Here is a 43,118-nt window from a genome sequence, read left to right as displayed (position 1 = left end):
CCTACGGAAAGGCGGCCCCGTTTAACAGCCGAGCCGCGCCAGGGTCAAGCCGAACGGGTCGTCACCACGGCGAGAAGAAAGGCGATCCGAACGTAGAACGCCCGGGGTCCGTCGACCACCGGGCGTTCGTCGATCACGATGTCTCGAGCGACATCTTCGCGCGTCACTCGTCCTCGTCGCCGGCCATCGCCTTGACGAGTTCGACCACCTTGCGGCGCTGCTTGGGATCCTTGATACGGATGAAGGCCTTGTTCAGCGCCAGACCTTCCGACGACGACAGGAAGTCGACGACATAGGAGGTCGAAGCCTGATCCTCGAAGCCCTGGTCGCCGGCAACGGGAGCGAGGCCCGGGGCATCTTCGAAGAAGAAGGCGACCGGAACAGAAAGCACTCGCGCGATCGCCTGCAGCCGGCTGGCCCCGATACGATTGGTGCCCTTCTCGTACTTCTGGATCTGCTGGAAAGTGATTCCAAGATGTTCGCCGAGCTTCTCCTGGCTCATTCCGAGCATCATACGCCGCAACCTGACACGACTGCCGACGTGAATATCGATCGGATTCGGGGATTTCTTGCTGGCCATATCGGCACCTTTTTGTCATTTACCGGTTTTATGGGACAGGTCGTGCCGCTCCGATCTGCGCCGGTTACGACATCTGGTCCGGAGGATCACCTAGATCCCGAAGAGCACGCCATCCATCGTGGCGATCTCGACCGGGACATCCGAACGAGGCGGTTTCGACCCTGACCTGTCCATCCGGTCCACCGCACACCGAACATTGTGATCGGGGACGGGTCGTGTCAACGCTCTTACTCGAACGTTCGGTTACGTCTTCTATAAAGAATTGCCGCCAAGGCGATCGTTACGAGTACCCAGGCGATCTTCTCACCCCAACGCGAAGCGACCGTCGGCGGTGCCGGACGCGGCAGGTCGAAATCCAGGGCGCCGACCGCGCCGAGCGTCAGCCGTGCGACGACCCGGCCGAGCGGATCGACGGCGGCGGAGACGCCGTTGTTGGCGGCGCGCACCAGCGGCAGTCCCTCTTCGACGGCGCGTAGCCGGGCCTGATGGTAGTGCTGCCAGGGCCCCGGGGTCAGGCCGTACCAGGCATCGTTGGTGACGTTGAGGATCCATTCGGGGCGACGGGCGGGATCGATCACCTCGCCGGGGAAGATCACCTCGTAGCAGACCAGCGCCGCGAAGGGCGGCGTGCCGGGGATCTCGACGGTGCGACGCCGCGGGCCGGGCGTGAAGCCGCCGCGCAGGTGGGTGAGCTGGCGCAGGCCGAGGCTCTCGGCGACATCCTGGAACGGCAGATACTCGCCGAAGGGGACGAGATGGACCTTGTCGTAGGCGGCGAGCACCTCGGCGCCGGGACCGAGTGCGAAGATCGAATTGTACCAGCGCGCCCGGGTCTCGCCGGCCGAGGGCGCTTCGACCCGGACGGCGCCGGTCAGGAGGGTGGTGCGGTCGCCGATCAGTTCGGCGATGGTGGAGAGCGCCCAGGGTTCGTCGGTGAGGACGAAGGGGAAGGCCGATTCCGGCCACACCAGATGGGTGATGCCGGCCGGCAGGCGGCCGGCGCCGTGGGCCGACGCCATGGTCCCGGCGGAGAGGCCGGGTCGGAGGTCGCTCGCCAGCGCACCGCCGGCCGGTGCGCCGCGCACCGGGCCGGCCGAGAGCTCGGCATAGCGCTCGACCGTTTCGGTCTTGAACTCCGGCTTCCACTTCTTCCACTGGTCGATCGCCGGCTGGACGATGCGGAAGCGGACGCCGGGAACGGATTCGGTCGGGGTCAGAGCGAGGCGAACGACGCCGAAGCCGACGACGGCGACGAGCAGGGCGGTGGCGGCGGCGAAGAAGCGGCGATCGGCGCGATCGCCACGCGCCAGCACCGCCGGGGCGGCGAAGATCGGAACGGCGAGGAGCGTCAGACCGTAGCCGCCGACCAGTGCGGCGACCTGCATCATCGGGCCGTTGGCGGCGAGGCCGTAGCCGACGAGGTTCCAGGGGAAGCCGGTGAGCACGTGGCCGCGCGCCCAGTCGGCGAGGAAGAAACCGATCGTCAGGGCGACGATACGGCCGGGGCCGTCCGACCACAGGAGACGGGCGATCGCGGTCGCGATCCCGTGGAACAGGCCGAGGCCGATCGACAGGAAGGCGAGAGCGAAGGGGATCATCCAGCCGAACTGGGCGAGATCGACGGTGAAGGCGGCGCCGATCCACCACAGGCCGGCGAGGAACCATCCGGTTCCGAAGGCCCAGCCGACCCGGAAGGCCGGGCCGAGGCGAGCGAGCGCGCCGGTCTTCTTCAGCTCCACCGCGCCGTCGAGCGCCCACACCAGGACGGGGAAGGAGATCCACAACACCGGGAAGACGTGGAACGGCGCCTGAGCGAGGGCGGCGAGCGCGCCGGCGCCGGCGACCACCAGGGTCCGTCGCCAGCCCCAGAGCAGGGTCACGCCGTGGGAGAACCGTTCGAGCATTCCGCCTCGTTCGAATACGGCCGTGAGCCGGGCCGAATCAGCCGCCGCGTGGGCGGACGCGACCCCATGCGTCGCATTCGCGGCGGTGTCGTGACAACGCCTCGAATGCGCGATCGGCGATCAGGCGGCGTCGGAGACGACGCGGACGAGGCGCAGGCGCTTGAGGCGACGGGCGTCGGCATCGAGCACTTCGACGGAGAATGCCGGCAATTCCTCGAGATGCAGCATCTCGCCGACGGTCGGCACACGGCCGACGAGCGACACGACGAGGCCGCCGAGAGTTTCGACCTCCTCGTCGAGACCGAGCCCCGAGAGATCGACGCCGACCGCCACGGCGACCTCTTCGAGTTCGGCGCGAGCGTCCGCCACCCATTGGTCCGGACCGGTGGCGACGATCGCCGCGTCCTCCTCGACGTCGTGCTCGTCCTCGATGTCGCCGACGACCGTCTCGACGATGTCCTCGAGGCTGACGAGACCGTCGACACCGCCGTATTCGTCGATGACCAGCGCCATCTGGATGCGGTTCTGCTGCATGCGGGCGAGCAGGTCGGTGGCCGGCATCGAGCCGGGGACGAAGAGCACCGGGCGAACCAGACCGGCGTCGGCGAGCCGCACCGTGAGATCGGCCCGTGCGAGATCGACGGCCGAGGCGCCCGCCGCCGGTTCCTCGACCATCGAGGTGTGGGCGATGTGGCTCATCAGATCGCGGATGTGGATCATGCCGACCGCCTCGTCGAGGCTGTCGCGATAGACCGGCATGCGCGAATGGCCGCTGTCCATGAAGCGCAGGACGACCCGGTCGAGCGTCGTATCCTCGTCGATGCCCTCGATCTCGGCGCGGGCGATCATGACGTCGTCGACGCGGGTCTCGCGCAGCCGCAGGATGTTGCGGATCATCGCCCGTTCTTCGGCCGAGAAGCCGCCGTCATCGGAAGGCGCGGTCTCCTCGAGGGCGCTCTCGAGATCGGCTCGGAGGGCGGCGGGCGACGATTTCCACCCCACCGCCGTGCGCAATCGATCGATCCAGCTCTCGGTCGATCGTTCGGAGGCCTCGCCACGGGTCTCGGTCCGTTGCGAACCTTCCCCCGTGGCGCCGGTACTCTGGGAATGCGCGTCGCTCATCTCTCTCGTGTCTCTCGTGGCCGGTCGGTTTCGAACCGGGGTCGGGTCATGGTGCGGCGGGGCGGGCGGGCCTGTCAATTCGTCGGTCATCCGAGCCGGGGTGCGACTCCCGGTCGCTCGGAGACGCGATCCGATCAGCTCTCCGCGTAGGGGTCGGCGATGCCGAGGCCGGCGAGGATCTCGGTCTCCAGCGCCTCCATCTCCTCGGCTTCCTCGTCGCTCTCGTGGTCGAAACCGAAGAGGTGCAGGAGGCCGTGGACGAGGAGATGGGTGAAATGGTCCTCGAAGGTCTTCCCTTCCTCCTCCGCTTCGCGGGCGGTCGTCTCGTGGGCGACGACCACGTCGCCGAGGAGGGGGCCGGGGTCCTCGTCGTCGGCGTCGGCGGCCGGGAAGGAGAGGACGTTGGTCGGCTCGTCCTTGTCGCGCCAGTCGCGGTTGAGGACGCGGATGCGGGCGTCGTCGGTCAGGACCAGCGACAGCTCGGCATCGTCGGGGACGATCAGTTCGGGCCGCGCCGCGATCGCCGCGGCCACTTTCTCGGCGAGCGGACGCCAGCGCGCCTCTTCACCCCAGGCGTCGGCCTCGACGGCGATGTCGACGGCGATGGCGGGGGTGGCGGTCACGAGCGGCCTCCGCCGCCGGGGCGGGTGTCGATGCCGTATTTGTCGCGCAACCCGCGCTCGTTGTCGGCGCGCATGTCGCGTTCGGCGGCGAGGCGGGCCTCGCGCTCGGCGGCCCAACGCTCGCGTTGTTCGCGCTCGGCGGCGAGCTTGTCGCGCGAGGCGTCGTCGTAGGCCTTGACGATGCGGGCGACGAGTTCGTGGCGGACCACGTCCTTCTCGGTGAAGTTGACCCGGATCATCCCCTCCATGCCGGAGAGGATCTCCAGCGCGTCGACGAGGCCCGAGCGGGTGCCGGACGGCAGGTCGACCTGGGTCGGGTCGCCGGTGACGATCATCTTGGAGTTCTCGCCCAGCCGGGTGAGGAACATCTTCATCTGCATGGTCGTGCAGTTCTGCGCCTCGTCGAGCAGCACCACGGCGTTGGAGAGGGTGCGGCCGCGCATGAAGGCGAGCGGCGCCACTTCGATCATGCCGGACTGCAGCCCGCGCTCGACCTTCTCGGCCGGCATCATGTCGTAGAGCGCGTCGTAGAGCGGGCGCAGGTAGGGGTCGACCTTCTCCTTCATGTCGCCGGGCAGGAAGCCGAGCCGTTCGCCGGCCTCGACCGCCGGCCGCGACAGGATCAGCCGATCGACGTCGCCGCGCTCGATCAGGGCGGCGGCATAGGCGACGGCGAGATAGGTCTTGCCGGTGCCGGCCGGGCCGATGCCGAAGACGAGGTCGGAGCGTCCCATGGCGCGGACATAGGCGTCCTGGGCCGGGGTGCGCGCCGAAACCGTTTTGCGGCGGGTGGAGATGGTGGCCGGAGTGAAGCGGGCCTTGGGCTCGAGGGTCGGCAGCGGCAGCTGCTCCTCTTCCGCCTCGGCCATGCGAATGGCGCCGTCGACGTCGCCGGGATGGATCTCGAGGCCGGATTGCAAGCGCTCCCACAGGCTCTCGAGCACCCGGCGGGCGGCTTCGCAGGCCTCGTGGCCGCCCTTCACCGTCACCTGATTGCCGTGGGCGACGAGGGTGACGTGCAGCCGGCGCTCGATCTCGGCGAGGTTCTGATCGAACTGGCCGAAGAGATCGGAGACCAACCGGTTGTCGTCGAAGGCGAGGACCACGTGGGTCAGATCCGAGGCATGGCCGGTCACCGGGAAATTCGCAGACGGCGGGCGCTCGGGTGTGGTCAACGGAGATCTCCTCGGGGGTGAGGGGCCGGCGGGTCGACCAGCACGGCGGAGAGCGAATTGGCGCCGACGGCGTCGATGCGAACCGGCACGATGCGGCCGAGAAGCTCGGCCGGCGCCTCGACGTGGACCGCCTGGAGCCAGGGCGAACGGCCGCCGAGCTGGCCCTTCTTGCGGCCCGGCTTCTCGAACAGCACGTCCATCACCATGCCGAGGCGCGACGCGTTGAAATCGGCGGACTGGCGATCGATCAGGGCCTGGAGACGGTGGAGCCGCTCGACCTTGACGGCGTCGGCCAGCTGGTCGGTCTTGGCCGCCGCCGGGGTGCCGGGGCGGGCGGAATATTTGAAGGTGAAGGCGGAGGCGTAGCCGACCTCCTCGACGAGCCGCAGCGTCGCCCGGAAATCCTCTTCCGTTTCGCCGGGGAAGCCGACGATGAAATCGCCGGACATGGCGATGTCGGGACGGGCGGCGCGGATGCGCTCGACGAGGCGGAGATAGTCGGCGGCGGTGTGGCGGCGGTTCATCGCAGCGAGGATGCGGTCGGAACCGGACTGCACCGGCAGGTGCAGCCAGGGCATCAGCTGCGGCAGATCGCGATGGGCTTCGATCAGGTCGTCGCTCATGTCGCGGGGATGCGAGGTGGTGTAGCGGATGCGGTCGAGGCCGGGCACTTCGGCGAGGCGGCGCACCAGTCGGCCCAGGCTCCAGGCCTCTCCGTCGGGTCCCGCCCCGTGATAGCCGTTGACGTTCTGGCCGAGCAGCGTCACCTCCCGCACCCCGGCTTCGGCGAGGCGCTCGGCCTCGGCGACGATGCGGTCGACCGGTCGCGAGGTCTCGACGCCACGGGTGTAGGGGACGACGCAGAAGGTGCAGAACTTGTCGCAGCCCTCCTGCACGGTGAGGAAGGCGGTGAGGCCGCGGGCGACCGTCTTCGCCCGCGAGGCGGGAGCGAGATGGTCGAACTTGTCCTCGACCGGAAACTCGGTCTCGACGACGCGCGAGCCGTTGTCGGCGCGGGTCAGGATCTCCGGCAGGCGGTGATAACTCTGCGGGCCGAAGACCATGTCGACGACGGGGGCGCGGCGGGCGATCTCGACGCCTTCGGCCTGGGCGACGCAGCCGGCGACGGCGACCATCAGTTTCTCGCCGCGTTCGGCCTTCTCGCCTTTGAGAACGCGCAGCCGGCCGAGTTCGGAATAGACCTTCTCCGACGCCTTCTCACGGATGTGGCAGGTGTTGAGGATGACGAGATCCGCCTCCTCGGCGCTCGCCGCCTCGACCCAACCGTTCGGCGCCAGGGTGTCCGCCATACGCTCGCTGTCGTAGACGTTCATCTGGCAGCCGTAGGTCTTGAGAAAGACTTTCCTGTCGTCGCTCATCTCACCTTCCGCGAGGGTCCCCGGCGGATCGCCTCGCACCACGCTCGATACCCGCATCGTCTTTCGCTCCACCCACGACACGCGACGCGTCGACGGGGGAGCGATCGTCGCCACCTCTAGCGCGGATCACGGACCTCGAGAACAACAATCCGCGGCGATGACGCTGCGATGACGTTCGTCACGGCCTCAGCGCGGCGAGAAGGTCACGGCGGACGGTGGCTTCGAGGTCGGCGGCGAGTTTCTTGCGGTTGGTGGTCTCGTCGAAGGGCAGCGCTTCGCCCCAGATCACTTCGACGTCGAGGCCGCCGGCGAGGAAGATGCCCCAGAGATGGCCGGGCAGCTCGGTGTCGCCGTACCAGCCGACGCGGGCGCGTTCGGCGCGGCCGATCGGCAGGCCGCCGAGGCGCTTGTAGGCGACGGTCAGCGGCTGCACCCAGACGCGTTCGTGGCCGCCGTGGAGGATGGCGTTGCGCGCCGCGCCGAGAAGCGCCGAGCGGAAGGGCAGCACCTCGTCGCCGCGCCAGGAGGTGCCTTCGGGGAAGAGCACCATGCAGTCGCCGTCGGCGAGGCGTCCGCCGAGTTCGCTCGCCGCCGAGCCGGTGGCGGTGCGACGGGTGCGGTCGACGAAGACGGTGCGTTGCAGCTTGGCGAAGAGGCCGAAGAGCGGCCAATCGGCCACTTCGGCTTTTGCGACGAAGGAGATCGGCATCAGCGAAGCGATGACCGGGATGTCGAGCCAGGAGGAGTGGTTGGGCGTGACCAGGAGCGGCCGGTCGGTGACCGGCGCGCCGGTGATGCGGATGCGGGTGGCGAGCGCCTCGAGGGCGCGGCGATGCCACCAGACGGGCAGTGTCGACGCCAGCCGCCAGTTCGCCCGGACCGCCAGCATCTGCAACGGCAGGGCCACCGCGGTGATCGCCGTCAATCTGGTCAGGGCCACCGCGGCGGCGAGGCGTCTCATCGGGTCACGACTGGTCGTCGTCGAGCGGCACGCCGTAGAGCTCGAGCCGGTGATCGACGAGCTTGAAACCGAGTTCGCGGGCGATCAGCTGCTGCAGCTTCTCGATGTCGGAGTTGCGGAATTCGACCACTTTGCCGGACCGGAGATCGATCAGATGGTCGTGATGGTCGTCCGACACGGTCTCGTAGCGCGAGCGGCCGTCGCGGAAGTCGTGGCGCTCGATGATGCCGGTGTCCTCGAACAGCTTCACCGTTCGATAGACGGTGGAGATCGAGATGCGCTTGTCGATCGCCGCGGCGCGTCGATGCAGCTCCTCGACGTCGGGATGATCGAGCGAGGTCTCGATGACGCGGGCGATGACGCGACGCTGGTCGGTCATGCGCATACCGGCGGCGACGCACCGATCCTCGAGGGCGGTGTCGTCGGTGTGAGCTTCGCCTTCGGCGTTGGTCGTTCGGGTCACGGGCGACCTCCTGTAACGGGGGCGATGGATTCGCGATTAGCGAAGATCGGCGCGCATGACAAGCGCGGTGGCGCCGGGAACGGAGCCGTGAGCGTAATAGCCCTTGCGTTCGCCGACCTTTCGGAAGCGCAGGCGGCCGTAGAGCGCCAGCGCCGCCTCGTTTCCGGCGTCGACCTCGAGGAACAGCGTCTCGGCGCGATCGTGATAGAGGCGGCGGAAGACGTGCTCCATCAGATGTCGGGCGAAGCCGTGGCGACGATAGGCCGGGGTGACGGCGATGGTGAGGATCTCCGCCTCGCCGGCGACGAGGCGGGCGAGGACGAAGGCGACCGGCGAACGCGTGCCGAAGAAATTGGCGCGACGGACGACGAGGCCGAAGACGGTCTCCTCGCGCAGCAGCGCGGCGAGATCGGCGGCGCTCCACGGCGCACCGGGAAAGCTCTCGGCATGGATGGCGGCGAGGCGATCGAGGTCCTCGGCCCGCGCGTCGCCGACGACGGTGACCGGCATGGTCCACCAGTTCCAGGCGGGCACCCAGTCGGCATAGTCCCACACGCTCATGGGGCGCCTCCCGCGGCGAGGCCGCCGGGCGTGAGCCGCGCCAGCCGCGCCGCGCCCTGCGGCTTGGCGTCGGGGGCACGCACGTAGAGCGGCGAGGGGCGTGGTGTGGTCGGTGTTGCCGCGGCGAGGCGGGGCAGCGCCAGGCGGGCGATGGTGTCGATCGCCGGGAAGGGTGTCGCGGCGACGATGTCGAGAGAGGGGTCGATCGCCGCGAGGAGCGGCGCGCCGGAGCCGATCACCATGGCGCCGAGTTCGGCGGCGCGATGGGCGATGCGGGCGGCGGGGGCGACCACCGCCGCGTCGAGCGGGCGACCGTCGGCGTCGAAGGCCTGGGCGTAGACCTCGTCCTTGCGGGCGTCGAGCACCGCGACGATCGACCGACCGGGCGCGAGCGCCCTGCCCTCTTGCGCCAGGGCCTCGAGCGAGGTCACCGAGACCGCCGGCTTCCCGGCGGCGAGGGCGAAGCCGCGCACCGCAGCGACGCCGACGCGGATGCCGGTGAAACTGCCGGGGCCGATCGACACGGCGTAACCGTCGAGATCGGCGTGGGCGACCCCGGCGCGGGCGAGCGCGTCGTCGACCACCCGCATCAGGCATTCGGCGTGGCCGCGGCCGATGACCTCGGTGACGCCGAAGACCTCGACCGTACCATCGTGCGACCGCGCCACCGCGGCGGCGCAGGCATCGAGGGCGGTGTCGACGGCAAGCAGGATCATGGCATGGTCCGCGAGGCTGCCGCTCAGGCGGCGCGCACCTCGATCACTTCCGGGATGAAGTGCTTGAGGAGGTTCTGCACGCCGTTGCGCAGCGTGGCGGTGGAGGACGGGCAGCCCGAGCAGGCGCCGCGCATGTGGAGATAGACGATGCCGTCGTCCCAGCGGGCGAAGACGATGTCGCCGCCGTCACCGGCCACCGCCGGGCGAACGCGCTCCTCGAGCAGCTGCTCGATGGTGGCGATGATGCGGCGGTCGTTCTCTGAATAGCCGTCGAGCGAAGCGCCCGTCTCGGCACCGCCGGTGATGATCGGCGCGCCGGAGAGGAAGTGCTCCATGATGGTGCCGAGGATGGCCGGCTTCAGATGCTGCCACTCGGGGCCGTCCTTGGTGACCGAGACGAAGTCGGCGCCGAGGAAGACGGCGGAGACGCCCTCGATCTCGAAGAGGCGCGCGGCGAGCGGCGAGGCACTCGCGGTCGTGGCGGAACGGAACTCGCGCGAGCCTTCGCCGAGCACGGCGCGGCCGGGGACGAACTTCAAGGTGGCGGGATTGGGGGTGACTTCGGTCTCGATGAACATCTGCGCTCCTCTCTCGGGGTCAAGGCCCGAGCCGGATTGGACGTTTTCCAGATAGGGCCTTCGCGCCCCCCCGTCCAGACGACGGAGGGCGGAGAGAGGCGCGAATGGCCTCTTGCGCGACATTTTCCGTCGTGAATGGTTCACGTGCGGACCCCGAGCGGGAGACATCGCCCCGAATCAGGCGATCGCGGCGATGTCGGCGTCGGAGAGATGGCCCGGCACGATGGTGATCGGCACGGGAAAGGCGCCGGCGCCGCGACCGGCCAGCGCGGTGACCAGCGGTCCGGGACCTTCGGAGCCCGTCCCGGCGGCGAGTACCAGGACGGCGATGTCCTCGTCCGCTTCGATGTGACGCACCACCTCGACCGCCGGCGCGCCCTCGCGGATCACCCGTTCGGCCTCGATGCCGGCGAGCGCGAGCACCCGCTCGGCGACGGAGGCGAGCACCGTCTCGGCGGCGGCATGGGCCTGTTGCCGCATGACCTCGCCGACGCCGACGAAGGCGCGGAAGTCGGTGTCCTCGATGATGTGGAGCAGCACGAGGCCGCCGCCGGTGTGCTCGGCGCGACGCGCGGCGAAGACCACCGCCCGGTCGCATTCGGGCGTGTCGTCGACGACGACCAGGAACTTGCGCCGGTGACCGGCCTCGAGGGAGGAGCGTTTCAGACCCATGGGTCGACCCTGCCACCTGAGAGGCCGAGGGGCAAGCCGGAGCGCGGTGGGCAGGGTCGCCGAAACGGGAAGGGCGCGCCCCGTCGCCGGAGGCGCGCCCTCGTTCCTGGACCCGTGACGGCCGTCAGTGGATGAAGCCGACGATGTCCTTGACCGCGTCCATCACCGGACGGGCGATGGCCGAGGCGCGCTCGGCGCCGTCCTTCAGGACGCCGTCGATGTAGGCGGTGTCGTCCATCAGGCGCTTCATCTCGGCGCCGACCGGGCCGAGCTGGTCGACCGCGAGTTCGGTCAGCGCCGCCTTGAAGGCCGAGAACTGACCGCCGCCGAACCGGCCGAGCACGTCGGCGGTCGTCTGGCCGGAAAGGGCCGCATAGATGCCGACGAGGTTCTGCGCCTCGGGGCGGCCGGTGAGACCCTCGACCTCGCTCGGCAGCGGCTCGGGATCGGTCTTGGCCTTCCTGAGCTTGGCGGCGATGGTGTCGCGGTCGTCGGTCAGGTTGATGCGGGAGAGGTCGGAGGGATCCGACTTCGACATCTTCTTGGTGCCGTCGCGCAGGCTCATGACGCGGGTCGCCGGGCCCTGGATCAGCGGCGCGGTGAGCGGGAAAAAGGCGTCGCCGAAGCCGTGGGCGCGGATCGAATCGGCGAAATCGTTGTTGAACTTCTGGGCGATGTCGCGGGTCAGCTCGAGGTGCTGCTTCTGGTCCTCGCCGACCGGCACGTGGGTGGCGCGATAGACGAGGATGTCGGCGGCCATCAGGGTCGGATAGGCGAAGAGACCGAGCGAGGCGCGCTCGCGGTCCTTGCCGGCCTTCTCCTTGAACTGGGTCATCCGCTCCATCCAGCCCATGCGGGCGACGCAGTTGAAGATCCAGGCGAGTTCGGCGTGCTCGGGCACCCGGCTCTGGTTGAAGACGATGTGCTTCACCGGATCGATGCCGGCGGCGAGGAAGGCCGCGGTCACCTCGCGGATGTTGGCGGCGAGCTGGGTCGGGCCGCCCCACACCGCCACCGGCTGGGTGATGGCGTGCAGATCGACGACGCAATAGATGCAGGAGAAGGACTTCTGCATCTCGACGAAGCGCAGGATGGCACCGAGGTAGTTGCCCAGGTGCAGATTGCCGGTCGGCTGGACCCCGGAGAAGACGCGGGGTTCGAAGGTGGCTCGGCTCTCGTCGGTCATGGCTCGCTTCCGTCTCGGCCGTCGATCATCGGCGGCTCGCATCGACCCTCGCCGCATCGAGCGGCGGGCGCGTTATGCGCGATCCGCGGGGCGCGAGCAAGACGGCTCGACATCTCGACGATCACGACCGGCGCAGAAAAGCGCCGAGGCGGGCCGGTTCGACCACCCGCAGAGCGACGACGAGGCCGCCGTGGACGAGAAGGCCGAGCCCGACCAGCAGCGCCAGCGCACCGGCCTTGCCGGCGAAGCCACGGGCGGGGCCGAAGGCTTCGGTGAGACCGAGGCCGGCGAGGTGCACCGTCACCGCCATCGCCGCCGCCGCGACGGCGAGACGCGGCAGCCGGCGGCGGAGATCGGCATCGATGTGCCAGTGGCCGCGCGCCAGCAGGCGGGCGAAGAGCAGGCCGGCGTTGACCCAGCCGGCGACGGCGGTGGCGATCGCCACCGAGAGCCAGCCGACGACGGGCAGAAACGCCAGCGCCGTCGCGACGTTGACCGCCACGGCGAGGCCGCCGATCACCATCGGCGTGACGGTGTCCTCGCGGGCATAGAAGGCCGGGGCGAAGACGCGGACGAGGACGAAGGCCGGCAGGCCGGCGGCGAAGACCGCGAGTGCTCGAGCGGCGGCGAGGCGATCGGCGGCGGTGAAGGCGCCGCGCTCGAAGAGCACCGAGACGATCGGCTCGGCGAGGAGCGCCAGAGCCAGAGCGGCGGGCAGAGCCAGGGCGAGAGCGAACTCCAGCGCCCGGTTCTGGACGTCGCGGCCGCCGTCGCCGTCCCGGTCACCCAGCCGATGGGCGATCTCGGGCAGCAGCACCTGACCGACGGCGATGCCGACGACGCCGAGGGGAAGCTGGTAGAGCCGATCGGCGTAATAGAGCCAGGAGACGGCACCGGCGGTCGACGAGGCGATGACGGTGCCGACGATCAGATTGATCTCACTCATGCCGCCGGCGAGGAGACCGGGAAGGCCCAGGCGGAAGAGACGGCGGATCTCGGGCGAGAGGCGCGGCGCGACGATCGGCGGGGCGAGGTTCGCGCGCGACACCGCGACGGCGAGAAGGCCGACCTGGCCGAGGCCACCGACCACCACCGCCCAGGAGAGGACCGTCGCCGCCCGGTCGGGTTCGACGCCGCCTTTCGCCAGGAGCGCGACGAGGGTGGCGATCAGCACCAGGTTGAGCACCACCGGGGCGAGGGCGGGCATCAGATAGCGGCGATCGGCGGTCATCAGGCCGGAGAGCAGCGCCACCACGGTGATCGCCACCAGATAGGGCAGACAGATCCGCGCCAGCCGGATCGCCAGTTCGTGTTTCTCCGGGTCGGCGGTGAAGCCGGGGGCGAGGAGATCGACGAGGAGCGGCGCGGCGAAGAGGGCGGCGATCGCGACCACCACCACCACTGCCGTCAGTCCGACCAACGCCTCGCCGGCGAACCGCGCCGCCGCCGCATCCCCCGCCTCGCCGCGGCGGCGGACGAGGAGCGGCACGAAGGCGGCGGCGAAGGCGCCCTCGGCGAAGAGGCGGCGGAAGAGGTTGGGCAGACGGAAGGCGACGAAGAAGGCGTCGGCGGCCGGGCCGGTGCCGAGTGCGGCGGCGAGCGCCGTGTCGCGCAGGAAGCCCGCGACGCGCGAGACGAGGGTGGCGCCGCCGACGGTGAGGACGTTGCGGAGGAGCGACAAGGAGCGCGACACCTCGGCTCGGTGGTTGCAGGGGTCCGGTGATCGTCGCCGACGGGTCCGCGGGATCAGGCCGACAGGCGTTCGCTCTTCTTCGGATCGCGTCCGTCGAAAGCGCGCAGCAGATGTTCGCGGATCGTCTTCTCGCGCGATCGGCTCTCGACCTTGTGGCCGAAGAGATCGGTCACATAGAAGACGTCGACCACCCGCTCGCCGAAGGTGGCGATGTGGGCGGAGGCGATGTTGAGGTTGAGGTCGGAGATCTCGCGGGTGAGATCGTAGAGCAGGCCCGGCCGATCGAGGCCGGAGACCTCGAGCACGGTGAAGCGATCCGACCAGGAATTGTTGACCATCACGTCGGTCGGGATGGTGAAGGCCTCGAGGCGGGTGCGAGCGGCGGTCTTGCGCGCCACCTGTTCGGGCAGCCGCTCGGTGCCGGTCAGCGTCTTTTCGATCAGCGCCGAGATGCGCTGGCCGCGCCGCATCTCGTCCTGGTCGTCGGTGAATTCGCGGCCGACGAAGATGGTGTCGAGCGCCAGACCGTCGGTCGTCGTGTAGATCTGGGCGTCGACGATGTTGGCGCCGGCGACGGCGCAGGCCCCGGCGATCGCCGACAGGAGGCGCGGATGGTCGTCGGCGAGCACGGTGATCTCGGTGACGCCCTCGAAGGCGTGCGGCATCACCGCGGTGGCGAGCTTCTTTTTCTCACGCGTCGCGGTGCGGATGAACTCGGCGTGACGGACCTTGCGCGGCAGGTCGACGCGCAGCCAGTAGGGCGGATAGTGCCGCTCGACGTAGGCCGCCTTCTCCGCATCGTTCCAGCCGGCGAGCTTGTCGGCCAGCTCCGCCTTGGCGCGGGCGACGCGCTGGTCGCGTCCGACCTGCGAATGACCGCCGGCGAGATAGGGCTCGGTCTCGTAGTAGAGGGTCCGCAGAAGCTGGCCCTTCCAGCCGTTGAAGACCCCCGGACCGACGGCGCGGATGTCGGCGACGGTGAGGCAGTGGAGCAGCTTGAGGCGCTCCGGCGACTGGACGATCTCGGCGAAGGTCTCGATGGTGCGGCGGTCGTTGAGGTCGCGGCCCTGCGCGACCGAACTCATCACCAGATGGTTCTCGACCAGCCAGGCGACCGTCTCGGTCTCGGCGGCGCCGAGGCCGAGCCGCGGGCACAGGCGTCGGGCGATGATGCCGCCGTAGAGCGAGTGATCCTCCGGCCGCCCCTTGGCGATGTCGTGGAGGAAGGTCGCGACGTAGAGCACCTTGCGGTTCTGGATGCCGGGGAAGAGCTCGGTGGCGAGCGGCACCTCTTCGGCGATCGCGCCCTTCTCGATCGCCGCCAACTCACCGATCGAGCGCAGGAGGTGCTCGTCGACGGTGTAGTGGTGGTACATGTTGAACTGCATCATCGCCACGATCCGCCCGAACTCCGGCACGAAACGGCCGAGAACACCGGTCTCGTTCATGCGCCGCAGGACGCGCTCGGGGTCGTGACGGGAGGCGACGAGTTCGAGGAAGAGGCGATTGGCCGCCTCGTCCTCGCGCAGACGATCGTCGACGAACCGCAGCGAGCGGGTGATCAGCTGCAGCACGTCGGGATGAAAATCGAGATTGTTGCGATCGGCTTCGTGGAAGATGCGGATCAGATTGCAGGGATCGCGCTCGAACACCTCGTCGTCGGCGACGTTGATGCGGGAATGGTCGACGACGAAGGCCTCGCCGTTGCCCTTGGGCTTGCGGCGGCGGGTGAAGCGGCCGAAGAAGCGGTTGAGCACCGGCGCCTGTTTGACGTGTTCCTCTTCGAGCGCGGCGCAGAAGATCAGGGTCAGGTCGCCGACGTTCTTGGCGAAGAGGAAATAGTGCTTCATGAAGCGCTCGACGGCGCGCAACCCGGCCTTGTCCCGGTAGCCGAGGCGGGCGGCGATCTCGCGCTGGAGATCGAAGGAGAGGCGCTCTTCGGCTCGGTTGGTGGCGAAGTGCATGTGGCAGCGCACGCCCCAGAGGAAATCGTCGCAGCGCTCGAAACGGCGGTATTCGGCGCGTGAGAAGACGCCGGCGGCGATCAGGTCGCGGGCGTCCTTCACCCGGTAGAAGTATTTGGCGATCCAGAACAGGGTCTGGAGATCGCGCAGGCCCCCCTTGCCCTCCTTGATGTTGGGCTCGACCAGATAGCGGCTCATGCCCTGGCGCTTGTGGCGTTCGTCGCGTTCGGCGAGCTTGGCGGCGATGTAGTCGCGACCGGTTCCCTGCACCACGTCGCGATCGAAGCGCGTCTCCAGTTCGTCGAAGAGCGGCCGATCGCCCCAGATGTAGCGCGCCTCGAGGATGGCGGTGCGGATGGTCAGGTCGGACCGCGACAGGCGGATGCATTCCTCGACGTTGCGGGTGGCGTGGCCGACCTTCAGGCCGAGATCCCACAGCATGTAGAGGATGTATTCGACGACGCTCTCGCCCCAGGGCGTCTGCTTGTAGGGCAGGATGAAGAGCAGATCGATGTCCGAGCCCGGCGCCAGCGTGGCGCGGCCGTAGCCGCCGACCGCGGCGATCGACATGCGCTCGGCCGACGAGCGGTTGGTCACCGGATAGACGTGGGCGACGGCGAAGTCGTAGATCACCCGGATCAACTCGTCCTGGACGAAGGAGAGCCGCTCGGCGCAGAGCACGCCGCGCTTGTCGGCGAGCAACATCTCCTGGATGCGGCCGCGGGCTTCGAGCCGCACCTCCTTCAGGATCACCAGGGCCTTGGCGCGAACCGCGGGATTGCCGCCGTCCGCACCTTCCGCGACCAGAGCGGAGAGCCGCCGACGCAGATCGTCGGCATCGATCAGTCCTGCGAGACGCTCCGGCGCGGCCATCGGTGCTTTGCTTCTCCCCGGTGGCGGCGCGACGGCGCGGCCGAATTGTGAATTGCGACGCGGGCGAAAATAGCCCTCCGCGACGTGGCTTTCCATCGCGGATCTTTCCCGAGAGACGGAAATTTCCCGATCGTCACCGGCGCCTGCGACCATCGGACTCCTTACGTCCAAATACGTAACCGTCTATCGGATCGCGCCGCCCGCCATCCCGGTGCGGAGCGACGGGAGGACCCGAGGGGCACGGACGGTGTCGCTCGGGAACGGTTTCGTCGAACCCGAGGCGGCCGATCCCGAGGAGGAAACCATGTTCGCTCTCTTGCTCGCGGCGGTTCTCGTCGCCTTCGTCGCGTCCGTCGTCGTGTGGGGCTATCCGGCCCTGATCATCGGCCTGCTCGCTTCGGTGGCGGCCGCCTTCCTGGTGATCCTCGCCTTCACCGGCGACGGACTGATGGCCAAGAAGTCCGGCTCGGCTCACTGACGTCGATTCCGAGCGAAATTCGGCGAACGGCGGGCTCGCGGGTCCGCCGTTCGTCGTTTGCCGACCTCCGCAAGGTTCCCATCCTGCACCGAACCGAAATTCGCGCTAGATTTCAGATGGAAGGTGCCGACGAAGTCGTGCGGCCCATCATGGTCTCGGGTGGTGCCGGCAATGGTCCGCCGCCTCCCGAGGAGGAGGAGAGCCCATGTCCGACCTCGTGTTCCCCGTCATCGGCGTCGTCGTCTTCATCGCTCTGGTGGTCGCGCTGGCCGGGCCGATCCGCAGCTATTTCTCGGAGGAATCGAAGGTCTTCCTGCACGACATCAAGGCGGACGACGAACTCGATCTGGAAGAGGCGCAGCGCGAGGCGACGGCGCAGACCCGATCGCGGCCGAAGCCGGGCTGAGAGGACGGCCGGTAGGCCATCTTGGGCGGCGAGTGCTCACCGGGGCGTCCGATCGGAGCGGGGCTCGAACCGGGTCTCATCCGGCCCGCCCGTGAGACGGTCGGTTGAATTCGAGACCGTCCCGGCCCCTCGCATGGCTCGGGGCGTTCGTGGTTCGCGGACGTCCACCGGACGTCCGCGTTTCTCCGTCACCGTCGGTGACGGAGAAACCGCCACTCACCCGTTCACATCATACGCCGCCAGCGCCGCCATGTTGACGAGGTCGCTGTCGCGGGCGCCGAGCGGCACCAGCTGCACCGGCTTGTCGAGACCGACGAGCAGCGGGCCGATGACGGTCGCGCCGCCGAGCACGCGCAGCGCGCCGGAGGTGATCGAGGCGGCGTGGAAGGCCGGCATCACCAGGACGTTGGCCGGACCCTTCAGGCGGCAGAACGGATAGGCCGCCATGCGCGCCGGATCGAGGGCGACGTCGGCCGACATCTCGCCGTCGTATTCGAAATCGACGTGACGACGGTCGAGGATCTCGACCGCCTCGCGAACGAAAGCGGTGCGTTCGCCCGGCGGCTGGCCGAAGTTCGAATAGGCGAGGAAGGCGACGCGCGGCTCGTAGCCGAGCCGGCGGGCGGCGCCGGCGGCTTCTTCGGCGATCTCGGCCAGTTCCTCGCCGTTCGGCAGCTCGGTGATGGCGGTGTCGGCGACCAGCACGGTGCGACCGCGGGCGACGATCAGCGACAGGCCGATGACCCGATGCGCCGGGCGGGCGTCGATGACGCGGCGGACGTCGTTGAGCACCGAGGTGAAGTGGCGGGTGGCGCCCGACACCATGGCATCGGCGTCGCCGAGCGCCACCATCGAAGCGGCGAAGACGTTGCGGTCGAGGACGAAACGGGCGCAGTCGCGATAGAGGAAGCCCTTGCGCTGCAGCCGCTCGTAGAGGTGATCGGCGTAGGCCTTGACCCGCTCGGCGGTGAGCACGTTGGCGATCTCGACGCCCTCCGGCAGGTCGATGCCGGACGCCTTCACCGCGGCGGCGATACGGTCCTCGCGGCCGACCAGGATCGCCGTGCCGAGGCCCTGGTTGACGAAGGAGACGGCGGCGCGGATCACCTGCTCCTCCTCGCCTTCGGCGAAGACGACGCGCTTCGGCTCGGCCTTGAGCTTGGAGAAGATGCGCTGCAGCGTGCCGGCGACCGGATCGCGGCGGGCCGAGAGGCTCTGGCGATAGGCCTCCATGTCGACGATCGGCCGGCGGGCGACGCCCGATTCCATCGCCGCCTTGGCGACCGCGGCCGGAATCTCGGAGATCAGGCGCGGATCGAAGGGCACCGGAATGATGTACTGCGGGCCGAACTTGGGGCGGACGCCGCGATAGGCGGCGGCCACTTCGTCGGGCACGTCCTCACGGGCGAGCGCGGCGAGGGCTTCCGCCGCGGCGATCTTCATCTCCTCGTTGATGGTGGTCGCCCGCACGTCGAGGGCGCCGCGGAAGATGTAGGGGAAGCCGAGGACGTTGTTGACCTGATTCGGATAGTCGGAACGGCCGGTGGCGACGATGGCGTCGGGGCGAACCGCTTGGGCCTCTTCCGGCGTGATCTCCGGATCCGGGTTGGCCATGGCGAAGATGATCGGCTGGGCGGCCATGGTGGTGACCATCTCGGGGGTGAGCGCCCCCTTGGCGGAGAGGCCGAAGAAGATGTCGGCGCCCTTCACCGCGTCGGCGAGGCTGCGCGCCTCGGTCTCGACCGCGTGGGCCGACTTCCACTGGTTCATGCCCTCGGTGCGGCCCTTGAAGACCACGCCCTTGGTGTCGCAGAGGACGACGTTCTCGGCGCGGAAGCCCATGGCCTTGACCAGCTCGATGCAGGCGATGCCGGCGGCGCCGGCGCCGTTGCACACGAGCTTGGCGTCCTCGATGCGGCGGCCGGTCAGGTGCAGGGCGTTGATGATGCCGGCGGCGGAGATGATCGCGGTGCCGTGCTGGTCGTCGTGGAAGACCGGGATCTCCATCAGCTCGCGCAGACGGCTCTCGATCATGAAACACTCGGGGGCCTTGATGTCCTCGAGGTTGATGCCGCCGAAGGAGGGGCCGAGGTAGCGCACCGCGGCGATGAATTCGTCGACGTCCTCGGTCGCGACCTCGAGGTCGATACTGTCGACGTCGGCGAAGCGCTTGAACAGCACCGCCTTGCCCTCCATCACCGGCTTCGACGCCAGCGCGCCGAGATTGCCGAGACCGAGGATCGCGGTGCCGTTGGAGATGACGGCGACGAGGTTGCCCTTCGAGGTGTAGTCGTAGGCCTTGGAGGGATCGTCGGCGATGGCGCGCACCGGCACGGCGACGCCCGGCGAATAGGCGAGCGACAGGTCGCGCTGGGTGGCCATCGGCTTGGTCGGCACCACCTCGAGCTTGCCGGGCTTGCCCTGGGCGTGGAACTGCAGCGCCTCCTGGTCGGTGACGGCGAGGCGGGTCTTGCCCGAGGGCTTGTCGTTCAGGTCCATGTCTCACTCCACGGCCGCGCTTCCCGCGCGGGTCTTGTCGCCCGAAAGGTGTGAGAAGCGTCGCGGCGGCGAGGACCGCGCCACGGATCTTCTCGAACTCACGTCTCGGCGAAGGGGAGAGGACCATAATCGCGCGCTGCCCGTCGCTCAAGCGCGGCACGTCGGGCGAATCGATGGAATCTCATGCTTCCTTGGTCTCGAGCGGGGTCTCGACAGGCACTTTCTCGCATTCCACCACCGCTTCGCCGTGGAAAGGCGGGAGGCGAGACGATCGCGCGGGTCGCGCGCCGCGCGCCTTCTGGTAAGGTCTCTCGTCCTCCCCACCCTCGCGCCCTCCCCGAGAGCTCTCCCCTCATGTCCGATCCGACGGCCCGCGACGCCTCCGACCTGCGCCCGACGCCCGTCATGGAGCAGTACATCGAGATCAAGGCGGCCAATCCGGACTGCCTGTTGTTCTATCGGATGGGCGACTTCTACGAGCTGTTCTTCCGCGACGCGGAGGAGGCGTCGCGCGCCCTCGGTATCGTGCTGACCAAGCGGGGCAAGCACCTCGGCGAGGACATCCCGATGTGCGGGGTGCCGGTCTCCCGCGCCGACGAGTATCTTCAGCGGCTGATCGCGCTCGGATTCCGAGTGGCGGTGTGCGAACAGCTGGAGGACCCGGCGGAGGCGAGGAAGCGCGGCTCGAAATCGGTGGTGAAGCGCGACGTCGTCCGCCTCGTCACCCCCGGCACCATCACCGAGGACAACCTGCTCGAGGCCGGCCGCGCCAACTGGCTGCTGGGTCTCACCCGCGCGAAGGGCGGCGAGGGCGAGGAGAGCCGCTTCGGCCTCGCCTGGGTGGACATCTCGTCCGGCGCCTTCCGGGTCGCCGAGACCGACGGCAGCCGGCTTTCCGCCGAGATCGCCCGGATCGAACCGCGCGAGATCGTGCTCCCCGACCGGCTCTTCGACGACGCCGAGCTGAAGCCGATCCTGCGTTCCGAGCGCATCGCCCTGACCCCGGTCGCCGCCGCGCTCTTCGACGTCACCACCGCCGAGAGCCGCGTCGCCAGCGCCTTCGCGGTCGCGACCACCGACGCCTTCGGGCGCTTCTCGCGGCTCGAGCTTTCGGCGATCTCCGGCGTCGTCGCCTATGTCGAGCGCACCCAGAAGGGGGCGCGGGCGCCGCTCGAGCCGCCGCGGCGCGAGGGCGGCCTCGGCGACGGGGCGGCGATGATGTCGGTCGACGCCGGCACCCGCGCCAATCTCGAGATCTCCCGCACGCTCTCCGGCGAGCGCCGCGGCTCGCTCCTCTTCGCGATCGACCGCACGGTGACGGCGGGCGGCCAACGGCTCCTCGCCGAGCGGCTCGCCGGCCCTTCGACCGACCGCCGCGTCATCGAGACGCGTCTCGACGCAGTCGGCTTCCTCCTCGACGACCCGGCCCTGCGGCGGCGCCTGCGCGAGGCGCTCGCCGCCGCGCCCGACATGCTGCGGCCGCTCGGCCGGCTCGGCCTCCAGCGCGGCGGCCCGCGTGACCTCGGGGCGATCCGCGCCGGCCTCGTCGCGGCGCGCGATCTCGGCGGCGTGCTCGGCGCGGTCGGGATCCTGCCGGAGGAACTCGCCCGGGTGCACGAGGCGCTCGCCGCCGCGCCGATGGATCTCTTCGATCTGCTCAAGGGGGCGCTCCTCGACGAGTTGCCCTTCGGCCGGCGTGACGGCGGCTTCGTGCGGCCGGGCTGGTCGCTGCCGCTCGACGAGGCGCGCGAGCTCTCCGCCGACAGCCGCCGCACCATTGCCCGGCTGGAGGCCGATTACGTGGTGGAGACCGGCATCAAATCGCTGAAGATCCGCCACAACAACGTGCTCGGCTTCTTCGTCGACACCACCCCGGCGCATGCCGAGAAGCTGTTCGCGCCACCGCTCGCCGAGCGCTTCATCCACCGCCAGACGTTGGCCAACGCGGTGCGCTTCACCACCGTCGAGCTCTCCGACCTCGAGGCGCGGATCGCCTCGGCCGGCGAGCGGGCGCTGGCGATCGAGGGCGAGATCTTCGACACGCTGGCGAATGCGGCGCTCGGCCGGGAGGCGGAGATCCGCGCCGCGGCGGAGGCGCTCGCCGTGCTCGACGTCGCGAGCGGCCTCGCCGAACTCGCCGATCAGGAGGGCTACGTCCGGCCGAAGATCGAGGAAGGCCTCGCCTTCCGCATCGTCGGCGGGCGCCATCCGGTGGTCGAACAGGCGCTGCGGGAGGGCAGCGGCGAGCCCTTCGTCGCCAACGACTGCGATCTCGGACCGCGAGCGAGCGAGGGTGACGGGCGGCTCACCATCGTCACCGGCCCCAACATGGGCGGCAAGTCGACCTTTCTCCGCCAGAACGCCCTCATCGTGCTGATGGCGCAGATCGGCGCCTTCGTGCCGGCGCGCGAGGCGACGATCGGCATCGTCGATCGCCTGTTCTCCCGCGTCGGCGCGGCCGACGATCTGGCGCGTGGCCGCTCGACCTTCATGGTGGAGATGGTGGAGACCGCCGCCATCCTCAATCAGGCGGGGCCGCGCGCCCTGGTCATCCTCGACGAGATCGGCCGCGGCACGGCGACCTTCGACGGCCTTTCGATCGCCTGGGCGACGATCGAGCACCTCAATGCGGTCAACAAGTGTCGCGCCCTCTTCGCCACCCACTATCACGAGCTGACGGCGCTCGCCGAGCGGCTGCCGCGCATCGCCAACGTCACCTCGACGGTGCGCGAGTGGAAGGGCGACGTGGTCTTCCTGCACGAGATCGTCGCCGGCGCGGCCGATCGCTCCTACGGCATCCAGGTGGCGCGGCTCGCCGGGCTCCCGCCGAAGGTCATCGACCGGGCGCGACAGGTGTTGAAGCAGCTCGAGGAGCAGGACCGGCGCGGGCGGCGCGATACGTTCGTCGACGAATTGCCGCTGTTCTCGGCGGCGGCGCCGAAGACCCCTGCCCCGCCCGAGCCGATCGCCGACGAACGGTTCGACAAGCTCGCCGCAGAGATCGCGACGCTCGCGCCCGACGACATGAGCCCGCGCGAGGCGCTCGACGCGCTCTATCGACTGAAGGCGCGGGCCAAGGAGATCGAGAAGGCGTGATCCGCGAGCGGCTGGTCTTCGCGCCACCGCCGGTCCAGGATCGCCTCCCGTCTCGGAGGGTTTCCAGTGTCGCATATCGATCTGCCGCTGATCCTCGGCGCCGCGCTCGTCGGCGTCGCCAGCCCCGGCCCGACGACACTGGCCATCGCCGGCACGGCGATGGAGGCCGGTCGCCTCAGGGCGCTGACGCTCGCCACCGGCGTCACCGCCGGGTCGCTCACCTGGTCGATCGCCGCCGCCCTCGGGCTCGGCGCGGTGATGATGGCGAACGCCTGGGTCTTCGAGGTGCTGCGTTACGCCGGCGCGCTCTATCTGGGCTGGCTCGCCTTTCGATCGGCGCGCTCGGCGCTGAGCCCGAAGCCGTCGGCGGCGCTGCGGGCGCTGGGCTCGTCGTCACGGATCGCGACGCTGCTCCAGGGCTATGCGCTGCACATCACCAATCCCAAGGCGATCCTGTTCTTCGCATCGCTCTATTCGCTCGGCGTTCCGGCGGACGCGAAGCCGGCCGAACTCGCGCTGGTCGTCGCTCTGGTCGGCCTGCAGAGCGCGACGATCTTCCACGGCTATGCCGTCCTGTTCTCGAACCGGCGCGTCACCGCGACGTTTCTCGGAGCGAAGCGCTGGCTCGACGGGCTCTTCGCCGTCGCCTTCGGCTGGGCGAGCTTCAAGGTGCTGACGGCGAAGCTGACGTGAGGCGGGACCTACGGCCGTAGGGTGCGGCACGGTGCATCTCGGCTTCGGCTCGATGCACCCTACGCTTTCGCGATGGTCGAGCGTCTCAGCTCGCCCGACGACCGGCGTCGGCGCCGTAGAAGGTGATGTAGCGCTCGGAGATCCGGGCGACGGGCATGACGATGAAGACGTCGGTGGTACCGAACTGGTGGTCGACCACCGCGCCGTCGCCGACCTTGGCGCCGATGCGCAGATAACCCTTGATCAACGGCGGCAGCGACTGGAGCGCAGCGCGGGTGTCGATCGCCGCCGGCGCCATGCGGTCCATGGCGGAGAAGCGCTCGGGCAGCGCCCGAACCTGCCAGTCGGCATCGGCGGCGCAATTGTGATGCAGAAAGGAGAGGGGCAGGGCGAGGCGCGACGGGTCGGTGCCCTCGAGGCTGGCACAGCCGATCATCGCGTCGATGCGATGGGCGAGCACATAGGCCCAGACCCCCTGCCACAGCAGTTCGACGGTGCGCTTGCCGCGATAGGCGGGCAGCACGCAGGAGCGGCCGAGCTCCAGGAACTCGAGGCCGCGATGGCGATCGAGCAGGGCGGCAAGATCGTATTCGTTCGCCGAATAGAAGCCGTCGTGGCGCTCGGCGACCGACTGGCGCAGCACCCGGTAGGTGCCGACGATCTTCGGCCGCGACTTGCCGAAAGGTTTCGGCTCGGGCGTGGCGTGATCGAGCACCAGGATGTGATCGCAGATCGCGTCGTAGGCGTCCGAATCGCGCCGCGTCATCAGGGCGCGAACGTCGGCGATCGCCGACATCTCTTCGTAGAACACCCGGTAGCGCAGTTCCTGCGCCCGCTTCACTTCACCGACGGTGCGGGCGAGGCGCACCTCGAGCGAGCCGATCCGCCCCAGGCTGGCCTCGAGCGAGGCGCCCTTCAGGCGGCCGATCGGCGCCGGCAGGCCGAAGCCGGGCAGGACGTCGAGGCGCCCGGCGGGCAGATGGCGCGGCGGGACGATCTTGCCGAGGAGGCGGCGGGGTGACAGCGGAGCGGGAGCCGACATCGAGGACCTCGTGGCCGAAGGAACGGCGTCCCGAGCGATCCGTCGCCGACCGACCCGAGGTCGAAATCGGCGCCGGCATCGTCGGACGCCTTCCTGTCGACAGACCACGGCGCGGCGACGGAGCCGTGACACTGCGATGACGATCCTATGACGGTGAGGGTCGTTCGGTCACGTGTGGACCGTCAAACGGCATCGGGCGGATCGCGTTCAGCGACGCCGGATCAGGCGCCGGCGGCGCAGGTCGACGCGGCGGCGAAGCCGGTGAGCAGGGCGGCGAGGCGTTCGCGCTCGATCGGCTTGACCAGCACCGCGTCGGCACCGGCGGCGCGAGCCCGCATCGCCGCGGCGGCGGTGCCGTCGGCGGTCAGGGCGACGATGCCGAGGCGGTGGTCGTCGCTCGCCTCGGCGCGGCGCAGGGCGCGAATCGCCGAGAAGCCGTCCATACCGGGCATATGGAGGTCCATCAGCACGCCGGCGAAGGGGCGACCGCGGTCGCGCGCCTCGGCGACCGCGGCGACCGCGGCCGCGCCGTCGGCGACGACGGTGGCCCGATGGCCGAGGTTCTCGAGCAGGGCGCGACCGAGCAGGGCATTGATCTCGTTGTCGTCGGCGAGCAGCAGGTCGAGGCCGCCGGCGGGCGCGGTCCGCGGGGCTCCGGTCGCGGCGGTCGGTTCGTCGAGGCCTTCGCCGGCGCCGAGCGCGGCGACGACCCGCGCCAGCGAGGCGGCACGCACCGGTTTGACCAGATGACCGGCGAACCCGGCGCGGCGCCATTCGGCGAGGCGGGCGCGGTCGGTCGGGGTGATCAGCACCACCGCCGGGGGGGCGAACGCGAAGCCGGCGCGCAGAACGGCGAGATGCTCTGCGGCGCGATCGTCGCCGTCGACGAGGACGACGTCGAAGCGTTCCGCCGAATCGAGGGCGGTCGGCTCGGCCACCAGGACGGCGTCGGCGCCGAGGGCATGGAGACGGCGGACCAGCAGCGGCGGCTCGACCACGCCGGCGGAGATCAGCGCCAGACGGCGGCCGGCGAGCGGGGCGGTCGCAGGTTCGCGGCTCTCGACGGCGGGCAGGCGCAGATCGAAGAAGAAGACCGAGCCCTCGCCGGGGCGGCTCTCCAGGCGGAGATCGCCACCCATGCGTTCGACGATCGATCGGGCGATGGCGAGGCCGAGGCCGGTGCCGCCGCCGCGCGGGTCGGTACCGGGGGCGGCGCGTTCGAATTCGGCGAAGATCCGCTCGGCATCGGCGGCGGCGATGCCGACGCCGGTGTCGCGAACGCGGAAGGCGATGCGGCCGGCGGCGGCCGGGCCGGCAGCGGGTTCGACTTCGACGGCGACGCCGCCGGTGGCGGTGTATTTCACCGCGTTGCCGGCGAGATTGATCAACACCTGACGCAGCAGGATCGGATCGGCCTCGACCCGCTTGGGCAGGCCGGGGGCGACGATCGACGCGAGTTCGAGGCCCTTGCCGTGGGCGCGCGGCGCCATCAGCTCGACGACGTCCTCGACGAGCGCCTGCAGGTCGATCGGTTCGGGGGTCGGGGCGAGGCGACCGGCCTCGACGCGGGTGAGGTCGAGCACGTCGTCGACGAGGCCGAGAAGGGCGGCGCCGGAGGTGCGGACGGCGCGCACGTAGGCGCTCTGCTCCGGGGTCAGCGGCGTGTCGGCGAGGAGATCGGCCATGCCGACGATGCCGTGGAGCGGCGTGCGGATCTCGTGGCCGGCGGTGGCGAGGAGACGCGACTTGGCGGCGCTCTCCGCCTCGGCGCGGGCTCGGGCGGCGACGGCGGCGTCGACATCCTGCGTCGCCGGTTCGGCGACCGCCTCCTCCGCCGAGGGGAGGAAGCGGAGGACGGCGACGACGACGATGGCCAGGGTCAGGGCGAGCGAAAGGGTCGCGGCATGGGGGGCTCCGGAGAGGAGGCCGGCGGCGGCCACCACCGAGAAGGCGAGAAGCAGGGCATCGCCGCGGGTCGGCGGGAAGGCGCGGCGCGCGCCGACGGCGACGCGCGGCGTCGGCCCGCGGGTCTCGCCGTGGGCGGTTTCGTCCGCTGCCGTCGCATCCCGATCGTCGGTTCGACGACCGATCTTCCCGTCGCGCATGCTCGCTCCCGATCCGGCGGTCGACACGCACGCACGTTGCGGGCGGATCGATCGCGTGGCGGCACGCGGCCGGTCCTCAGGGGCCGGCCGCTGCGATCCACACGATAGGAGATCGGAGTTGCGAAAGACTTGACGGCGCGGTGTGACCCGGGGACGCCGACCCGCGGTGTCCGCGGCCGCGAAGAGCGATTCGACTCGGCTCTGCATCGCATTTCGGCGGAGCGGCTCCTGCGGACCCCGGCGGATCGCTTCGCGACGCCCGCCTCCGGCCGAAACGTCGCGTTCGGTCGGGATTCGGCCGATCGATGGATCACGAGATCGGAACGAATCGATCGGATCTCCTCTCAGGCGGCGAGCGCCAGACGGTTGCCGCAGCTGCGATAGCTCAGCGCCTCGGCGAGGTGGATGCGGCCGACCTGATCGGACCCGTCGAGATCGGCGAGGGTACGGGCGACCTTGAGGACGCGGTGATAGGCGCGGGCGGAGAGGCGCAGCTTGTCGGCGGCATCGGCGAGCAGCGCGGCGCCGGCGCGATCGGGGCGGACGATCTCGTCCACCAACGAGGCCGACATGTCGGCATTGGTGCGCATCCGGTCGAGGCCGAGGGCGCCGAAACGGGCGATCTGGCGGTTGCGTGCCGCGGCGACACGGGCGGCGACCTCGCGCGACCCTTCGCTCGGCGGCGGCAGCACCAGATCGGCGGCGGTGACGGCGGCGACTTCGACGCGCAGGTCGATGCGATCGAGGAGCGGACCGGAGATGCGTTCCTGATAATCGGCGGCGCAGCGATTACCGCGTCGGCAGGTGTGGCCGGGATCGCCGGCATGGCCACAGCGGCAGGGGTTCATGGCGGCGACGAGCTGGATACGGGCGGGATAGCTCACCCGGTGATTGGCGCGGGCGATGACCACCTCACCGGATTCGAGCGGCTGGCGCAGGCTGTCGAGCACCTGCGGATTGAACTCGGGCAACTCGTCGAGGAAGAGCACGCCGTTGTGGGCGAGCGACACCTCGCCGGGGCGGGCGCGTAAGCCCCCGCCGACCAATGCCGCCATCGAGGCGGAATGGTGGGGGGCGCGGAAGGGGCGGCGATCGGAGAGGCGGCCGTCGGCCAGTTCACCGGCGATCGAGGCGATCATCGACACCTCCAGCAATTCGCGCGGGGCGAGCGGCGGCAGGATCGACGGCAGGCGGGAGGCCAACATCGACTTGCCCGAGCCGGGCGGGCCGACCATCAGCAGATTGTGGCCGCCGGCGGCGGCGATCTCGAGGGCGCGCTTGGCGGTCTCCTGGCCCTTGACGTCGGCGAGGTCGGGCAGCGCCGCGGCGATCTCGCGGATCCTGGGGCTCGGCCGGGAGATCACCTGGGTTCCCTTGAAGTGATTGGCGAGCTGGACGAGGCTGCGGCCGGCGACGATGGCGAGATCGGGGCTCGCCCAGGCGGCCTCGCCGCCCGAATCGGCCGGACAGATCAGACCTTTCTCCAACGCCGTAGCGCCGATGGCGGCGGGCAGCACGCCGGCGACGGAGGCGATGGTGCCGTCGAGCGACAGTTCGCCGAGCGCCACCCAGTCCATCAGTTGATCGCCGGGCATGGCGCCGATCGCCGCCAGGATGGCCAGCGCAATCGGCAGGTCGTAGTGGCTGCCCTCCTTGGGCAGGTCGGCGGGGGCGAGATTGACGGTGATGCGGCGCTGCGGCAGGGCGAGGCCGGAGGCGTGGAGGGCGGCGCGGATGCGCTCGCGGCTCTCGCCGACGGTCTTATCGGGCAGACCGACAAGGGCGAAACAGGGGTTGCCCGAGGTGATCTGCACCTGGACGTCGACCGGCACCGCCTCGATGCCCTGGAATGCGACCGTGGTGACCCGCGCGACCATGACACGCCCCGTGCCCGAACCTCTCCGGTATGTTCATAGAACATTCCGGGAACTCACGCAACCGTAGAGCGGCCTTCCGGTTGCAATCGGTTGTGACGCGAGAACGGAGCCGGATCGCCGGGGGAACCGCCCGTCATCACTGCGGTTCGGCGAGGAGATCGCGGCGGGTCAGGACCTCGAAACCGACGTAGACGATGTCGGGGGCGCGGCGTTCGGCAGCGAGGGCGTCGAGCACCTCGGCGAGGCGGGCGCCCATGTCGGCGGGGCGCTGGCCGACCAGGACGTGGCCGAGGCCCTCGCGGACCAGCTGGCGCTCCAGCGGCAGGGCATCGGCGACGACGATCACCACCTTGGCGCGGTCGAAGCGTTCCTTGTGGCGGGCGGCGATGTCGCGCCAGGTGTCTTCGGCGAGGAGCGGCCAGGCGCCGACCGAGATCACCGCATCGAGATCGGCATGATCGGTGAGAAAGCGATCGACGAGGCCGGCGGCGGAGCGGGCTTCGCCGGTGGTGATCGCCGGCGATCCTTCGATCTCGGTCCAGCCGGCGCCGAGCGCATCGCGGACCCCGGCGACGCGATCGGACAGCGCCGTGACCGAAGCGTCGCCGGAGATCAGGGCATAGCGGCCGCCGGCCTGCTTCCAGCGGCGCAGCGACGAGCCGAGGGCGCGGCCGAAGTCGCGGGCGTTGGTGCCGACGAAGGCGGCGCGCAGCGGCTCCGGCAGGTCGGCGTCGAAGGCGACGACGGGGATGCCGGCGGCCTTCGCCGCGGTCAAAGCGGGGGTCACCTCGTCGAGGCGGGCCGGCGAGACGGCGATGCCGTCGATCTTCTCGGCGACGAGATCCTTCAGGATCTCGCCCTGGCTGCGCTTCTCCTCGCCGCCGGGACCGAGGACGACGCAGGTCGTCTCCGGAAAGGTGGCGGCGCGAGCGCGGCAACCTTCGGCCACGGCGTCGTAGAAGGGGTTCGCGACGGTCGGCACGACGACGGCGAAGCGCTTTCCCGCCGCCGCGGCCGGCGCCGAAACGACGAGGAGCGCGAGAGCGAGAGCCGCGAGACCGTGACGACCCGTCCGCATGAGACCGACCCCTCCCTCATGACCTTCGCCGCGGCCTCAGCTGCGGCCGATGCGCGCCTCGATCACATCCCAGACGCGGGCGGCGATGTCGGGGCCGCCGAGACGGCGAATGGCACGGATGCCGGTCGGCGAGGTGACGTTGATCTCGGTGAGATAGTCGCCGATGACGTCGATGCCGACGAGAATCAGGCCGCGCTCGCGCAAGGACGGACCGATGCGTTCGCAGATCTCGCGTTCGCGCGGGGAGAGCTCGGTCGCCGCCGCCTGACCGCCGCGCACCATGTTGGAGCGCAGGTCGTCGGCCGCCGGCACGCGATTGACCGCTCCGGCGAATTCGCCGTCGACCAGGATGATGCGCTTGTCGCCGTTGCGGACCTCGGGGAGATAGCGCTGGATCACCCAGGGTTCGCGCCAGGTCGAGGAGAACATGTCCATCAGCGAGCCGAAGTTCTCGTCCTCGGCGCGCACCCGGAAGACCGCCGCGCCGCCGTGGCCGTAGAGCGGCTTCATGACGATGTCGCGGTGTTCGGCGCGGAAGGCGCGGATCTCGTCGGCGTCGCGCGAGATCAGGGTCGGCGGCATCAGGTCGGGGAACTCGGTGACGAAGATCTTCTCCGGCGCGTCGCGGACGCTCGCCGGATCGTTGACCACCAGGGTCTTCGGATGGATGCGCTCGAGGAAATGGGTGGTGGTGACGTAGTGGAGATCGAAGGGCGGGTCCTGGCGCAGGAGGATCGTGTCGAAACGGGCGAGATCGACGCGCTCGGCGGCGCCGAGGGTGAAGTGATCGCCGGCGACGTCGCGCACCTGCAGCGTTTCCACCGCGGCGAAGACGCGGCCGTCGCGCAGCGCCAGACGGTCGGGCGTGTAGTGCCACAGACGGTGACCGCGCGCCTGCGCCTCCAGGAGGAGGGCGAAGGTCGAATCGCCGGCGATGCGAATCGAGGCGATGTGGTCCATCTGGACGGCGACGTTCAACGTCATCTGCGGGCGAGCTCCGGTGTGAGGCCCGCCCGTTCTAGCGCGCGGGCGGGTGAGCGACAACGGCGCGGCGGGTCATCTCGATGTGATCGGCGGAGAGATGTTCCACGTGAATCACGCGGATGGACCCCTCACCACCGCCGGGGCAGATCGAGATCATCGGCGCGGAAGGCGTCGGCGAGTTGCCGCGGCCATCGGCCGGGCAGAACCGCGACGATGTCGAAGCGGCGATCGTGATCGGCGTAGGCGGGGTTGTGGGCGACGTAGACGTCGGCCGCGGCGAGGATGCGGGCGCGCGCCCGCGGCGTCACCGCGTCGATCGCCGCCTCGACCGTGTCGCGCGCCTTGACCTCGACGAAGACCAGGGTGCGGCCGCGGGCGGCGACGAGATCGATCTCGCCGGCGCCGCAGCGGAAGCGGCGGGCCAGGATGCGGTGGAACTTCAATCGGAGCATCCAGGCGGCGCGGGTCTCGGCGGCGAGGCCGAGGCTCTCGGCCCGGCGGCGTTCGTCGAGGCCGCGCTCGCGCATCACCGCCCCCTCGTCTCGTCCTTCAGCGCCATGGCGCGCTCGTAGAGCGCCTTGCGATCGGCGCCGGTCAGGCGCGCCACTTCGGCGACCGCCTTGCCGGGCGCCTGTCTGGCGAGGGCGGCGCGCAACATGGCGTCGACGTCGATCTCGCTCGTCGCCTCCTCGCCGGGCGGGCCGACGAGGACGACGATCTCGCCCTTGACGGCACGGGCGGCGAAGTCGCGGGCGAGGGTGGCGAGGTCGCCGCGCACCACTTCCTCGAAATGCTTGGTGAGTTCGCGGGCGATCACCGCCGGGCGGGTCTCGCCGAGGACGGCGGCGAGATCGGCGAGGCAATCGGCGAGGCGATGCGGGCTCTCGTAGAAGATGAGCGTCGCGGGCACGCGCGCCAGTTCCTCGATGCGGCGGCGGCGCGCCTCGCTCTTCGGGGCGAGGAAACCGGCGAAGAGGAAGGCGTCGGAGGGCAGGCCCGAGGCGACGAGGGCGGCGAGCATGGCCGAAGCGCCGGGGATCGGCACCACCCGGTGGCCGCTCGCGAGGGCCTCGGCGACGAGCTTGTAGCCGGGATCGGAAACCAGCGGCGTGCCGGCGTCGGAGACCAGCACGACCGCTTTGCCCTCGTCGAGAAGCGCGAGGAGGTGCGGGCGGCGTTCGGCGGCGTTGTGGTCGTTGTAGGAGATGAGCGGCGTGCGGATGCGATAGCGATCGGTGAGGATGCGGGTGACGCGGGTGTCTTCGCAGGCGATCACGTCGGCCGCGGCGAGCGTTTCGAGGGCGCGCAGGGTGACGTCGCCGAGGTTGCCGATCGGCGTCGCGACGACGTGCAGGCCGGAGGTGATGCGGGGCGCCGGAAATTCCGCCGCATTCACCCGGAAACTACGGGCCGACGTTTCGACGGCGGTTTCGTCGGGCGATCGAGCGGTGGGTTCGCGTGTCGTCATGTCCGGGGTTCCGGGAGATGGGCGGCGGGAGGACCGGTGCTCGATACGCCCGAAAGCGCGATTCCGCCGACCCGACCGGGGTGGGACGAGGGGCGATCACCGTCGCTCCGTCCCCAGGCGGTTTTGACAGGAAAGCCGCGCGAGGCCAAGATCGAGGCCGGAATTCGCGTCGGATTTCGGCTATCGAGAAGGTGAACTCTCCTTGACCCGCGACCTTCCTCCGTTCGGCGCCGGCCGCCGAGCGCTCCTCGGCTCCCTCGGCGCCACGTTGTTCCTCGCCGGCTGCAACAGCACCTCGACGGGAGATTCCTTCGGCGGCGGGCTCATCCCCTCGGGCGGGACGCAGACGCCGACCGGCGACCTGATCGGCACCGGCAACGTCAAGGTGGCGCTGATCCTACCGAAATCGGCGGGCGGACAGTCGGCGACCATCGCCACGCAGCTGCGCAACGCCGCCGAACTGGCGCTGAAGGATTTCCCCGGCGCCGACGTGCAGATCCTGGTCAAGGACGACCTGGGCACCACCGAAGGCGGGCAGGCGGCGGCCTCTCAGGCGATCGCCGAGGGTGCGCAGCTGGTCATCGGCCCGCTCAACGCGGTGGCGGCGCGCGGCGCGGCCGGGCCGGCGCGTCAGGCGGGCGTGCCGGTCGTCACCTTCACCACCGACACCTCGGTCGCCTCGCGCGGCGTCTACCTGATCGGCTTCCTGCCGGCCACCGACGTCGAGCGCATCGTCTCCTACGCCGCCGCGCAGAACCGCCGGTCGATGGCGGCGATCGTGCCGGACGACGCCTACGGGCTGGTCGTCGAGGCGGCGTTCCGCGAACAGACGGTGCGCGCCGGCGTTCGCGCCATGGCGGTGGAGCGCTACAAGGGCGACCCGGTCGACATGCAGACCAAGGCGGCGGCGATCGCCAAGCTCGGCGCGCAGATCGATTCGGTGTTCGTGCCCGACGCCGCCGGCAACGCGGCGCAGGTGGTGCAGGCGATGTATTCGGCCGGGCTCGACAAGACCCGGGTGAAGATCCTCGGCTCGGGCCGCTGGAACGATCCGGCCGCCTTCGCTTCGCCGGCGCTCGCCGGCGGTTGGTTCCCCGGCGCCGACAGCGGCGGCATCGAGGGATTCCGCAATCGCTATCGCCAGAGCTACGGGTCGGATTCGGGTCCGCTGGCGGTGCTCGGCTACGAGGCGGTGTTCCTCGCCGCCGGTCTCGTCCGCAACGCCGGCGCCCGGCCGTTCCGTGACGACGTGCTCTTGTCGCGCAACGGCTTCCTCGGCGTCACCGGCCTCTTCCGCTTCCGCCCCGACGGTACCTCCGAACGCGGCCTCGCCGTCTTCGAGATCGGCGCCGGCTCGGCCCGCACCATCTCCCCGGCGCCGAAGCAGTTCCCGGCGGGGACGTGAAGATTCCCGACGAACGGAGTTCGGACGAAGGGCCCGGATCGCTCCGGGCCCTTTTCGCATTCGAAGCGCGCGGTCTTTCGGACTTCGAGGAGAGATCGGGACGCGCCTCACGCTCCGTCTTTCGCCGCGGCGACGCGGAGGCGGTGGGTGAGGTCGGCGAGGGAACTCTTCGATAAGCCGCTGATGCGTTGCGCCAGGAGATTGGCGAGTTCGGTCGCCTCCGGTTCGAGACCGGAGGTGTCGACGACGACGCGCGGATCGGAGACCTCGGCGAGGCGCTGCAGCTCCTCCGCCTCGTCCCAGATGACGTTGAAATAGGCGATGATGCGGTGGACCATGTACCAGGTCGGCAGGCCGCGTTTGCCGAGTTCGAGCGCCGAGAGATAGGCCGGCGAGATGCCGAGAGCGGCGGCCATCTCCTTCGCCGTGACGTTGCGCTCGCGGCGGAGCTGCCTGAGTTTGGCGCCGAAGGGCGTCATCGATCGATCTCCCCGCGGTCGCGGCGACGTCGCAATCTGACATAGACCGCGCCGGCGCCGCCATGGGCGAGATGGGCCTCCTCGTAGCCGACGACGACGTCGCGCAGCGACGGATCGGCGAGCCAGTGCGGCACCGAGCGGCGCAGCACGCCGCGCTCGTGCGTCTCGAAGGCGCTGCCACCCGGCTTGCCCTTGCCGGTGATCACCAGGACGATGCGGGCGCCGCGATCGCGCGCCGTCACCAGGAAGCGGCGCAGCACCGAGTGGGCGGCTTCTTGCGTCAGGCCGTGGAGATCGAGGCGCTCGTCGACGGCGATCGTGCCGCGCACCAGCCGGCGGCGGGTGCGATCGTCGATCGGCGCCAGTGCCGGCGGGCGGGGCAGCATGACGGCGTCGGCGCCGCCGTCGCGCGGACGCGTCCCGGCGCGAGCCCAGCCGGCGAGGGCGCGCTTCGACGGTCTCACCGCCGGCGGCGCGGAGACCGGTTCCGGGGCGGGGCGGGGCGGCTTCACCGCGCGAGGTTCGGTCGCGACGACGGGCTCGGCCGGGGCGGGTGCGGCGGTCGCCGCTTCCGGGGCGGGATCCGGATCGACACCACGGCGTTCGGCGCGGTCGAGAGGGGTCACCGATTCGGCGACCTTCTCCCACAGGCGACGTTCGTCGTCACGAAGGGCGCGGCGGCGGCGGCCGAGGCTCGAACTCATCGTCTCCCCTCCCCGGCCCGCGGGATCAGCACGACGAAATCGTTCGGCACCTGGCGGATGCGGCCGGCGATGCGGCCGGCGGTCTCGCCGAGGCCGACGAAGACGTCGCCGCGCGCCGGGCCGACGATGGCCGAGCCGGTGTCCTGGGCGATCATCAGGCGACGGAAGGGCTCCGTCTCTCCGTCCGCTCCGAGGGGCAGGGTGGCATCGACGAAGATCGGCGTGCCGAAAGTGTGGAGGGTGCGGTCGACGGCGAGCGAGACCCGCGGCGTCAGTTGCACCTTCGCCGCGGCGACGGCGCCGAGGTCGGGATCGAGATCCGGCTGTTCGGCGAAGAAGACGTAGGAACGGTTCGTCCGCATCAGCGCCGCGGCTTCGTCCGGGTTCGCCTTCAACCAGGCGCGCAGGACGTCGGCGGTCATCGCTTCGGCCGTCGCGATGCCGCGGGCGATCAGCACCTTGGCGATCGAGGTGTAGGGGTGGCCGGCCTTGGCGGCATAGGCGAGGCGCATCACCGAGCCGTCGTCGAGACGGATGCGGGCCGAGCCCTGGACATGGACGAAGAAGGCGTCGACCGGATCGGCGAGAAAGACCAGCTCCAGACCGCGCCCGGCGAGCGCGCCGTCTTCGATCTCGCCGCGATCGAAATAGGCGACGAGGTCGCCGGCGGCGGTGCGGCGGGCGAAGGCGTAGGACGGATCGAGGTCGGTGGGGCGGTTCGCGTCGCCGACGTCGACGAGATCGTCGGGACGCGCGAGGAGGGGCACGCGGAAGCGGGCTGTCGGGCGGCGCGAACCGTCCAGCTCGGGCTCGTAGTAGCCGGTGAGGAACGCCCCGCCGGCGCGAGGGACGACGCGGGCGGGGGTGAAGCGGGTCTCGAAGAAGGTCCGTGCGCCGGCATCGTGGAGGGCGACCGTCTCGAGCGTAGCGCGACCGGCGGCGGCGAGGGCGGCGCCGTCGATGCCGAGGCCGCGAGTCTTCGGGCCGGCCTCGCCCCAGAGCGCCGCCTGCCGCCGGAAAGCGGCGAGGGCCGCGGCATGTTCCGCCGCGGCCCAGCCGGGCAGGTCGGCGAAGGTGAGGGCCTCGAGGTCGGCGGTGGGTTCGGACATCGGCGGGGCCTCGGCGCGGGAGCGCGGACGCCCCGACGGGGGCGGTCAGTCGACGGCGCGGGTGTCGATCAGACGCCAGTTGGGATCGGAGGCGCCGAGATCGCGGGCGAAGGTCCACACGTCGACGAGATCGGTGAGGCGGGCGGGATCGCCCTCGACCACCGTACCGTCGGCCTTGCGGGTGACCTGGATCACCTTGGCGGCGAAGCGCACGGTGATCTCCGCCTTGCCGGCCTTCACGGCGGCTTCGGCGAGATCGGCCTTGTCGATGCCGACGAAGGTGAATTCGACCTTCTCGCCGCGCTTCTCGCGCTCGTCGATGCCGGCGGAGAAGCTGTCGAGAACTTCCCTGGAGAGGAGGTTCTTGAGGGTGCGGCGATCACCGTTCGCATAAGCCGTGACGATCATCTCGTAGGCGCCCTTGGCGCCGTCGAGGAAGCGGCCGACGTCGAAGCCGCGTTCGGCCGCCATGATGGCGCGCAGGGCGGCGGAGAGCGACGATTCGGGCGGCGTGTCGGCCGGGATCTCGGGGGTCGGCCGAGGCACGTCGCGCGAGGCGGCTTCCGGATTGCGCGGCAACTGGACGACGTTGTCGTTGCCGGCGGAGCCGTCGTCGGGGGTCTCGGTTTTCTCGGTCGGCCGGAAGGGAGGCTGTTCCGAACCGGTCTTCTGGCCGAGGACGCCGTAGAGCCGGACGAAGATCATCACGGCGATGGCGAAGAAGACGATGGTGTAGATGTCGAGGCTCATGCCGTCCGGTCCCGTCAGGGCGTCGCTCGTGGCCGCGGTCGCGGTTTCGACGAGGCGACGCCTCATCCGGCGCAGCGCCGGATCGTTCCTTTCGCCTATTTAGCAACTCCGAGGGCCGACTGCGAGGGTCCGTCGGATTCAGAACGGCTCCGACGCTTGTGCGGCGCCGGAATCCCTGTTAGCGAGCGTGCGACCCAATCGGCCGCCCGTCCGCGGCGGAAAACGGAGACCTTCCGATGACCAACGAAAACGACGCGTCGGCGATCGATCCCAACGCCGGCCCCGCCCTCAACGTTCTCGGCCAGTACGTGAAGGACTTCTCCTTCGAGAATCCGAACGCTCCGGCCTCGCTCGCGCCGCAGCAGACCCAGCCGCAGATCTCGATCAACGTCAACGTCGGTGCCCAGCCGCTGTCGCAGACCGAGTTCGACGTCGACCTGCGTCTTGAGGCCAAGGCCACCGTCGGCGAGACCGTGCTGTTCAACGTCGAGCTGGTCTATGCGGGCCTGTTCCGGATCCAGAACGTGCCGGAGGAGCATCTCCATCCCTTCGTGCTGATCGAGTGCCCGCGCCTGCTCTTCCCCTTCGCCCGGCAGATCCTGGCGGAGGCGACCCGCAACGGCGGCTTCCCGCCGCTGATGCTCGACCCGATCGACTTCGTCGCGCTCTACCAGCAGAACGCCGCGGCGGCCGCCGCCCAGGGCGAGGCCCCGACCGTCAACTGATACCGAGTTCACGAAATTCGGACTCGTCCGAATTTCGTGAGTTGCGGCCTGACCGGCCGACGCCCGTTCGGGCTCGCCTTCGCGGAGGAAGTTCCGAAGAGGTCGGAACTTCATGGGCTCGGTTCTCTACATGACGCTGCTGCGTCGAGTGCTTTTCGTTTTCGAGAGCAGAGGCCAGGACGAGCATCCCATGGTTCTCTTCGGCATCCGCCTCGGCGGTGCCGGCATCCGGGGCTCGTTCACTCGTTCCGGTGTGTCTGCGCAGTGTATGAAACGCAGGGCTTGGTCCCTGCAACCGAACTTGCGCGCGCTCGACATCCCGGTTCGGTCGCCTTCGTGTACTCCGGCTCTCGAATTCACCGCCGTCGTCTCTCCTCTGCCTGTCGTGATGGGCGAGCCCTCGTCAGGCCGCGAAGACCTCGTCCCGTTTCCACGATCCGATGAGCAACACCGCCAGTTTGCGCGCCACGGCCACTCGGGCCTTCTTCGGCCCGATCCGTTTCATGAGCCGCAGGCCCCAGCTGCGCAGAGCCGATGGCTGTCGCACCGTCGTCAACAGGCAATTCGCCGCCTCGTAGAGGTAGTGCCGCAACAGCCCGTCCCCTTGGCGCGAGATCGAGCCGGTCACGTCCCGCTCCCCCGACCGATATCGCTTCGGCGTCAGCCCGACATAGGCCCCCAGCGAACGGCTCCGGCCGAAGCGACCGGGATCTTCCACCGTCGCCATGAAGGCCGGCGCCGTCACCGCGCCGACGCCCGGAACCGAAGTGAGAAGACGACACACCGATGAACTCCCCACCAACTCCGCAACTCTCCGGTCCAGCGCCACGATCTGTTCGGTGATCGCCTCCGGGGCCGTGAGCAGCACCGACACGGCCGCATGGAGCACGTCCTCCCGCTGGCAGGCGGTGCCAACCGCCTCCACGAAGCCCTTCGAGCCGGACCGGCTCGAGATCTTCACGCCGAAGGGGCGCAACAGGCCGCGGATCTGCCCGTAGAGTTGTGTCCGCACGCTCACCAACTGGCCGCGCGCCGTCAGCAACGCCTTCAATCGATGGCTCGCCGGGCTCTTCACATGGACTTCCGAATACCAGCTGCAGGCCAGCATCTCCGCCAACGCCTGCGCGTCCGCCTTGTCCGTCTTCTCCGGCCGCGCCCTCATCGCATCCGCCGCCCGCCGTGCATCCATGCACACCATCGGAAAGCCCGCCGCCGACAATCCGGGAAACAACCACGGCGTCAGCGATCCCGTCTCCAGACCCACGAGCCAGAGCGACCCGCGCCAACGTTCCAGCGTCGTCGCCAGAAGCTCGACGTTCGTGTCGCACGACCCACGCCAGACAACCCTCCGATCCGCCCTCACCACACACACGTGCGTCGTCTTGTGGCTCACGTCCAGTCCGACGTAATGGTCCATCGCTGCTCTCCTTCGGTCTTCGACAAACCAACGCCGGATGGTCACATCCGCCTCAGGGGAGCAGCAACCTCATGTATCGGATGTATGAACTCGTCAACGGCCGGCAGGAGTGAAGGCCGCGAGCGCGGCGCGATCGATCTCGATCCCCAGGCCCGGACCCTCGGGGACCCGCACGACGCCGTTCACCTGTTCGATCGGCGTGGTGACGATCGCCTGACGGAAGGGGTTGTGGGTTCGGTCGAACTCGAGGATCGGTTCGATCGGCTCGTGGCGCCACGGCTCCGGCGACATCGCCGCCAGGAACTGCAGGGCGGCGGCGATCTGAACCGCGGTGCCCCAGACGTGCGGCAACAGCCGGACGCCGTGGAGCGCGGCCATGTCGGCGATGCGGCGCATCTCGGTGAAACCGCCCGTGCCGCCGAGATCGGGCTGGGCGATGTCGACACAGCGGGTCTCCAGCGGCTCCTTGAAGCCGAAGCGCCCGTGCCAGGTCTCGCCGCCGGCGACCGGGATCGGCTGGCCGGCGCGGACCGCGCGGTAGGCGTCGAGCTGTTCGGGCACCACCGGCTCCTCGAACCAGTCGATGTCGTAGCGCTCCGCGGCGCGCCCGACCCGGATCGCCTCGATCACGTCGTAACCGTGATTGGCGTCGATCATCAGCCGGGTCCGCGGACCGATGGCGTCGCGGACGGCGGCGATCACCTCGAGATCCTGTTTCGGATCGAACCCGATCTTGATCTTGACCGCGTGGAAGCCCGCCTCGACGTGCGCCGCGCATTCGGCGGCGTTGTCGGCGACGCGGTCGAAACCCTCGCGCCGGAACGAACCGGTGGCATAGGCCCGGACCTCGTCGCGTCGACGCCCGCCGAGCAGGATGGCGATCGGGACGCCGAAGTGCTTGCCCTTGATGTCCCAGAGCGCGACGTCGATGCCCGACAGAGCCGTGTGGGTGAGGCCCCGCTGGCCCTGGTCGCGCAGAGCGGCGTAGAGATCGTGCCAGAGGACCTCGGTGGCGAGCGGATCTCGGCCGATCAGATGCGGCACGTAGGCCTCGACCACCGCCGCGTTGGGCAGGGCCGGACCGAGGCATTCTCCCCACCCGATCGTCCCGTCGTCGCAGACGATCTCGACCAACAGGTGCCGGCGTCGATCGAACCGCATCGACGCGCTCTCGAACACCGTTTCCAGGGGATGATCGAGGATGTGCGTATGGACTTCCGCGATCCGCATGGCCGATCCGATCGAGGGACGAAGACGACGAAGCCTAGTCGACTTTCGGTGTGCCGATCAAATCGACGGGCGTACCGGCTCCGCGATGTGCGCCCGCGTCAGCTACCCGGCCGTGTCAGGTGATCGTAGATCGCCCGCCGCTCCGCGGGGTCGAAAGACGAGAACTCTTTCGCGGCGACGGCCGACATGAGGCCGAGATCGCGCTCGCCGGTTCCCTTGCCGGTGGTGATCAGGCGATCGAACGCCTCGAAGGAATAGCCCTTCGTCACCGCGCCGAGCGCCGGCGTCACCATACCGAAACCATTGTCGCGTTCGCGATCGAGATGGTGGCAGTGCAGGCAGGTCGTCTCGACCAGATAGCGGCCGAGATCCTTCGGGCGACGCGCGCGGTGCTCGACAGGCGGGATGTGGTCCGCCTCGAACGGGATCCGGTCGAGGGCGAGGGCGAGCCGCCCCGCCGGGCCCCAGGTCGTCCGGTTCGGCGGCGCATCGGAGAGCGGCGCGAGACCGCGCATCCAGGTGATGATCGCCGCCACGTCCTCGTCGGCGAGGTGGGCGTAGGTGGCCGCCGGCATGGCGATGACGCCGGTTCCGTCCTTCTTGACCCCGTGGCGCAGCAACCGCTCCAGCTCAGGATCGTCGTAGGACCGGGCGACCCGGGTGAGATTGGGCGCGACCAGCGATCCGATCGCCGCGTCGTCGAAGATCACCCGGCCGGCCTGCTCGTGACAGCCGGTGCACATGAAGGTCCGCGCCCGTCGCTCCGCCTCGGCCGGCGCCGGGCGCAGGTACGCCGCGTCGAAATCCTCGAGCGCGACCGGATAGGTGTGGCCGAGCCGGGCCTGCGAGCCGGCGTGGACGCCGAGCCAGGCGAGCGCGATCACCGCCGCCGTCGAACCGGCGACCCGAAGTTTCGTCGATTTCTTCATCGTCGTGTCCCGAACCGTCAGTCACGGCCGCTGGAGCGGAAGGCGGCCAGCGCGCCTTCGAAGCCGGCATGGGCGAGGGGCCAGCCGGGACGGTCCTGCAGGGTGCGGAGCCAGCGCCGGACATTGGGGTGCTCGGCGAAGTCGAGGCCGGCGAAGCCGCCGAGAACGACGTTCGCCACACCGACGTAGTCGGCGAGGGTGATCGTCTCGCCGCAGACGAAGGGCGCATCGCCGATCATGTGGCGGTCGAGCACCCGCAGGAATCGGTCGCTGCCCGTCCGTCCGATGCCGCGCATCGTCGCGAGCACCGCCGGGTCGAGGGAGGTCAACTGCGGCAGGATGTAGGTGTAGGAGAGCAGCGCGCAGTGGAAGACGTGGAAGCTCGTCTGGAACCACGAGACCGCTTCGTCGACCCGCGCCCGTTCGCGCGGATCGTCGGGATAGGCGGCGAGACCGCGCTCGATCGCGATGTGGCGGATGATCGCCGAGCTCTGGGTCAGGCGGAAGCCGTCGTCGTCGACGAGGACCGGCACCTGCCCGTTCGGGTTCAACGCCAGGAAGTCCGCTGCCGCGTGATCGCCGGCCGCCAGCGACACGATCTCCTCGTCGAAGGGAATGGCCTGATCGTGCAGGAAGAAGGTCACGATGCGGGAAGATGTCGATACCGGGTCGTAGTAGAGCTTCATGGGTCGGCCTCGCGGTCGGGGGATCCGTCGTCGCCGGTCATTTGCACGCGCTTCGGGACTTGCCTCAATCGGCATTCCTGTCGAATCATTCTGCAGATTTGCAGAGGTGCGCATGATCGACTGGAACGATCTGAGATATGTGCTGCACGTCGCCCGCGAGGGGTCGACGGCGGCCGCCTCGCGTGTACTCGGGACCAACCAGACCACGGTCATGCGCCGCATCGCGGCGCTCGAGACGCAGCTCGGTTTCGCATTGTTCGAGAAACGGCGCACCGGCTATGTGCCGACCGAGGCATTGAACGGCCTGCTCGACAGCCTGAACGGCGTCGAGACCGCCCATCGCGCCTTCGAGCGCGAAGCGGGCCTGGTTCGCCGGGGACTGTCCGGCACGGTGCGCTTCACCGCGCCGGAGCTCCTGGCGGCCCACTTCATGCGCGATACCCTGATGCAGTTCCGCAGAAGCTATCCGACGATCGGCATCGAGCTTCTGACCACCGACCAGCCGCTCGACCTCACCGCCGGCGAGGCGGACGTCGCGCTCCGGGCGGGGGAGCGCCCCACCGAACCGACGCTGTTCGGGCGCAGGATCGTCGCCCGCGACGATTGGAGCGTCTGCTGCAGTCGCGACTACGCGGCCGAGTTCGGTGCGCCTCGCGGCCTCGACGAGATCGCCGGCCACGCCTTCATCACCCTCCTCGACGGCGTCACCGCGTCACCGCTCACCCGCTGGATCGAGGCCAACATACCGAGCGAGGCCATCCGCATCCGGCAGAACAGCGTCGGGGCGATCCATGCCAGCGTCAGGGCAGGGCTCGGCATCTCGATCTGTCCCGATCTGATCACCGTGGCCGATCCCGACATGACCCGATGTTTCGCCGTGGATGTCGAGACCGGCCACGAGATCTGGCTGCTGGCGCCGGCGCGACACCGCGACACCGCGACACCCCACAGGTCCGGGTCTTTCTCGATTTCCTCTCCAATCACCTGACGACGTTGGCGCGGTTGCGCGATCGGACCCCGTGACGAACACGGTGTGCGGTCGTTCGCCATAGGGCTCGGCCGGTACGACGAAGGGGGTCGTCGGGCCCCACGGGTTCGCGCCCCGCGATCGCGACCTCCGACCCGTGGCGGGTCGGCGCTCGCCGTCCCCCTTCGCGCCGGGTGACGCACCACGGTTCGAAGAGCGGTTCGCCCCGTCGACCGCGCCGGCGACGGCCGTTCCGGATGCTCGTGGGCGAAGTCTGTCACGAACGGAGGCGCCGCATCCCGGTCGAATGCGGCGCCTTCGTTTCGTTCGGAGTCACGTCGCTTTCACGCGACCCCGGGAGATGTCAGCACCGGCGGCCGGGCGGGCAGCGACGCTGCTGCACCGGCCGCTGTGGCTGTTGCCGCCGCGGCTGCTGCATGATGCGTTGCTGCGGCCGGGTCTGCTGGACCCGCTGGCGCTGTGGCCGCTGCTGCATGATGCGTTGCTGCGGCCGGGTCTGCTGGACCCGCTGGCGCTGTGG

At 69.9% G+C, this 43,118-nt stretch carries 39 protein-coding genes; 8 read left to right on the top strand and 31 right to left on the bottom strand.

Annotated elements, in window-relative coordinates:
• Window positions 1–163: 163 nt before the first annotated feature.
• The 15 genes from V7Q42_RS16370 to V7Q42_RS16300 all read right to left on the bottom strand — a co-directional run bounded on the left by V7Q42_RS16370 (window position 164) and on the right by V7Q42_RS16300 (window position 16,450).
• Entirely contained in the window at window positions 164–580 is a 417-nt protein-coding gene (locus V7Q42_RS16370; RefSeq protein ID WP_333825173.1) for a helix-turn-helix domain-containing protein, read from the bottom strand.
• Between the two features lie 227 nt (window positions 581–807).
• On the bottom strand, window positions 808–2,484 hold the full coding sequence (gene lnt, locus V7Q42_RS16365) for an apolipoprotein N-acyltransferase (RefSeq protein ID WP_333825172.1): 1,677 nt from the start codon (window positions 2,482–2,484) through the stop codon (window positions 808–810).
• Between the two features lie 120 nt (window positions 2,485–2,604).
• Window positions 2,605–3,606, bottom strand: a complete 1,002-nt coding sequence (locus tag V7Q42_RS16360; RefSeq protein ID WP_333825171.1) for a hemolysin family protein — start codon at window positions 3,604–3,606, stop codon at window positions 2,605–2,607.
• Between the two features lie 134 nt (window positions 3,607–3,740).
• Window positions 3,741–4,229: an rRNA maturation RNase YbeY gene (ybeY, locus tag V7Q42_RS16355; protein ID WP_333825170.1), complete on the bottom strand. Its 489-nt coding sequence runs from the start codon at window positions 4,227–4,229 to the stop codon at window positions 3,741–3,743.
• Window positions 4,226–5,404, bottom strand: a complete 1,179-nt coding sequence (locus V7Q42_RS16350; protein ID WP_333825169.1) for a PhoH family protein — start codon at window positions 5,402–5,404, stop codon at window positions 4,226–4,228. The genes ybeY and V7Q42_RS16350 overlap by 4 nt, the downstream gene beginning before the upstream one ends.
• A complete protein-coding gene (miaB, locus tag V7Q42_RS16345) occupies window positions 5,401–6,840 on the bottom strand; it encodes a tRNA (N6-isopentenyl adenosine(37)-C2)-methylthiotransferase MiaB (RefSeq protein ID WP_442958218.1) in 1,440 nt (479 codons plus the stop codon). The genes V7Q42_RS16350 and miaB overlap by 4 nt, the downstream gene beginning before the upstream one ends.
• A gap of 121 nt (window positions 6,841–6,961) precedes the next feature.
• Window positions 6,962–7,744 (bottom strand): lysophospholipid acyltransferase family protein, encoded by a 783-nt coding sequence (locus V7Q42_RS16340; RefSeq protein WP_333825167.1) that lies wholly within the window; start codon window positions 7,742–7,744, stop codon window positions 6,962–6,964.
• A 4-nt stretch (window positions 7,745–7,748) separates the two neighbouring features.
• Window positions 7,749–8,129: a Fur family transcriptional regulator gene (locus V7Q42_RS16335; RefSeq protein ID WP_333825174.1), complete on the bottom strand. Its 381-nt coding sequence runs from the start codon at window positions 8,127–8,129 to the stop codon at window positions 7,749–7,751.
• A gap of 114 nt (window positions 8,130–8,243) precedes the next feature.
• Window positions 8,244–8,768 carry a GNAT family N-acetyltransferase gene (locus tag V7Q42_RS16330; protein ID WP_333825166.1) on the bottom strand — a complete coding sequence of 175 codons (525 nt, stop codon included), beginning with the start codon at window positions 8,766–8,768 and terminating at the stop codon, window positions 8,244–8,246.
• Window positions 8,765–9,484 (bottom strand): tRNA (adenosine(37)-N6)-threonylcarbamoyltransferase complex dimerization subunit type 1 TsaB, encoded by a 720-nt coding sequence (tsaB, locus tag V7Q42_RS16325; protein ID WP_333825165.1) that lies wholly within the window; start codon window positions 9,482–9,484, stop codon window positions 8,765–8,767. Before tsaB ends, V7Q42_RS16330 begins: the two co-directional genes overlap by 4 nt.
• Before the next feature lie 23 nt (window positions 9,485–9,507).
• Window positions 9,508–10,062: a NifU family protein gene (locus V7Q42_RS16320; protein WP_333825164.1), complete on the bottom strand. Its 555-nt coding sequence runs from the start codon at window positions 10,060–10,062 to the stop codon at window positions 9,508–9,510.
• Between the two features lie 177 nt (window positions 10,063–10,239).
• Window positions 10,240–10,734, bottom strand: a complete 495-nt coding sequence (locus V7Q42_RS16315; RefSeq protein WP_333825163.1) for a universal stress protein — start codon at window positions 10,732–10,734, stop codon at window positions 10,240–10,242.
• A gap of 124 nt (window positions 10,735–10,858) precedes the next feature.
• The gene (trpS, locus tag V7Q42_RS16310; protein WP_333825162.1) at window positions 10,859–11,920 is read right to left on the bottom strand and encodes a tryptophan--tRNA ligase; all 1,062 of its coding nucleotides are present in this window, start codon (window positions 11,918–11,920) and stop codon (window positions 10,859–10,861) included.
• Window positions 11,921–12,041: 121 nt separating this feature from the next.
• A complete protein-coding gene (murJ, locus tag V7Q42_RS16305) occupies window positions 12,042–13,601 on the bottom strand; it encodes a murein biosynthesis integral membrane protein MurJ (RefSeq protein WP_333825161.1) in 1,560 nt (519 codons plus the stop codon).
• A gap of 65 nt (window positions 13,602–13,666) precedes the next feature.
• On the bottom strand, window positions 13,667–16,450 hold the full coding sequence (locus tag V7Q42_RS16300) for a [protein-PII] uridylyltransferase (protein ID WP_333825160.1): 2,784 nt from the start codon (window positions 16,448–16,450) through the stop codon (window positions 13,667–13,669).
• A gap of 304 nt (window positions 16,451–16,754) precedes the next feature.
• Here V7Q42_RS16300 and V7Q42_RS16295 point away from each other — a divergent pair, with 304 nt between their 5' ends.
• Both V7Q42_RS16295 and V7Q42_RS16290 read left to right on the top strand, forming a co-directional pair.
• Window positions 16,755–16,928, top strand: coding sequence for a hypothetical protein (locus tag V7Q42_RS16295; protein ID WP_333825159.1), 174 nt, complete (start codon window positions 16,755–16,757; stop codon window positions 16,926–16,928).
• A 205-nt stretch (window positions 16,929–17,133) separates the two neighbouring features.
• Complete coding sequence (locus V7Q42_RS16290; protein WP_333825158.1) at window positions 17,134–17,334, top strand: archaellin/type IV pilin N-terminal domain-containing protein; 201 nt, start codon at window positions 17,134–17,136, stop codon at window positions 17,332–17,334.
• Between the two features lie 216 nt (window positions 17,335–17,550).
• Here V7Q42_RS16290 and V7Q42_RS16285 read toward each other — a convergent pair whose 3' ends face one another.
• Window positions 17,551–19,833, bottom strand: coding sequence for an NADP-dependent malic enzyme (locus tag V7Q42_RS16285; protein ID WP_333825157.1), 2,283 nt, complete (start codon window positions 19,831–19,833; stop codon window positions 17,551–17,553).
• A 354-nt stretch (window positions 19,834–20,187) separates the two neighbouring features.
• Between V7Q42_RS16285 and mutS the strand changes: the two genes are divergently transcribed.
• Together mutS and V7Q42_RS16275 are read left to right on the top strand one after the other, a co-directional pair.
• On the top strand, window positions 20,188–22,929 hold the full coding sequence (gene mutS, locus V7Q42_RS16280) for a DNA mismatch repair protein MutS (RefSeq protein ID WP_333825156.1): 2,742 nt from the start codon (window positions 20,188–20,190) through the stop codon (window positions 22,927–22,929).
• 66 nt (window positions 22,930–22,995) lie between these two features.
• Window positions 22,996–23,622 (top strand): LysE family translocator, encoded by a 627-nt coding sequence (locus V7Q42_RS16275; protein ID WP_333825155.1) that lies wholly within the window; start codon window positions 22,996–22,998, stop codon window positions 23,620–23,622.
• 85 nt (window positions 23,623–23,707) lie between these two features.
• Here the strand turns inward: V7Q42_RS16275 and V7Q42_RS16270 are convergent, their stop codons facing one another.
• The 7 genes from V7Q42_RS16270 to rsmI form a co-directional block, all read right to left on the bottom strand.
• A complete protein-coding gene (locus V7Q42_RS16270; RefSeq protein WP_333825154.1) occupies window positions 23,708–24,664 on the bottom strand; it encodes a GNAT family N-acetyltransferase in 957 nt (318 codons plus the stop codon).
• A gap of 221 nt (window positions 24,665–24,885) precedes the next feature.
• Window positions 24,886–26,769, bottom strand: a complete 1,884-nt coding sequence (locus V7Q42_RS16265; protein WP_333825153.1) for an ATP-binding protein — start codon at window positions 26,767–26,769, stop codon at window positions 24,886–24,888.
• Window positions 26,770–27,113: 344 nt separating this feature from the next.
• Window positions 27,114–28,646, bottom strand: a complete 1,533-nt coding sequence (locus V7Q42_RS16260) for a YifB family Mg chelatase-like AAA ATPase (RefSeq protein ID WP_333825152.1) — start codon at window positions 28,644–28,646, stop codon at window positions 27,114–27,116.
• Between the two features lie 136 nt (window positions 28,647–28,782).
• Window positions 28,783–29,724, bottom strand: coding sequence for a substrate-binding domain-containing protein (locus tag V7Q42_RS16255; RefSeq protein ID WP_333825151.1), 942 nt, complete (start codon window positions 29,722–29,724; stop codon window positions 28,783–28,785).
• 36 nt (window positions 29,725–29,760) lie between these two features.
• Window positions 29,761–30,708: a glutathione synthase gene (gshB, locus tag V7Q42_RS16250; RefSeq protein ID WP_333825150.1), complete on the bottom strand. Its 948-nt coding sequence runs from the start codon at window positions 30,706–30,708 to the stop codon at window positions 29,761–29,763.
• A 128-nt stretch (window positions 30,709–30,836) separates the two neighbouring features.
• Window positions 30,837–31,235, bottom strand: a complete 399-nt coding sequence (locus V7Q42_RS16245) for a YraN family protein (protein WP_333825149.1) — start codon at window positions 31,233–31,235, stop codon at window positions 30,837–30,839.
• A complete protein-coding gene (gene rsmI / locus V7Q42_RS16240; protein ID WP_333825148.1) occupies window positions 31,235–32,176 on the bottom strand; it encodes a 16S rRNA (cytidine(1402)-2'-O)-methyltransferase in 942 nt (313 codons plus the stop codon). Before rsmI ends, V7Q42_RS16245 begins: the two co-directional genes overlap by 1 nt.
• A gap of 202 nt (window positions 32,177–32,378) precedes the next feature.
• On the opposite strand from rsmI, the gene V7Q42_RS16235 reads away from it, so the two are divergent.
• Window positions 32,379–33,581 carry a penicillin-binding protein activator gene (locus V7Q42_RS16235; RefSeq protein WP_333825147.1) on the top strand — a complete coding sequence of 401 codons (1,203 nt, stop codon included), beginning with the start codon at window positions 32,379–32,381 and terminating at the stop codon, window positions 33,579–33,581.
• A gap of 107 nt (window positions 33,582–33,688) precedes the next feature.
• Here V7Q42_RS16235 and V7Q42_RS16230 read toward each other — a convergent pair whose 3' ends face one another.
• From V7Q42_RS16230 to V7Q42_RS16215, 4 genes are read right to left on the bottom strand one after another with little or no spacing between them, the layout of a single operon-like run.
• Entirely contained in the window at window positions 33,689–34,060 is a 372-nt protein-coding gene (locus V7Q42_RS16230; protein WP_333825146.1) for a helix-turn-helix domain-containing protein, read from the bottom strand.
• Window positions 34,057–34,764, bottom strand: coding sequence for a Smr/MutS family protein (locus tag V7Q42_RS16225; RefSeq protein WP_333825145.1), 708 nt, complete (start codon window positions 34,762–34,764; stop codon window positions 34,057–34,059). The genes V7Q42_RS16230 and V7Q42_RS16225 overlap by 4 nt, the downstream gene beginning before the upstream one ends.
• Window positions 34,761–35,873, bottom strand: coding sequence for a murein transglycosylase A (mltA, locus tag V7Q42_RS16220; RefSeq protein ID WP_333825144.1), 1,113 nt, complete (start codon window positions 35,871–35,873; stop codon window positions 34,761–34,763). Before mltA ends, V7Q42_RS16225 begins: the two co-directional genes overlap by 4 nt.
• A gap of 45 nt (window positions 35,874–35,918) precedes the next feature.
• Window positions 35,919–36,623 (bottom strand): Tim44/TimA family putative adaptor protein, encoded by a 705-nt coding sequence (locus V7Q42_RS16215; RefSeq protein ID WP_333825143.1) that lies wholly within the window; start codon window positions 36,621–36,623, stop codon window positions 35,919–35,921.
• A 236-nt stretch (window positions 36,624–36,859) separates the two neighbouring features.
• Between V7Q42_RS16215 and secB the strand changes: the two genes are divergently transcribed.
• Window positions 36,860–37,348 (top strand): protein-export chaperone SecB, encoded by a 489-nt coding sequence (secB, locus tag V7Q42_RS16210; RefSeq protein ID WP_333825142.1) that lies wholly within the window; start codon window positions 36,860–36,862, stop codon window positions 37,346–37,348.
• 403 nt (window positions 37,349–37,751) lie between these two features.
• On the opposite strand, the gene V7Q42_RS16205 is transcribed toward secB, so the two are convergent.
• The 4 genes from V7Q42_RS16205 to V7Q42_RS16190 form a co-directional block, all read right to left on the bottom strand.
• Window positions 37,752–38,765, bottom strand: coding sequence for an IS110 family transposase (locus tag V7Q42_RS16205; RefSeq protein ID WP_333825141.1), 1,014 nt, complete (start codon window positions 38,763–38,765; stop codon window positions 37,752–37,754).
• A gap of 93 nt (window positions 38,766–38,858) precedes the next feature.
• Window positions 38,859–39,995, bottom strand: coding sequence for a mandelate racemase/muconate lactonizing enzyme family protein (locus tag V7Q42_RS16200; protein WP_333825140.1), 1,137 nt, complete (start codon window positions 39,993–39,995; stop codon window positions 38,859–38,861).
• A gap of 98 nt (window positions 39,996–40,093) precedes the next feature.
• Window positions 40,094–40,924: a c-type cytochrome gene (locus V7Q42_RS16195; protein WP_333825139.1), complete on the bottom strand. Its 831-nt coding sequence runs from the start codon at window positions 40,922–40,924 to the stop codon at window positions 40,094–40,096.
• Window positions 40,925–40,941: 17 nt separating this feature from the next.
• Window positions 40,942–41,610, bottom strand: a complete 669-nt coding sequence (locus V7Q42_RS16190; protein WP_333825138.1) for a glutathione S-transferase family protein — start codon at window positions 41,608–41,610, stop codon at window positions 40,942–40,944.
• Between the two features lie 112 nt (window positions 41,611–41,722).
• On the opposite strand from V7Q42_RS16190, the gene V7Q42_RS16185 reads away from it, so the two are divergent.
• On the top strand, window positions 41,723–42,598 hold the full coding sequence (locus tag V7Q42_RS16185; protein WP_333825137.1) for a LysR family transcriptional regulator: 876 nt from the start codon (window positions 41,723–41,725) through the stop codon (window positions 42,596–42,598).
• Between the two features lie 340 nt (window positions 42,599–42,938).
• Window positions 42,939–43,118: hypothetical protein (locus V7Q42_RS16180; protein WP_333825136.1), on the top strand; the 180-nt coding region annotated here is incomplete at its 3' end.

The sequence above is a fragment of the Pinisolibacter sp. genome (genome assembly GCF_036782435.1).
Classification (GTDB): Bacteria; Pseudomonadota; Alphaproteobacteria; order Rhizobiales; family Ancalomicrobiaceae; genus CALBKH01.
Note: the sequence above shows the minus strand (reverse complement) of the source record. Positions and strands in the feature narration are given on the sequence as shown.

Bases quoted from the DNA above. Each gene is read 5' to 3' on its own strand.
- V7Q42_RS16285 (WP_333825157.1), bottom strand. From the start codon at position 19,833: ATGGACCTGAACGACAAGCCCTCGGGCAAGACCCGCCTCGCCGTCACC.
- tsaB (WP_333825165.1), bottom strand. From the start codon at position 9,484: ATGATCCTGCTTGCCGTCGACACCGCCCTCGATGCCTGCGCCGCCGCG.
- V7Q42_RS16265 (WP_333825153.1), bottom strand. From the start codon at position 26,769: ATGCGCGACGGGAAGATCGGTCGTCGAACCGACGATCGGGATGCGACG.
- V7Q42_RS16190 (WP_333825138.1), bottom strand. From the start codon at position 41,610: ATGAAGCTCTACTACGACCCGGTATCGACATCTTCCCGCATCGTGACC.
- V7Q42_RS16270 (WP_333825154.1), bottom strand. From the start codon at position 24,664: ATGTCGGCTCCCGCTCCGCTGTCACCCCGCCGCCTCCTCGGCAAGATC.
- V7Q42_RS16205 (WP_333825141.1), bottom strand. From the start codon at position 38,765: ATGGACCATTACGTCGGACTGGACGTGAGCCACAAGACGACGCACGTG.
- mltA (WP_333825144.1), bottom strand. From the start codon at position 35,873: ATGTCCGAACCCACCGCCGACCTCGAGGCCCTCACCTTCGCCGACCTG.
- V7Q42_RS16290 (WP_333825158.1), top strand. From the start codon at position 17,134: ATGTCCGACCTCGTGTTCCCCGTCATCGGCGTCGTCGTCTTCATCGCT.
- V7Q42_RS16300 (WP_333825160.1), bottom strand. From the start codon at position 16,450: ATGGCCGCGCCGGAGCGTCTCGCAGGACTGATCGATGCCGACGATCTG.
- trpS (WP_333825162.1), bottom strand. From the start codon at position 11,920: ATGACCGACGAGAGCCGAGCCACCTTCGAACCCCGCGTCTTCTCCGGG.
- V7Q42_RS16260 (WP_333825152.1), bottom strand. From the start codon at position 28,646: ATGGTCGCGCGGGTCACCACGGTCGCATTCCAGGGCATCGAGGCGGTG.
- V7Q42_RS16255 (WP_333825151.1), bottom strand. From the start codon at position 29,724: ATGCGGACGGGTCGTCACGGTCTCGCGGCTCTCGCTCTCGCGCTCCTC.
- V7Q42_RS16225 (WP_333825145.1), bottom strand. From the start codon at position 34,764: ATGAGTTCGAGCCTCGGCCGCCGCCGCCGCGCCCTTCGTGACGACGAA.
- gshB (WP_333825150.1), bottom strand. From the start codon at position 30,708: ATGACGTTGAACGTCGCCGTCCAGATGGACCACATCGCCTCGATTCGC.
- secB (WP_333825142.1), top strand. From the start codon at position 36,860: ATGACCAACGAAAACGACGCGTCGGCGATCGATCCCAACGCCGGCCCC.
- V7Q42_RS16215 (WP_333825143.1), bottom strand. From the start codon at position 36,623: ATGAGCCTCGACATCTACACCATCGTCTTCTTCGCCATCGCCGTGATG.
- rsmI (WP_333825148.1), bottom strand. From the start codon at position 32,176: ATGACGACACGCGAACCCACCGCTCGATCGCCCGACGAAACCGCCGTC.
- V7Q42_RS16195 (WP_333825139.1), bottom strand. From the start codon at position 40,924: ATGAAGAAATCGACGAAACTTCGGGTCGCCGGTTCGACGGCGGCGGTG.
- V7Q42_RS16360 (WP_333825171.1), bottom strand. From the start codon at position 3,606: ATGAGCGACGCGCATTCCCAGAGTACCGGCGCCACGGGGGAAGGTTCG.
- V7Q42_RS16370 (WP_333825173.1), bottom strand. From the start codon at position 580: ATGGCCAGCAAGAAATCCCCGAATCCGATCGATATTCACGTCGGCAGT.
- V7Q42_RS16185 (WP_333825137.1), top strand. From the start codon at position 41,723: ATGATCGACTGGAACGATCTGAGATATGTGCTGCACGTCGCCCGCGAG.
- V7Q42_RS16230 (WP_333825146.1), bottom strand. From the start codon at position 34,060: ATGACGCCCTTCGGCGCCAAACTCAGGCAGCTCCGCCGCGAGCGCAAC.
- miaB (WP_442958218.1), bottom strand. From the start codon at position 6,840: ATGCGGGTATCGAGCGTGGTGCGAGGCGATCCGCCGGGGACCCTCGCG.
- V7Q42_RS16245 (WP_333825149.1), bottom strand. From the start codon at position 31,235: ATGCGCGAGCGCGGCCTCGACGAACGCCGCCGGGCCGAGAGCCTCGGC.
- V7Q42_RS16295 (WP_333825159.1), top strand. From the start codon at position 16,755: ATGTTCGCTCTCTTGCTCGCGGCGGTTCTCGTCGCCTTCGTCGCGTCC.
- V7Q42_RS16330 (WP_333825166.1), bottom strand. From the start codon at position 8,768: ATGAGCGTGTGGGACTATGCCGACTGGGTGCCCGCCTGGAACTGGTGG.
- mutS (WP_333825156.1), top strand. From the start codon at position 20,188: ATGTCCGATCCGACGGCCCGCGACGCCTCCGACCTGCGCCCGACGCCC.
- V7Q42_RS16340 (WP_333825167.1), bottom strand. From the start codon at position 7,744: ATGAGACGCCTCGCCGCCGCGGTGGCCCTGACCAGATTGACGGCGATC.
- V7Q42_RS16335 (WP_333825174.1), bottom strand. From the start codon at position 8,129: ATGCGCATGACCGACCAGCGTCGCGTCATCGCCCGCGTCATCGAGACC.
- V7Q42_RS16320 (WP_333825164.1), bottom strand. From the start codon at position 10,062: ATGTTCATCGAGACCGAAGTCACCCCCAATCCCGCCACCTTGAAGTTC.
- lnt (WP_333825172.1), bottom strand. From the start codon at position 2,484: ATGCTCGAACGGTTCTCCCACGGCGTGACCCTGCTCTGGGGCTGGCGA.
- V7Q42_RS16315 (WP_333825163.1), bottom strand. From the start codon at position 10,734: ATGGGTCTGAAACGCTCCTCCCTCGAGGCCGGTCACCGGCGCAAGTTC.
- V7Q42_RS16200 (WP_333825140.1), bottom strand. From the start codon at position 39,995: ATGCGGATCGCGGAAGTCCATACGCACATCCTCGATCATCCCCTGGAA.